The organism is Acidisoma sp. 7E03, assembly GCF_054665075.1.
Genome location: NZ_BAAFHE010000008.1, coordinates 1 through 57,671, shown reverse-complemented (window position 1 = coordinate 57,671; position 57,671 = coordinate 1). Strand labels below are relative to the sequence as shown.

At 63.9% G+C, this 57,671-nt stretch carries 41 protein-coding genes, 2 tRNA genes and 1 pseudogene; 17 read left to right on the top strand and 27 right to left on the bottom strand.

Annotated features, from left to right (window positions below):
• Nucleotides 1-108: 108 nt before the first annotated feature.
• The 10 genes from ACYQ6W_RS13475 (at nucleotide 109) to ACYQ6W_RS13430 (ending at nucleotide 14,834) form a co-directional block, all read left to right on the top strand.
• The gene (locus ACYQ6W_RS13475; RefSeq protein WP_459675922.1) at nucleotides 109-1,881 is read left to right on the top strand and encodes a protein kinase domain-containing protein; all 1,773 of its coding nucleotides are present in this window, start codon (nucleotides 109-111) and stop codon (nucleotides 1,879-1,881) included.
• Nucleotides 1,882-1,968: 87 nt separating this feature from the next.
• Nucleotides 1,969-2,451: a GtrA family protein gene (locus tag ACYQ6W_RS13470; RefSeq protein ID WP_459675921.1), complete on the top strand. Its 483-nt coding sequence runs from the start codon at nucleotides 1,969-1,971 to the stop codon at nucleotides 2,449-2,451.
• A 13-nt stretch (nucleotides 2,452-2,464) separates the two neighbouring features.
• Nucleotides 2,465-3,490 carry a glycosyltransferase family 2 protein gene (locus ACYQ6W_RS13465; RefSeq protein WP_459675919.1) on the top strand — a complete coding sequence of 342 codons (1,026 nt, stop codon included), beginning with the start codon at nucleotides 2,465-2,467 and terminating at the stop codon, nucleotides 3,488-3,490.
• A gap of 52 nt (nucleotides 3,491-3,542) precedes the next feature.
• Nucleotides 3,543-5,081, top strand: coding sequence for an efflux transporter outer membrane subunit (locus ACYQ6W_RS13460; RefSeq protein WP_459675918.1), 1,539 nt, complete (start codon nucleotides 3,543-3,545; stop codon nucleotides 5,079-5,081).
• Nucleotides 5,082-5,089: 8 nt separating this feature from the next.
• The gene (locus ACYQ6W_RS13455; RefSeq protein WP_459675917.1) at nucleotides 5,090-6,331 is read left to right on the top strand and encodes an efflux RND transporter periplasmic adaptor subunit; all 1,242 of its coding nucleotides are present in this window, start codon (nucleotides 5,090-5,092) and stop codon (nucleotides 6,329-6,331) included.
• Complete coding sequence (locus tag ACYQ6W_RS13450; protein ID WP_459675916.1) at nucleotides 6,328-9,564, top strand: efflux RND transporter permease subunit; 3,237 nt, start codon at nucleotides 6,328-6,330, stop codon at nucleotides 9,562-9,564. The genes ACYQ6W_RS13455 and ACYQ6W_RS13450 overlap by 4 nt, the downstream gene beginning before the upstream one ends.
• A gap of 7 nt (nucleotides 9,565-9,571) precedes the next feature.
• A complete protein-coding gene (locus ACYQ6W_RS13445; protein ID WP_459675915.1) occupies nucleotides 9,572-12,685 on the top strand; it encodes an efflux RND transporter permease subunit in 3,114 nt (1,037 codons plus the stop codon).
• A gap of 183 nt (nucleotides 12,686-12,868) precedes the next feature.
• Complete coding sequence (locus ACYQ6W_RS13440) at nucleotides 12,869-13,762, top strand: IclR family transcriptional regulator (protein WP_459675913.1); 894 nt, start codon at nucleotides 12,869-12,871, stop codon at nucleotides 13,760-13,762.
• A gap of 63 nt (nucleotides 13,763-13,825) precedes the next feature.
• Nucleotides 13,826-13,915: transfer RNA gene (locus ACYQ6W_RS13435), tRNA-Ser, on the top strand.
• Between the two features lie 109 nt (nucleotides 13,916-14,024).
• Nucleotides 14,025-14,834: a metallophosphoesterase family protein gene (locus tag ACYQ6W_RS13430; protein ID WP_459675912.1), complete on the top strand. Its 810-nt coding sequence runs from the start codon at nucleotides 14,025-14,027 to the stop codon at nucleotides 14,832-14,834.
• Nucleotides 14,835-14,847: 13 nt separating this feature from the next.
• Here the strand turns inward: ACYQ6W_RS13430 and lhgO are convergent, their stop codons facing one another.
• The 4 genes from lhgO to ACYQ6W_RS13410 all read right to left on the bottom strand — a co-directional run bounded on the left by lhgO (nucleotide 14,848) and on the right by ACYQ6W_RS13410 (nucleotide 17,958).
• Nucleotides 14,848-16,053 (bottom strand): L-2-hydroxyglutarate oxidase, encoded by a 1,206-nt coding sequence (gene lhgO / locus ACYQ6W_RS13425; RefSeq protein ID WP_459675911.1) that lies wholly within the window; start codon nucleotides 16,051-16,053, stop codon nucleotides 14,848-14,850.
• 50 nt (nucleotides 16,054-16,103) lie between these two features.
• Complete coding sequence (locus ACYQ6W_RS13420) at nucleotides 16,104-16,442, bottom strand: hypothetical protein (protein WP_459675910.1); 339 nt, start codon at nucleotides 16,440-16,442, stop codon at nucleotides 16,104-16,106.
• 237 nt (nucleotides 16,443-16,679) lie between these two features.
• Nucleotides 16,680-17,342 carry a 2OG-Fe(II) oxygenase gene (locus ACYQ6W_RS13415; protein ID WP_459675909.1) on the bottom strand — a complete coding sequence of 221 codons (663 nt, stop codon included), beginning with the start codon at nucleotides 17,340-17,342 and terminating at the stop codon, nucleotides 16,680-16,682.
• Nucleotides 17,335-17,958 (bottom strand): 2OG-Fe(II) oxygenase family protein, encoded by a 624-nt coding sequence (locus ACYQ6W_RS13410; RefSeq protein WP_459675907.1) that lies wholly within the window; start codon nucleotides 17,956-17,958, stop codon nucleotides 17,335-17,337. The genes ACYQ6W_RS13415 and ACYQ6W_RS13410 overlap by 8 nt, the downstream gene beginning before the upstream one ends.
• Nucleotides 17,959-18,200: 242 nt before the next feature.
• On the opposite strand from ACYQ6W_RS13410, the gene ACYQ6W_RS13405 reads away from it, so the two are divergent.
• Nucleotides 18,201-18,539 carry a hypothetical protein gene (locus ACYQ6W_RS13405; RefSeq protein ID WP_459675906.1) on the top strand — a complete coding sequence of 113 codons (339 nt, stop codon included), beginning with the start codon at nucleotides 18,201-18,203 and terminating at the stop codon, nucleotides 18,537-18,539.
• A gap of 110 nt (nucleotides 18,540-18,649) precedes the next feature.
• Entirely contained in the window at nucleotides 18,650-20,215 is a 1,566-nt protein-coding gene (locus ACYQ6W_RS13400) for a putative bifunctional diguanylate cyclase/phosphodiesterase (RefSeq protein ID WP_459675905.1), read from the top strand.
• Here ACYQ6W_RS13400 and ACYQ6W_RS13395 read toward each other — a convergent pair.
• The 5 genes from ACYQ6W_RS13395 to ACYQ6W_RS13375 form a co-directional block, all read right to left on the bottom strand.
• A complete protein-coding gene (locus ACYQ6W_RS13395) occupies nucleotides 20,202-21,524 on the bottom strand; it encodes an aspartate aminotransferase family protein (RefSeq protein WP_459675904.1) in 1,323 nt (440 codons plus the stop codon). The genes ACYQ6W_RS13400 and ACYQ6W_RS13395 overlap by 14 nt on opposite strands.
• Nucleotides 21,525-21,526: 2 nt before the next feature.
• The gene (locus tag ACYQ6W_RS13390) at nucleotides 21,527-22,591 is read right to left on the bottom strand and encodes a phosphotransferase (protein ID WP_459675903.1); all 1,065 of its coding nucleotides are present in this window, start codon (nucleotides 22,589-22,591) and stop codon (nucleotides 21,527-21,529) included.
• 108 nt (nucleotides 22,592-22,699) lie between these two features.
• Nucleotides 22,700-23,116, bottom strand: coding sequence for a hypothetical protein (locus ACYQ6W_RS13385; protein ID WP_459675902.1), 417 nt, complete (start codon nucleotides 23,114-23,116; stop codon nucleotides 22,700-22,702).
• 446 nt (nucleotides 23,117-23,562) lie between these two features.
• Nucleotides 23,563-26,373: a DNA polymerase I gene (gene polA / locus ACYQ6W_RS13380; RefSeq protein ID WP_459675901.1), complete on the bottom strand. Its 2,811-nt coding sequence runs from the start codon at nucleotides 26,371-26,373 to the stop codon at nucleotides 23,563-23,565.
• Between the two features lie 23 nt (nucleotides 26,374-26,396).
• Complete coding sequence (locus ACYQ6W_RS13375) at nucleotides 26,397-26,597, bottom strand: zinc-finger domain-containing protein (protein ID WP_459675899.1); 201 nt, start codon at nucleotides 26,595-26,597, stop codon at nucleotides 26,397-26,399.
• A 44-nt stretch (nucleotides 26,598-26,641) separates the two neighbouring features.
• Between ACYQ6W_RS13375 and ACYQ6W_RS13370 the strand changes: the two genes are divergently transcribed.
• The 4 genes from ACYQ6W_RS13370 to ACYQ6W_RS13355 all read left to right on the top strand — a co-directional run bounded on the left by ACYQ6W_RS13370 (nucleotide 26,642) and on the right by ACYQ6W_RS13355 (nucleotide 34,118).
• Nucleotides 26,642-27,664 carry an alpha/beta fold hydrolase gene (locus tag ACYQ6W_RS13370; RefSeq protein ID WP_459675898.1) on the top strand — a complete coding sequence of 341 codons (1,023 nt, stop codon included), beginning with the start codon at nucleotides 26,642-26,644 and terminating at the stop codon, nucleotides 27,662-27,664.
• A gap of 57 nt (nucleotides 27,665-27,721) precedes the next feature.
• A tRNA-Arg gene (locus ACYQ6W_RS13365) sits at nucleotides 27,722-27,798 on the top strand.
• A gap of 522 nt (nucleotides 27,799-28,320) precedes the next feature.
• Nucleotides 28,321-31,260: a hypothetical protein gene (locus ACYQ6W_RS13360; RefSeq protein ID WP_459675897.1), complete on the top strand. Its 2,940-nt coding sequence runs from the start codon at nucleotides 28,321-28,323 to the stop codon at nucleotides 31,258-31,260.
• A complete protein-coding gene (locus ACYQ6W_RS13355; protein WP_459675896.1) occupies nucleotides 31,257-34,118 on the top strand; it encodes an SNF2-related protein in 2,862 nt (953 codons plus the stop codon). The genes ACYQ6W_RS13360 and ACYQ6W_RS13355 overlap by 4 nt, the downstream gene beginning before the upstream one ends.
• A 106-nt stretch (nucleotides 34,119-34,224) precedes the next feature.
• Here ACYQ6W_RS13355 and ACYQ6W_RS13350 read toward each other — a convergent pair whose 3' ends face one another.
• The 10 genes from ACYQ6W_RS13350 to ACYQ6W_RS13305 all read right to left on the bottom strand — a co-directional run bounded on the left by ACYQ6W_RS13350 (nucleotide 34,225) and on the right by ACYQ6W_RS13305 (nucleotide 50,143).
• Nucleotides 34,225-34,929 carry a hypothetical protein gene (locus ACYQ6W_RS13350; RefSeq protein ID WP_459675895.1) on the bottom strand — a complete coding sequence of 235 codons (705 nt, stop codon included), beginning with the start codon at nucleotides 34,927-34,929 and terminating at the stop codon, nucleotides 34,225-34,227.
• 2 nt (nucleotides 34,930-34,931) lie between these two features.
• A complete protein-coding gene (locus tag ACYQ6W_RS13345; RefSeq protein WP_459675894.1) occupies nucleotides 34,932-36,323 on the bottom strand; it encodes an NAD(P)-binding protein in 1,392 nt (463 codons plus the stop codon).
• Nucleotides 36,324-36,397: 74 nt separating this feature from the next.
• Nucleotides 36,398-37,390, bottom strand: a complete 993-nt coding sequence (locus ACYQ6W_RS13340) for a hypothetical protein (RefSeq protein WP_459675893.1) — start codon at nucleotides 37,388-37,390, stop codon at nucleotides 36,398-36,400.
• The gene (locus tag ACYQ6W_RS13335) at nucleotides 37,387-39,105 is read right to left on the bottom strand and encodes a nuclease-related domain-containing DEAD/DEAH box helicase (protein WP_459675892.1); all 1,719 of its coding nucleotides are present in this window, start codon (nucleotides 39,103-39,105) and stop codon (nucleotides 37,387-37,389) included. Before ACYQ6W_RS13335 ends, ACYQ6W_RS13340 begins: the two co-directional genes overlap by 4 nt.
• Complete coding sequence (locus tag ACYQ6W_RS13330; RefSeq protein WP_459675891.1) at nucleotides 39,105-45,269, bottom strand: DEAD/DEAH box helicase; 6,165 nt, start codon at nucleotides 45,267-45,269, stop codon at nucleotides 39,105-39,107. Before ACYQ6W_RS13330 ends, ACYQ6W_RS13335 begins: the two co-directional genes overlap by 1 nt.
• Nucleotides 45,270-45,396: 127 nt before the next feature.
• Nucleotides 45,397-47,493 carry a Druantia anti-phage system protein DruA gene (locus ACYQ6W_RS13325; RefSeq protein ID WP_459675890.1) on the bottom strand — a complete coding sequence of 699 codons (2,097 nt, stop codon included), beginning with the start codon at nucleotides 47,491-47,493 and terminating at the stop codon, nucleotides 45,397-45,399.
• Nucleotides 47,494-47,555: 62 nt separating this feature from the next.
• Nucleotides 47,556-49,112, bottom strand: a complete 1,557-nt coding sequence (locus ACYQ6W_RS13320; RefSeq protein ID WP_459675889.1) for an ATP-binding protein — start codon at nucleotides 49,110-49,112, stop codon at nucleotides 47,556-47,558.
• Between the two features lie 45 nt (nucleotides 49,113-49,157).
• Nucleotides 49,158-49,484: a helix-turn-helix domain-containing protein gene (locus ACYQ6W_RS13315; RefSeq protein WP_459675888.1), complete on the bottom strand. Its 327-nt coding sequence runs from the start codon at nucleotides 49,482-49,484 to the stop codon at nucleotides 49,158-49,160.
• A gap of 31 nt (nucleotides 49,485-49,515) precedes the next feature.
• Nucleotides 49,516-49,851, bottom strand: a complete 336-nt coding sequence (locus ACYQ6W_RS13310) for a type II toxin-antitoxin system RelE/ParE family toxin (RefSeq protein ID WP_459675886.1) — start codon at nucleotides 49,849-49,851, stop codon at nucleotides 49,516-49,518.
• An 85-nt stretch (nucleotides 49,852-49,936) separates the two neighbouring features.
• Nucleotides 49,937-50,143, bottom strand: coding sequence for a hypothetical protein (locus tag ACYQ6W_RS13305; RefSeq protein WP_459675885.1), 207 nt, complete (start codon nucleotides 50,141-50,143; stop codon nucleotides 49,937-49,939).
• Here ACYQ6W_RS13305 and ACYQ6W_RS13300 point away from each other — a divergent pair, their 5' ends adjacent.
• Complete coding sequence (locus tag ACYQ6W_RS13300; RefSeq protein WP_459675884.1) at nucleotides 50,144-50,611, top strand: hypothetical protein; 468 nt, start codon at nucleotides 50,144-50,146, stop codon at nucleotides 50,609-50,611.
• Between the two features lie 137 nt (nucleotides 50,612-50,748).
• Here ACYQ6W_RS13300 and ACYQ6W_RS13295 read toward each other — a convergent pair whose 3' ends face one another.
• The 8 genes and pseudogenes from ACYQ6W_RS13295 to ACYQ6W_RS13260 all read right to left on the bottom strand — a co-directional run.
• A complete protein-coding gene (locus tag ACYQ6W_RS13295; protein ID WP_459675883.1) occupies nucleotides 50,749-51,027 on the bottom strand; it encodes a hypothetical protein in 279 nt (92 codons plus the stop codon).
• A 478-nt stretch (nucleotides 51,028-51,505) separates the two neighbouring features.
• Nucleotides 51,506-51,688 (bottom strand): hypothetical protein, encoded by a 183-nt coding sequence (locus ACYQ6W_RS13290; RefSeq protein WP_459675882.1) that lies wholly within the window; start codon nucleotides 51,686-51,688, stop codon nucleotides 51,506-51,508.
• Between the two features lie 1,550 nt (nucleotides 51,689-53,238).
• Nucleotides 53,239-54,033 carry a phage antirepressor KilAC domain-containing protein gene (locus ACYQ6W_RS13285; protein WP_459675880.1) on the bottom strand — a complete coding sequence of 265 codons (795 nt, stop codon included), beginning with the start codon at nucleotides 54,031-54,033 and terminating at the stop codon, nucleotides 53,239-53,241.
• 3 nt (nucleotides 54,034-54,036) lie between these two features.
• On the bottom strand, nucleotides 54,037-54,849 hold the full coding sequence (locus ACYQ6W_RS13280) for a hypothetical protein (protein WP_459675879.1): 813 nt from the start codon (nucleotides 54,847-54,849) through the stop codon (nucleotides 54,037-54,039).
• Nucleotides 54,846-55,751, bottom strand: coding sequence for a hypothetical protein (locus ACYQ6W_RS13275; protein WP_459675876.1), 906 nt, complete (start codon nucleotides 55,749-55,751; stop codon nucleotides 54,846-54,848). The genes ACYQ6W_RS13280 and ACYQ6W_RS13275 overlap by 4 nt, the downstream gene beginning before the upstream one ends.
• Before the next feature lie 521 nt (nucleotides 55,752-56,272).
• On the bottom strand, nucleotides 56,273-57,010 hold the full coding sequence (locus ACYQ6W_RS13270; RefSeq protein WP_459675875.1) for a hypothetical protein: 738 nt from the start codon (nucleotides 57,008-57,010) through the stop codon (nucleotides 56,273-56,275).
• Complete coding sequence (locus ACYQ6W_RS13265) at nucleotides 57,007-57,537, bottom strand: tyrosine-type recombinase/integrase (RefSeq protein WP_459675874.1); 531 nt, start codon at nucleotides 57,535-57,537, stop codon at nucleotides 57,007-57,009. Before ACYQ6W_RS13265 ends, ACYQ6W_RS13270 begins: the two co-directional genes overlap by 4 nt.
• A 54-nt stretch (nucleotides 57,538-57,591) precedes the next feature.
• Nucleotides 57,592-57,671, bottom strand: a pseudogene (locus ACYQ6W_RS13260) (IS5/IS1182 family transposase); the annotation flags it as partial.

Below are 57,671 nucleotides of genomic sequence, written 5' to 3'. Positions count from 1 at the left end.
GCGCGGCAGCCTTCCGAAACATGAAATTGTCCTCAGATTTTTGTTACCTTTCCCGCCGTTTGCTTGGCTATCGTCCGGCATGCATGCCGTAGAGGTACCCCAAGGGCGATGGACCATCCCGCCACCCCACGAGACACCCTCACATCCGGCGGGTGGGTGCTGCACCGGGTCATCGTGCCCGGACCCGGCTCGGACGCGCTTCTGACGACCGGTCCCGCTGCCGAGGCATCACCGGCGGGCTCTCCCCGCGGGATCCTCGCGGCCGTCGCGCACAATGCGGATACGACGGCCGAGGTCGCGACCCCGGGCGAACGTCCATCGCTCGTCGCGCTGCGTGGTCTCGCCGAAGGATATTACGGCGCCCGGCCGACGCTCGGCCCGGCACAAGCGCTGCAGCAGGCGCTGACCGCCATCAACCGCTGGATGTTCGCCTCGCGCGGCGTCGATGCAACGCGCCCCGGCCTTGCCGCCTCGCTATCCGCCGTCGTCTTCGCCGGCCGAATCGCGGCCATTCTCCAGATCGGCGGCGGCATGGTGCTGCGGATGCGGGCAGGCGAGGTCACGCATCTGACGACGCCGCAATTCTTCCGCCTCGCTGGCCAGTCCCTCCAGCTGCGCCGCGCCCTGGGCACGGACGATCGTATCCTGCTCGACTATCAGGAAGAGCCGGTGCTGCCGGGCGACCGCTATATCCTGCTGAGTGAGACGCGCAGCCCCACCAGCCTCAACGGGTCGATCGACGGACGGGCGCTGACGACGCTCTGCCGCTCCTACGAAGTCGCCGAGGTCCTGGCCGAGCGGCTCGCCGCCTTCCCCTTCCGTCCGCGCGGCGCCGGGGGAGACGGGGAAGACGCGCCGCCAAGTCGCTCGATCATCGTGCTCGACGTCGAGAGCCTGCCGGAGCCGACGGTTGCCGCCTCCGAGGCGATGCTGGCCGACCTGCCGCTGGCACCGGTGCCGCAGGAGGGCGAGGTGCTGGACGGCTATCGCATCGGCCGCACGCTGCACCGGGGCGCCTATACCCTGCTCAAACGTGCCGTCGATCTCCGCAGCAAGGAGGCGGTGGTTCTGAAATTCCCCCTTCCCGCGATGCTGGCCGACCGCGTGTTTCAGGCGGGCTTCGCGCGCGAGAGCTGGATTGGCACGGCCATTCACAGCCCGGTCGTCGGGCGCGTGCTGCCGGCGGAACCGGGCCGGCGCTCCTGCCTCTATATCGCCATGCCCGAATACCGAGGCGAGACACTGGAAAATCGCATCGCCCGCGAGCCACGCTTCGCCTTACAGGACATCGTCTCCATCGGCATCCAGCTCTGCCGGGCGGTGGAGGATCTGCGCGCCGTGCAGGTGCTGCATCGGGATCTCAAGCCCGAGAACGTCATGCTGCTGCAGGGCGGCGGCCTGCGGCTGCTCGATCTAGGCCTCGCCTATCTCGCGGGGGTGGAGGCGGATGCAGCCCAAGGCCTCGCCGGCACCATCCGCTACATGGCGCCCGAACTGCTGCGCGGGACCGCGGGCCCCGATGACCGCAGCGAGGTCTACGCCCTCGGCGTCATCCTCTACCGGCTCGCGGCCTATGGCCATTTCCCGCGGCCCGGGGCGGACATCCGCCACGCGCTCGGCCGTCAGCGGCCCGACCTGCCGCCACGGCTTGCCGATGCGATCGCGCAGGCACTCGAGCTCGACCCCACGAAGCGGCCGCAACAGGCCGCCCTCCTTGCCAAGGATCTCGCCGCCGCCCTGCGAGACCACAGCTTCGGGCGCAAGCGAAAGGGTCCTCGTCTGAACCCCTTCCGCCTGCTCAGCCCGCTCGCCTTCTGGCGCGGCCTCGCCATCCTGCTGGCCCTGGCGCTGGCGGCGACCCTTGCCCTGCATCCGCCATGATGAGGATGCATACGCCCTTCTCGCGGGATGACCCGGGCGGTGCCCCGGTGGTAAGAGGCGCCCGCCGCAAGCCGAGAGAACGCCGTTTTGCCCGAATCAGCACCATCCCTCCCGATCCACGAAGAGCCGCGGGCGCCTGCGGACCGCGCTGGCGGGCTCGCCAGCCTGGCCGGGCGGCATGGCCCGCTCGTCCGCCAGTTCCTGCAATTCGGCGTGGTCGGCACGGCGGGCTTCCTGGTCGACAACGCCTTCGTCTACACGGCGCATTTCGTCTTCGGGCTCGGCCTGATCCTGGCGGGTCTCCTCTCCTTCTTCGTGGCCGCCACCGGCAACTGGTTCCTCAACCGCATCTGGACCTTCCGGGGCGCGAGCACCGGCCGACTGCACCACGAGTGGCTGCGCTACCTCGGCACCAACGCCATCGGCTTCGTGCTCAACCGCGGCGTCTACATCGCCCTGATCGCGACCACGGCGATCTGCGTCGCGCATCCGGTGCTGGCCCTGGCGGCCGGGTCGATCGCCGGCCTCGGCGTCAACTTCGTCATGTCCCGCCGGATCGTCTTCCGGTAACCATCGCCTCGGCATGATGCGCATCCTGGCCGGCCGTCTTCCGGACGCCGCCGGCTACGATGGCGACATCTTGATCCTCTGCCTCGGCCGCGCCGCCGAAACCGAGGCCGCGATCCGCTCCGCCCTCGGCCAGACCGACCTCAGCCGGCATCTCATCCTTTTCGACCAAGGCTCCGACGCGGCGACGCTCGCCGGTTTCGGCCGGCTCATCGAGGGGCGGGAGGACGCGGTGCTGGTGACTGCGGGGGCGAATCTGGGGGTCGCCGAAGGCCGCAACCGCGCGGCCGCGCTCGGCCACGGCCGCGCGATCCTCGTGCTCGACAATGACGCGACCTTTGCGGATGCGACGGTCGCCGCCCGGGCCGTAGCCCTGCTCGATGCCGAACCCAATCTCGCCGTGCTCGGTTTTCGCATCATGAATGAGGACGGCAGCGACGAGGATCATGCCTCCTGGGGCTATCCCGAGGCTTTGCGACCGCAGGCGGCCGGCCGCTTCGCCGCCGCCACCTTCGTCGGCGCCGGCCATGCCATCCGCCGCGCCGCCTGGGACGCGGTGGGCGGTTACGACGCCACGCTCTTCTTCACCTGGGAGGAGTTCGACTTCGCCCTCCGCGCCATCGACCGAGGATGGCGGCTGATGCATGCGGGCGATCTCGCGGTCCATCACAAGCTCGCGATGGCAGCGCGCGTCGGCTGGGAAGAGACGCGCTGGTTTCTCTACCTCCGCAACCGGCTCTACATCGCCCGCAAATGGAAAACCTCGCGCTCCGCTCTTCTGCTGCGCGTGCTTGCCTATTCGTTGCGGAGCCTCCGTATCGGCTTGCTGGCGCAGGGCCTTGCGGGGATGCGGGCCGGGTTGCGCCTGCCGCTGCCCGAGCCGGCACGGCCCTTGTCGGTCGCCGCGCAGGATTATCTGCGTATAACCGATACGATATGGCGGGGCGGCCCCTTCGCGCGTCTGCGGCGCGAGGTCTGGGTCGCCTTGCCATCGTCCCGCCGGAAACATTCCGGACATAGCGTTGTTACAAAGCGACCTTAAGGCGGGGCCAGCGCCCTGACTGGGGCCATGTCCTTCGACCACAGGGGATTGCGTGATCCGTCGCCTTTTCTGCCGTCTCGCCCTGGGGCCCCTCGGCATCCTGCCCCTGCTGCCGCTCGCCGGCTGCGATCTCGGCCCCGACTACCATAAGCCGGCCTCCGCCGTGCCGGCCGCCTTCACCTCCCCCGGTGCCACGACCGCCAGTGGCACCGACACCCGCGGCCCGGCGCCGATCTGGCCGACGACGCGGTGGTGGGAAGGCTATGGCTCGGCTGACCTCAACCAGCTCGAGCAGGAGGCGATCGCCCATAACTACACGGTGCAGGGCGCGATCGCGGCGGTGGAAGCGGCGGATGCCGCCGTCCGCGTCGCGGGTGGGGCGCTGCTGCCGAGCGTCAGCGGCTCGCCCGGCGTGAGCTGGAGCCAGGTGAACGCCGGCGGCACCAGCAGCAGCGGCAGCCTGGTCGCCAACAACAACGGCACGCTCACCCGGGTAGGTGCCGGCATCGTCGACACCCGCACCTATAGCGCGACCCTCTCCGCCTCCTACGAAGTGGATTTCTGGGGCAAGAACCGTGCGACCTTCAAAGCGGCCGAGGCCAGCGCCATGTCGGCCCGCTATGCGGCGCAGGTGACGGCGCTGACCATCGTCGCCGATGTCGCCGACACCTACTTCCAGGCCCTCGCCTATCAGGACGAGCTGGAGGTCGCCCGCCGCAATCTCGCCGCCGCTGAGCAACTGCTGCAGGTCGAGCAGGGGCGTCTCGCGGCAGGCTACGCCTCGATGCTGGACGTGGCCCAGCAGGCCGCCCTCGTCGCCGGGCAGCGTGCTAATATCCCGAACCTGGTCTCCCTCGAACGCCAGGAAGTGATCGCGCTCGGCATCCTCGTCGGCCGACCGCCGGAGGAGATCGCGATCCATCCGGGCTCCCTGACAACGCTCAGCATCCCGCCGGCGGTGCCGGGCCTGCCGCTGGAACTGCTACGCCGCCGGCCCGACGTGGCGGAGGCCGAGGCCGATCTCGTCGCCGCCGTCGCCACCACCCGCGCGGCGCGGGCGGCGCTCTTTCCATCGCTCACCCTGTCCGGCTCCATCGGCTGGGAGAACGGCGCCCTCGCCGGGCTGCTGACCCCCCAATCCCTGGTGATCAATGCGGCCGCGAGCGTCACCCAGACGCTCTTCGACAATGGCGCCCTGTCCGGCCAGGTTGCCGAAGACCGCGCCCTCGCGAAGGAGAAGGTGGCCTCTTACCAGGAAGCGGTGCTGCAGGCCTATACGGACGTCGAGACCGCACTGACCCAGCTCTACTACACCGCCCAGCAGCAGCAGCTGCAGGAAGCGGCGGTCCAGCAGGCGACGCTCGCGAGCAACGTCGCGCGCGCGCAGCTCGATGCCGGCACGGTCGACATCACCACGCTGCTCTCGGCGCAGCAGACTCAGCTGACCGACGAGAACACGCTGGTGACGGTGCAGCTCGCCCGTTTCCAGGCCTCCGTCGCGCTGATGCAGGCGCTCGGCGGCGGCTGGCAACAGACGACGCCCGCGACCGCGGCGCCGGTGCCCGCCATCAACCCCTCCCCCATTCCGTGAGCCTGACGATGACGGACGACATGACCCCGCGCCCCGCCCATATCCGGGGCCGCACCCGCCTGCGTCTCGCGGGCATCGCCCTTACCCTGGTCCTGGCCGCGCCAGCGCTTCATGGCGCGCAGGCGGCAGGCCGGCGGGACAAGACGCCCAAGGACCAGGCGACGCCGGTGACGGTCGTCACCGTCACGAAGCAGGACGTGCCGGTGGTGCTGACCGGCCTCGGCACCGTCCAGGCCTCCAACACCGTCACCATCAGCCCGATGGTCACGGGGCCGATCGTCTCCATCGACTTCACGGAAGGCCAGGAAGTGAAGAAGGGCGACATCCTGGCGCAGATCGATCCGCGCACCTATCAGGCGACGCTGGACCAGGATCGCGGTAAGCTGGCGCAGGACCAGGCGACGCTCGCCGGCGCGCTGCGCGACCTCGCGCGCTACCAGAAGCTGTCCGGCACCTCCTACATCTCGAAGCAGACGGCCGAGGACGAGGAAGCGACGGTGGCCGAGACCCGCGCCCTGATCGAACAGGACAAGGCGGCGATCGCCGAGGCCCAGACCAATCTCGACTATTGCACCATCCGCGCGCCGGTGGACGGCCGTCTCGGTGTCCGCAACGTCGACATCGGCAACATCGTCTCCGCCGGCAGCAGCACGGGCATCGTGACGCTGACCACGCTGAAGCCGATCGCTGTCGTCTTCACCCTGCCGCAGCAGAACCTGCCGCAGATCATCGACGGCGCGCGGCAGGGGCCGCTGCCCGTCTCCGTCGATCCCGAAGGTGACACCAGCGGCCCGCAAGAGACGGCGACGCTCGGCGTCATCGACAACCAGGTGAACAGCACCACCGGCACCATCGAGCTGAAGGCCTATTTCCCGAACACCGACGAGCACCTGTGGCCGGGCGGCTTCGTCACCGCGCACCTGACGGTCAAGACGCTAAAGGACGTGCTGACCGTGCCGCCGGCCGCCGTGCAGACCGGGCCGAGCCAGAGCTTCGTCTACGTTCTGCAGAAGGACGGAACCGTCAAGCAGGTGAACGTCACCGTCGGCCAGCAGGATGACAAGCGCGCCGTACTGCAAAGCGGCGTCGCCGCCGGCGATCAGGTGGTGCTGCAGGGCGCCTCGCGCCTCAGCGACGGCTCCAAGGTGACGATCATGCCGTCCGACGCCCAAGGCCAGCAGACGGCGACGACGCCCACCGGCAAGAGCGACGCTGACGCCTCGAAGAGCAAAGCGGCGAAGACCCAGTGAGCGTTTCTTCGCCTTTCATCGCGCGGCCGATCGCGACGGCGCTGCTCGCCGTCGCCGTGCTGCTGTCGGGCCTGCTCGGCTACATGGAGCTGCCCGTATCCTCCCTGCCCGAGGTCGAGTTCCCCACCATCGAGGTGACGACGCAGCTGCCGGGCGCCGGGCCGGATACGATCTCCAAGCTCATCACCGCGCCTCTCGAACGGCAGCTGGGTGAAATTCAGGGCGTGGTCGGCATGACCTCGACCAGCTCCCAGGGGCTCAGCCAGATCATTCTGCAATTCTCGCTCGACCGGAACATCGACGATGCGGCGCAGGATGTGCAGGCGGGCATCAATGCCTCCGGTGGCACATTGCCGACCTCGCTGCCCTATCCGCCGACCTATGCGAAGGTGAACCCGGCCGATACGCCGATCCTGACACTGGCGCTGACCTCCAAGACCGTACCGCTCTACACCCTGGCGGATGACGCGGTAACGCTGCTGCAGCCGAAGCTCGCGCAGATCAGCGGCATCGGCCAGGTGACGGTGCTGGGCGGCATGCGCCAGGCCTTCCGCATCCAGGCCGACCCGGCGCGCCTCGCCGCCTACAGCCTGTCGCTCGAAGACATCCGCAACGCGGTGACCGACGGCAACCAGAACGGATCCAAGGGCGGTTTCGACGGGCCGGCACAGGCGGTGACGGTCGGCGCCAATGACCAGTTGGAGACGGCGAAGGATTATTCCGACCTCGTCATCACCTATCGCAACGGCGCCCCCGTCCGGCTGCGGGACGTCGCGACCGTCGTGACCGGGATGGAGAACAACCAGACCGACGTGCGCTTCAACGGGCAGCCTGCCGTCGTGCTCTCCATCCAGCGTCAGCCGGGCGCCAATATCGTCGCGACCGCCAATCTCGTGAAGGAGGCGCTGCCGCAGCTCGAAGCCTCGCTGCCCGGCGCGGTGAAGATCCAACTCGTCAGCGACCGCACGACGACGATCCGCGCTTCCGTACGGGACGTGCAGTTCACGCTGCTGCTGTCCGTGCTGCTCGTGGTGCTCGTGATCTATCTCTTCCTGGGATCGGTGCGGGCCACCATCATCCCGGGGGTCGCCCTGCCGCTGTCGCTGATCGGCACCTTCGGGATCATGTATTTCCTCGGCTACGGGCTCGACAACCTGTCGCTGATGGCGCTGACCATCGCGACCGGCTTCGTGGTCGACGACGCGATCGTCATGATCGAGAACGTGGTGCGCTTCATCGAGGAGGGGCATCCGCCGCTGGAAGCCGCCTATCGCGGTGCGCGGCAGATCGGCTTCACCATCATCTCCCTCACCATCTCGCTCATCGCCGTCTTCATCCCCCTGCTCTTCATGACCGGCGTGGTCGGCAAGCTCTTCCACGAATTCGCGGTCACGCTGTCAGTCGCGGTGATCGTCTCCGCCGTCGTCTCCCTCACGCTGACGCCGATGATGTGCGGACGCATCCTCAAGCCCGCCGCCGCGGAACGGCCCGGCTGGCCCGCGCGCATGGCGGAAGCGGGTTTCATGCGGCTGCTCGGCCTCTATCGGGTGACGCTGCGCTGGGTGCTGCGGCGGCAGCGGCTGACGCTGCTGATTTCGGTGGCGACGCTGGTCGGCACCATCCTGCTCTACGTGATCGTGCCCAAGGGCTTCCTGCCGAGCCAGGACACCGGCTCGGTCATCGCCATCACCGAAGCCTCCCAGACCATCTCGATTCCGGCGATGGTGGCGCTGCAGGACCGCGCGGCCGCGGCCTTTCGCCACGTCCCCGGCGTGACCAACGTGGTCTCCGTCGTCGGCACGGGCACGACCAACACCACGCCCAATTCCGGCCAGATCACGGTGACCCTCGCGCCTATCGGCAGCCGCCCGAACGTGCAGTCGATCATCGCCGATCTGCGCCAGGCGGCCGCGCAGATCGCCGGCCTCACCATCTACTATCAGGCCGTGCAGGACATTCAGCTCGGCACCAGCGTAACGGCCAATGCCTATCAATACCGCCTGGCGGACACCGATCAGGCGACGCTGGACCAGTTCGTGCCGCAACTCGTGCAGAAACTCGCGACCCTGCCGGAGATCGAGCACGTCAACAGCGACCAGCAGGTCAATGGTGCCGCCGTCTCCATCCAGGTGGACCGGGCTCAGGCGGCGCGGCTCGGCGTGCCCATGCAGACCGTCGAGAACATCCTGGACGATGCCTTCGCCCAGCGGCAGATCTCGACCATCTTCGGCCAGACGAACCAGTATCGTGTCATTCTGGAAGTCGCGCCCGAGTTCATGACGAGCCCGGCCATGCTCGACCGGCTCTACTTCCCCGGCAACGTCACGAGCAGCAGCGGCGGCACCAACGCGAACAGCAACAGCGCCAACAGCACCACCTCGTCCTCCTCCTCGACATCGGTTTCCTCAGGCAGTTCCAATACTCAGACGGCGACGAGCAGCGCCTCCACCGGCACCTCTTCCTCTACCTCGGCGCAGATCCCGCTGGGCGCCTTCGCGACCGTCACACGCACCGTCTCCCCGCTGTCGATCATGCATGACGAGCAGTTTCCGGCGGCGACCATCGGCTTCGATCTCGCGCCCGGCGTCTCCCTCGGGGAAGCGATCAAGGCCATCACGCGTGCCGAGCAGGAAATCGGCATGCCGGCAACGATCACCGGCAGCTACCAGGGCAATGCTGCCGAGTTCCAAAGCTCGCTTGCCTCCGAACCCTGGCTGATCCTGGCCGCGGTCGTGGTGATCTACATCGTGCTCGGCGTGCTCTACGAAAGCATGATCCATCCGGTGACGATCCTCTCGACCCTGCCCTCCGCCGGCATCGGCGCGCTGCTCGCCCTCATCCTGACCGGCAACGATCTCTCGATCGTCGCCCTCGTCGGCGTCGTGCTGCTGATGGGCATCGTCAAGAAGAACGCCATCATGATGATCGACTTCGCGATCGAGGCGCAGCTGCACGCGCGCAAGACCCCGGCGGAAGCGATCGAGGAAGCCTGCCTGCTGCGCTTTCGCCCGATCATGATGACGACGATGGCGGCTCTTCTCGGCGCGCTGCCGCTGATGCTGGAGGGGGGCGCCGGGGCGGAGCTGCGGCAGCCGCTCGGCATCACCATCGTCGGCGGCCTGCTGCTCAGCCAGCTGCTGACGCTCTACACCACGCCGGTCATCTATCTCGCGATGGAGCGCCTGCGGCCGAGGACGCGCGCCCGCCGGGCGGCGGCCGGAACGGCGAGCTGAGCGGCCGGTGTCGCTCTCCCGCCCATTCATCCGCCGGCCCATCGGCACCTTCCTGCTCGCGATCGGGCTGATGATCGCGGGGGCGGTCGCCTATCGGTTCCTGCCGGTGGCGTCCATCCCGAACGTCGATCTGCCGGCAGTGGTGGTCTTCGCGAGCCGTCCGGGCGCGAGCCCCGAGACGATGGCCAATTCGATCGCGGCACCCCTGGAGCGGCATCTCGGCCAGATTCCGGGGTTGAACGAGCTCACCTCGGTCAACTCCACCGGTTCCTCCAGCATCATCTGCATCTTCGACGTCAACCGGAACATCGATGGCGCCGCCGCCGACGTGCAGGAAGCGATCAACGCCTCCGAAGCCGATCTTCCGTCGGACCTGCCCTCGGCCCCCTATTACCGGAAGTTCAACCCGTCCGACGCGCCAGTGATGACGATCGCGCTGACCTCGGACACGCTGTCGATCGCGCAGATCTTCGATGCCGTGGACACGATCCTCGTGCAGCGCCTGTCGCAGATCAACGGCGTCGCCAACGTCTCCGAAAGCGGCGCGGACAAGCCGGCGGTGCGCGTGCAGCTCAACCCCACGCTGGTCGCCAATGCCGGGCTTTCCGCCGAAAGCATCAGCCAGACCATCGGCAATGCCAACGTCGTCCAGCCGGTGGGCACCATCGAAGGGCCGAAGCACGCCTACAACATCCTGATCAACGGTCAGCTCAAGGATGCGAAGGAGTATGGCGACCTCGTCATCGCCAAGACCGCGAACGGCGTGATGCGGCTGCGCGACCTCGGCCAGGTGATCAACAGCGTCGCGACGCTGCGGCTCGCCGCCTGGGACGGACAGAAGCCCGCGATCCTTCTCGACATCACCAAGCAGCCCGGCGCCAACGTGATCGACACGGTGGACGGCGTGAAGAAGAGCCTGCCGGAACTGATGAAGCTGATGCCGGCCGGCATCCACGAGACCATCCTGACCGACCGCACGACGACCATCCGCGCGAGCGTGGCCGACGTGCAGTTCACCCTGCTGCTGACCGTCTTCCTCGTCCTCGCCGTCGTCATCGTCTTCCTGCAGCGCACCGTGCTGACGATCGCCGCTGGCGTCACCATTCCGCTCTCGATCGCCGGCACGCTGGCCGGCATGTGGTTCGAGGGCTTCACGATCGACAACTTCTCACTGCTTGCCATCACCATCTCGGTCGGCTTCGTGGTGGACGATGCGATCGTCATGATCGAGAACATCCACTCCCATGTGGAGCGCGGCATGTCCCCCATGCGGGCGGCGCTCCGCGGCGCCGGACAGATTGGCTTCACCGTGCTGTCCATCACCATTTCGCTGATCGCCGTCTTTTCCCCCATGGTCCTGATGCCGGGCATCATGGGAAAGCTGTTCCACGAATTCGCGATGACCCTGGTGCTGGCCGTCAGCGTTTCCGCCGTCGTGTCCCTCACCGTCACGCCCATGATCTGCGCCTGGTTCATGCGGCCGGAAAATCCCGGCACGCGCCGGCGGCTGCACCGGCGGATCGGGCGGCGCCTGGCCCTCGGCTTCGACCGCGGGTTCAACGCGGTGTTGCGCGCCTATGGCCGCAGCCTGGACTGGTGTCTGCGCCACCGCATCCTGATGAACCTCGTCACCCTGGCGACGGTGTTCCTGACGATCTGGCTTTACGTCATCGTGCCCAAGGGCTTCATGCCGAACGAGGATACCGGCCTTCTGCTGGGCCAGACCATGGCGGCGCCGAACATCTCCTTCAAGGCGATGGAAACGCTGCAGCGGCGCGTCGTCGCCGTGCTGCTGAAGGACCCGGCGGTCGCCGAAGTGGGCAGCCGCATCGGCGTCGCCAACGGCTTCTCATCCCTCAACCGCGGCAATCTCTATGTCTCCCTCAAGCCGATCGGTGAGCGCAAGCTGACCTCGGACGAGGTCATCGCCCGGCTGCGCACGCCACTCGCGAAGATCGCCGGGATCCAGACCTTCCTCATGTCGCAGCAGGATCTGCGGACCGGCGGCCGGCAGAGCGCCAGCGACTACGACTTCGTGCTGTCGGGGGACAATCTCGCCGAATTGCAGACCTGGGCGCTGAAGCTCGAAGCCAAGCTCAAGACCATCCCGCAGCTGACGGATATCTCGAGCGATCAGGACCGTGCCAGCCCTGAGGTGGACGTGATCGTCGACCGGGCGAAGGCCGCGCGCCTGCAGATCACCATGCAGGACGTGGACGAGGCGCTGAACAACGCCATCGCCCAGCGCCAGATCTCCACCATCTACGACCAGCGCAACCAGTACAAGGTGGTGCTGGAGGCGCTACCCGGCCTGCAGCTCGATCCCTCGCAGCTCGACCGGATCTATGTCGGCAGCAGCCAAGGCAATCAGGTGCCGCTCTCCGCCATCGCGCATTACCAGGCGACGACGGCGCCGGTGACGGTCCGGCACCAGGGCCAGTTTCCGGAAGCGACGGTCAGCTTCAGCCTGAAGCCCGGCACCTCGATCAGCCAGGGCACGGCGCTCGTGCAGCAGGCGGTCGCCCAGATCTTCATGCCCGCCGACATCCATACGGAATATGCCGGCAATGCGAAGCTGTTCCAGCAATCGGCCAATGCTGAGCCGATGCTGCTGCTGGTCGCGATCCTCTCGATCTACATCGTGCTGGGCGTGCTGTACGAGAGCCTAACGCAGCCGCTCACCATTCTCTCCACCCTGCCTTCGGCTGGAGTGGGCGCGCTGCTTGCCCTGCTCGCGACGGGGACGCAGCTTTCCATCATCGCGCTGATCGGCATCTTTCTGCTGATGGGCATCGTGAAGAAGAACGCCATCATGCTGGTGGATTTCGCGCTGGAGGCGGAGCGGACGCGCGGCATGGCGCCGGTCGCCGCGATCAAAGCCGCGAGTCTCGCCCGTTTCCGGCCGATCATCATGACGACGCTTGCCGCGATCCTCGGCGCCGTGCCGCTCGCCTTCTCCTTCGGCATCGGCTTCGAATATCGGCGCCCCTTGGGCATCGCCATCATCGGCGGCCTGCTCGTCTCCCAGCTTCTCACCCTCTACACGACGCCCGTGCTCTATGTGGCGCTACAGCGCCGGTGGCGGTGGCGGCGGAGGACACGGCTGATCCCGCAGAGCTGAGGGACGCCCACGGCTCCGATGAGGCCGGAGCCCTGGCATATCGCGCTGGGATATCTGCTTTCTTGCCCGGATGGCGCTCTCTGCCTATTTATTGCCACAGAGTGACACGCCCGGAAGGTGCGGCCCGGTGGCGATCCTTTCGCCGTCTGGCCTTCGGCCGGGAAGGACGGGAGGAGAGAAGCCATGGATGCCACGGTCAATCCATTCGAGGGCGACGAAGGCACGGTGGTTCCCCGGTCCCGGATGAGCGGCCTTCTCCGCGCCACCCAGGTGCTGGACCGCCTGGTGGTGGAGGGCAAGGCGACCTCCGCCTACGATCTGGCCAAGGCCATCCGCGCACCGGTTTCGACCATCTATGGCGTGGTGGACGCGCTGGTGCAGGCGGGGCTGCTGGAGCGGGACGATGCCGGCGCCGTCTGGTTCGGCAGCCGCATGTATCACTATGGTCTGGCCTATGGCCGCAACGTCGACCTGCTGCGCGAGGCCCGCACGGAGATGCGGAAGCTCGCGGAGGAGCTGGGCGAGACGGTGCAGCTCTGCGCCCGCCATGGCGGCGTCGTCGTCATTCAGGACATGGCGGAAGCCTCCCGCAATCTGCGCGTGTCCAGCCGGATCGGAGCGCAGGTGCCGCTGAACTGGAGTGTTTCGGGCCGGTTCTTCCTGGCCCATCTGCCGCAGCACGAGCAGATGGAGCTGTTCCGGCAATATGCCGTGCCCTCGGCCACCGGCCGCGCGCCGATGGACCCGCGCACCTTCGTGGCGCTGTCCGACGAAGCCCGCCGCCTCGGCTATGCGACGCAGCTCTCCGGCGCGGATGAGGGCATCGCCTGTGTCGCAGCGCCGATCATGAACGCCTCGGGCATCTGTGAGATGACGATGAGCATCATCATGCCGGAGATGCGGGTCCGCGAATCCTTGGATCGCTTTGCGGACGCCGCCAGGGCAGCCTGTGCGCGGGTGGAGGCCCGGGTCGGCTGGCGCCCCTTCGGCCCGATGGGTCTGCCGGCGAAGCGCAGCGCGCCCGCCGCTGCGGCCGAGGCCGCGGCCAGCCCCGCGCAATACGAGGTGGTGGGCTGAGCCAGCCCGCCCCTGCCCCCGCTTGCGGAGCGGCGCAAAGCTTCCTATAAGCCGGCTCCCCGCGGAGAGGTGCCAGAGTGGCCGATTGGGGCGGTCTCGAAAACCGTTGTGCGTGCAAGCGTACCGTGGGTTCGAATCCCACCCTCTCCGCCATTCCGTCCCATCTCCGATGCTGGCGCGTTTGTCCTCGCCCTGGCGCGGCAGAGCGGCATCCGGGCCTTTTTGCACGCGGGCGACCGGAACCTAGAGAACAGGTAGACCCTTGGCACAGACGACCCCCGATCGCGTGGTGACCTATGCCGTGGCCGATATCCACGGCCGGCTCGACCTGCTTTCTGCCCTGCTCGACCAGATCGAGGCTGATGCCGCCGCGCGCGGGGCGCGCGCGAAGATCGTCTTCACCGGGGACTATCTGGACCGGGGCGCTGATTCCTATGGCGTGATCGAGCGTCTCATCGCCGGCCCCGGACGCCCGGGCGACAGCTTCCTGTGCCTCCGCGGCAATCACGACGATCTCTTCGTTCGCAGCGTGACCACCGGCCGCGAGGTTCCGGACTGGGCCTGGTTCCTCTTCGACCATACGCTGCAGAGCTATCGGGCGGCGGGAGACGAGAGAGACATGGGCGCGCGCCTGCGGCGCCATGTCGACTTCATCACCGCCCTGCCCCTCACCCATGACGATGGCCGCTACCTCTTCGTCCATGCCGGCATCCGGCCTGGCCTGTCGCTCGAAGCGCAGGAAGAGGAAGACCTGCTCTGGATTCGGGAGGAGTTCCTGACGCACCAGGGGCCGCTGCCCCGGCGCGTCGTGCATGGGCATACCATCATCGGCGACCGGCCGATCTTCACCGAGAACCGGATCTCCGCCGATACCGGCGCCTATCGCTCGGGCATCCTGACCGCCATCGTGCTGGACGGCGCAGAAGAGAGCTTCCTGCAGGCGGTGGGGCAGCCGGATGAGAGTGCGATCGCGCGCGAACACGTCCTGCACGAGGCGGTGCTGCGCGGAAACCCGCCGGCGACGCTCGACCGCACGCCCTGGCTGCGGCGCAAAGCGTTCGCCGGGGTCTGAGCCGGGCGCGGCCTCAGGCCGCCGCCTCGCCCTCCAGCGCGCGGCGCACGATCATCTCGGCGATCGGAATGGCCGAGGTCGCCGCCGGAGAGGGCGCGTTGCACACGTGCAGCATCCGCGCGGTCGATAGAAACAGGAAATCGTGCACCAGCGTGCCGTCCGCCATCACCGCCTGCGCGCGGATGCCGGCCTCGTGCGGCAGCAGGTCGGCTTCCGTGAGGTTCGGGCAGTAGCGGCGGCAGGCTTCGAGGTAGAGGGATTTCGAAAGACTGCGCCGCATCTCGCCGATGCCGGAGGCCAGGTGCTGGCGCATGACGCGCCAGAAGCCGGGAAAGCGAAGATACGCGGCGATGTCCGGCAGCGAAGCGGCCAGGCGCGGATAGCCTTCGCGCGACAGGCCGAGCACCGCATTCGGCCCGACGGTCAATGAACCGTCGATCATCGGCGTCAGATGAATGCCGAGAAACGGCAGGTCCGGGTCTGGCACCGGATAGATGAGGTGGGAGACGAGCCCGCTCTTCTCCGGCCGCAGGCGGTAGTATTCGCCACGGAAGGGAATGATCTGATGCGTGATGGCAAGCCCCGCACGCTTGGCCAGCCGGTCAGACTGTAGACCCGCACAGGCGATCAGGCGCGCAGCCGCCCAGCGGCGGGGCCCCGCGCCCACGGTGACCGCGGCACTGCCCTCCTCGATCCGGTCCACCACGACGTTGGTTGCGATCTCGCCGCCCGCGGCAACGATCTCCGCCGCCATGGCCCGGCACACCGCGCGATAATCGACGATCCCCGAGGACGGAACGAAGATCGCGCCGAGACCGCGTACCTCCGGCTCGCGGGCGGAGAGCTCGGCCGCCGTGAGATGCTCGAAGGCGATGCCGTTCTCGGCGGCATTGGTCGCGAGCGCCGCGAGGCGCGACAGTTCGAGTTCATCGGTCGCGACGACGAGCTTGCCCGGCGTGCGGAAGGGAATGCCGTGGCTCTGGCAGAAGGCCTTGGTCGCCTCCGCCCCCCGGCGGCAGAGATCCGCCTTCAGGCTGCCGGGCTTGTAATAGATGCCGGCGTGAATCACGCCGCTGTTGTGGCCGGTCTGATGACGGCCGAGCGTCGCTTCCTTCTCCAGCAGCAGAACGCGCGTGCCTGGGTGCCGGAGCAGCACCGCGCGGGCGGTGGCGAGGCCAACGATACCGCCGCCGATGATGCACACGTCATGAGTCGTCATGTGCGGACTATCGGCCCGGTTGCCGCCGGGCCGCAAGAGCCGGCCCGCCCTCACCATCCCGGAGCGGCGGCCGCGCAAAGCCGCGCCCAGAGCACGTCGAAATTCGGGGTGGACGGCTCCTCCATCCGTCGCTGCGGTGAAACCTGCAGGGCGAGAAAGCGCTGGGGCTCACCGCCATCCGCCTGCGGCGTCTGGCCGCAGATCGTGACGAGATTGCCAGCGCTGATCCGCCGGACGGGTGCGGGCGCCGCGGCCATCGATGCTGGCGGCCCGACTGCTTCCGAGGAAGCGCCGCGGTAGAAGATCAAGGCGCCGACCAGTGGCAGGATGGTGCCGATGAGGGGCAGGATGATCAGCAACCAGAGCGGGCGTGGCGAGCGGTGCCCCACCTGTGCCGCCGGTATCTCGGGTCGCGCCAAGGGGCCGAGCAGAATGCCGCATTCGGGGCATTCACGGTGATGCCCGGTTATCTCGGCAGCGCACCAGGGGCAGATGAGGGCGATCGCTCTTGTCCTGGACTGGCTAGCGACGCAGCCGTGAGGGCTGCAGTTCCTCTGCGGCAGGCAAGCGCCGGAAAGGCTGCCCCGCCATGATCCAGGTCAATCCGGCCTCGTCACCGCACGGTCTCAGATCGAGACCGGTCGGTGCGGAAAGGCCAGTTCGTGCCGGGCACGCCACTCCGGCGTCACGTAATTCACGATCAGGGAGCGGCGCAGCCCGGTGATGGGCCGGCGGATGAAGCCGTGCCAGGTCTCGGTTCCGGGTACGAAAATGAGACCGCGGTTGCGCCGGGCAGGCGCGGTGCCGACATGCCGCGCCGGCGTCTCATACAGGTCCGTCCCCCAATCCTCTCCGGCCGGGGGATCCGCGAGATAGATCAGCATGGTGAAGAACTTGGCGCCGATGTCGGTGTGCGGTTCCAGCCAGAAGCCGTCCTGGTCGAGGCAATATTCGATGCGGAGGAAGCTGCCGGTGAGCGCGGCGCGGGTATGGGCCGCGAGCGCCGCCACCGTTTCCGGCTCTTGCAGCGCCTGGGCAAGGTCGCGGCAGACCGGATGCGCTGCCTGCTGCGCCGCCCCAAAGAAGAGCCGGCTGGAGTTGTGCGTCTCCCGCCGCCCGGCCGTGTCGCCAATGTCGGGCGCGGCGAGCGGCAAATGGCACAGCGCCTCCACGACGGGTTCGGGCAGCATCCCCTCCGGCAGCCAGTGGTCGTAGGGATAGGGCTGCGTCGGCGCGGCCCACACGGCCGACCTCAACCGACCGGCGATCGCCGCAGCCGCCTCATGCATGGGAGAAGATCTTCTTGGCCTGGGCGGAGATGCGGTGGCGCAGAAGCTCGCGATGGGCGGCGAAGCTATCCGCCATCCAATTGACCATCACCGCCCGCCGGCGCCCGACGAAGGGCTCGTGGCCGTGGAAGGAGCGGTCCGACCGCTCGAACACGACCATCGTGCCGAGCGCCGGGGGGACCTCGACGATCATGTCCTCGAGGTCGGTGGCACTTCGCAACAGACGCAGGCGCCCGCCCTGCGCTTCCCACGCCGCGTTGAAATAGAGCAGCAGCGTGATGCGCTTGGTGACGCTGTCCGTATGGATGCGGCCGTCCCGCGCGGCGCACCGGCCACGAACCGTCACCATGGTCGGATGAGCCGAGAGGTCGATGCCGAAGACGGCACCGACCGCCGCCGTCATGTCGGCGCCCGTCAGCTCTTCGATCAGCTGATCGAAGAGCTGACCCCGCCGCGTCGCCTCCACCGGCAGCAACCCGGCATGGTCGATCTCGGGAAAGCTCTCCGCCAGCGCCTCCGCCGTCTCCGGCAGAAGGACGTTCGGCAGGACGAGAAACTTGAAGGGGTCACGGGTCAGCGGAGCGGCCCGGAGAGCCGGAAGATCGAGAAGCGCCATGGCACAGTCCTGGAAATCGGCCGCCTGACTAGCCCCGACCCTTCCCTTCCTCATTGACCTGAATCAAGGAAACCACATGGCATACATTCGCCGAACCGATTTTATTGCTTTATCAATATGATTTGGATGATCTGGCGACTTCTTGCGCCGGACTCGCCCTTGCCCTAAGGACGATGATGGAAAGGCTACAAAGACCGCACAAAATGGCGAAGTCTGCGTCCTGCGCTTCGTCCGGGAATCCCATGCCGATCAAGCACAAGCAGAACCGCATCCGCGCCCGCATCAAGGAGTTTCTGCTGCCGCCTATCGAAGATGGCCTGGTGCTCGGCAGCCGCTCCCCCATCGGGCACATCGCCGTCAGCCGCGCCCTGACGCTGCTCTCTTCCACCCCCTATCAACACGTCCCGATCGAAGACGACGTCATCAGCGACGTTCTCATCCGCAGTGCAATCCTGCGCAAGATGTCGGTGGACTCCATCGTCGGTTTCGTCCTGCGCGAGATCAAACCGCTCATGGGCCCCGAGGAAATCCTCCATCTCGGCTTGGACGTGGAACTGACGATCGAAGCGGACGATCCATGAGACGCAAGATCCTGGCCCGACACGCGCTTTGCCGAAAGGTAACTGAGGTTTCAGATTCTCATCGATTCCGCGACGTCGTCGCCGTGACGATGCAAACGGATCATTGCTTCATGGTTCTGGACGAGACCGGGCAGTACGCTGGCATCGTCACGGCAGCGGAGGCCGCCCTCTTCCCTAGCCGAATCTTCGCCGATCTCGTGGGCCGTCGCCAGCCGGCCCCGATGTCCGAAGATGCGCCGCTTGATGCGGTGCTGCAGCGACTTGAGGCGGAGAAGCTGGAACGCCTGCCGGTCTGCGACGAGGCTGGACGCGTGCGCGGCGTCGTCTCCCGCAGTTCGGTGATGGACGCACTCTTCGCCTATGAGCACCGGATCGCCAATCTCGATCTGGTGACAGGTCTCCCCAACCGCAACGCCTTGCACGCGCGGCTGGAACAACTGACGTCGCAAACGATGCCTGCGTCCGCTCGTTTTGCTGTCGTCTTCATTGATCTTGACAACTTCAAGCAGGTGAACGACGCCTTCGGCCATAGCGTCGGGGACGAGATGCTGCGCTCCGTCGCCGGCCGGCTGGATGCGGCACGCCAGCCGGATGACTTCGTCTGCCGCTTTGGCGGCGACGAGTTCGTCGCACTCCTCGTCGGCTATCCGGAAGACGATGCGCTCGCGGCCCGCGTCGACCAGCTTTTCGCCGCGTTGAACGGCCATGTGCGGGCGGCCGGGCGCGAGATCTTCGTGACGGGAAGTGTCGGCGTGACTCGCTTTCCTGAGGACGGGCAGGATGCGGAAAGCCTGCTGCGCCAAGCCGATCTCGCCATGTACCGCTCGAAGGAAGCAGGGCGCGAGCAGGTGCGCTATTTCGACCGGATCGAGGGGCAGGACGTCGGCACCCGGCTCACCATCGCGAACAGCCTGCGGAAGGCCTACGACACCGGGGAGTTCTGGCTCGCCTTCCAGCCCCAGGTCAATATCGCGACCGGCGCCTTCGTGGGCGCCGAGGTCCTCATGCGCTGCACCAGCCGGGAGTTGGGGCCGATCGATCCCGGCACCTTCATTCCGATCGCCGAGGAAAGCGGCCTCATCGCGACGCTCAGCGACTGGGCGCTCCGGCAACTCGCCGAAGAGATCCCGCAGCAATTGGCCGGCCGCCTGCCCAAGGGCTTTCGGCTCGGCGTCAATCTCTCCGCGAGCCAGCTCAATCCGACGACGCAAGCGGCCGTGCTGGCCGCGGCAAAGGCGCTCGGCGCCTGCGGCTACCGGCTGGAGGCGGAGCTGACGGAATCGACCCTCACCCGGGAACCGGTGCAGGCGCTCCAGCTTCTCGCGACCCTGACGAAGCACGAGGTGAGCATCGCCATCGACGATTTCGGCACGGGTTTCTCCAACCTCTCCCGCCTTTGGGAGATGCCGGTGGACCGGCTGAAGATCTCACACGACTTCACGGAGGCCATGACCTCGCGCGACAGCCGGGGCTTCGCGCTGGTCCGCGCCATCATCGCCTTCGCCCGCGCGCTCGACCTCGGCGTCACCGCCGAAGGCGTCGAGCGGGAGGAGCAGGTCTCGCTGCTGCGCGATCTCGGCTGCGACGAGGCGCAAGGCTTCTGGTATGCCCGGCCGGTGCCGCTTCCGGAATTTCTCGATCGGATCGCGCCGAGGCTCGGCGCTACAGGGCGCTGAGCACCGCCTCGGTCTGCTCCAGGAAGAAGGCCGCATTCTCGGCGGAGAAAGGCAGCGGCGGCCGGATCTTCAGCACGTTGCCCTGCGGGCCGGAAGCGCTGATGAGCACGCGCCGGGTGCGCAGCCCGTTCACGATGCGGCCGGCGAGCGCCGCCGAGGGCGCCCCCTCCTCCAGCACGTCGGCGCCGACGAAGAGCCCGGCGCCACGCACAGCGCCGATCACAGGGAAGCGACGCGCGAGGTCTTCCATACCCGACTTGAGGAGGGTGCCGACCCGAGCGGCATTCTCGATCAGACCTTCCTCGCGGATCACGCCGAGCACGGCGAGGCCCGCGGCCGCTGCCACGGGATTGCCGCCGAAGGTGTTGAAGTAGCGGAGATCCCGCCCGAAGGAGGCCAGCACCTCGGGCCGCGCCGCCATGGCCGCCACCGGATAGCCATTGCCCATCGGCTTGCCCATGGTGACGAGGTCCGGAAGGATGCCATGCCGCGCGAAGCCCCACATGCCGGCGCCGGTGCGGCCGAAGCCTGGCTGCACCTCATCGGCAATGAACACTCCGCCTGCAGCATGGATGGCGCCGACGGCTTCGCGCAGGAAGCCCGGCGGATCGGCGCGCACCCCGTCGCTAGAGAAGATCGTATCCACGAGCAATGCCGCTGGGCGGATGCCGTGCGCGGCAAAATCGGCGATGGCGCGTTGCACCCCTGCGGCGAAGGCCGCACCGATGGTCGCGGCATCGCCGCCGCATGCCGCTGGCGGCGGCACGAGCCGCACCAGCGGGCTCTTCGGCATATTGGGCCCGAGCGAGGGCGAGGCCTCGGCGAGCACGGCGGTGACGCCGTGATAAGCCGTCTCGGTGACGATCAACCCCTGCCCGCCCGTGTGGTGGCGTGCGACGCGCAGCGCGAGGTCATTCGCTTCCGACCCCGTGCAGGTGAACATGACATGGCCGATCTCGGCCGGCAGGGTGGCGAGCAGCGCCTCCGCATAGTCCAGCACACCATCGGTGAGGTAGCGCGTATGGGTGTTGAGCACGGCCATCTGCTGCGCGACGGCCGCCACCACGGCCGGGTGGCAGTGCCCGACGCAGGCGACGTTGTTGTAGACGTCGAGATAGGCCTCGCCATCGGGCCCGTAGAGCCAGACGCCCTCCGCCCGCACGACATGCACCGGCTTTTCGTAGAAGAGCCGGTAGGCGGGGCCGAGCAGCCGGGCGCGCCGCTCGATCAGCCGCCGCTCGGCCTCCGGCAGGTCCTGCGCCTGGTCGGCATCGAAGGCATTGACCATCTGCATGCGGCTGGCCGACATCGTCACGCTCCCTGGGTGGCGGCGAAAAGGACATCCTGCGCTTCCGCACGGCCGACGCGGCTGAGGGCGGCGAGCCCGCGGCTGGAATTGCCGACGTTGCGCAGGATGTAGTCCCGGTTCTCGGGATGAAGCCCGGCCCGCCAGTTGCTGATGGTGATGGCGAGCGCGAGGCGCATGGGAATGAGATCGGCGAGCATGGCGATCTCCGCTTCGCTCAGCGGTGTCACCGCATGATAGCCGGCCACCGTCTCGGCCGCGGTCGCGAAGGGATGCGCCCCCTCCAGCACCTGGTAGCTCGCCGCGACGCCGAGATCCTGCACGCGCGGGGCGACCGCGAGATCGCCGAAGTCGATGATGCCGCTGATGCGGCTGTGCGCATCGGGGTCGACCAGCAGGTTGTGCGGATTGAAGTCGTTATGAATTGGCTGCCGCGGCATCCCGGCCTGCGCCGGCAGAACCTCCCGCTCGAACAGGTCGAACCGTGCCGCGATGCGCGCGCGCTCCTCGGCGTCCACGACATGATCGATGAGGCGACGGAGGCGCGGTGCCTGCCCCATGTCCCAGATGAGGTCGAGCGCCGGCAGCTCTCCCTGGAATCCGCCCAGCGCCCGGTCGAGCGCCGCGAGCAGCCCGCCGATGCGGCGCCGCTGCGCCCCGTCGCGGACGGCGAGGTGGAGCGACATGCCGGGCAGGAAGGAAAGCAGCCGCGTCGTCCGGCGTACCCCGCCCCACGCAGCCTCCAGGCTGGTCCAGCCATCCTGCGCCGGGATGACGCGCGGCACCGGCAAGGTGGGGTCCGCCTCCGCGAGGTGCAGCAGCACCGCGGTCTGGAAGGCGGTTTCGGCCGGCACCTCTCCGGGATGGGTGATTTTGAGTAGGAAGCCTGCACCGGTCGCCGTCTCGATGGCGAAATTCGCGTCCCGCTCGCTCCCGAGCGGCCGGGCGCGGCCCGCGATGCCATAGGTCGCCCGCACGAAGGCTTCGGCCGCTTCGGCGGCGATCGGCGGCGGGGTTTCGGTAAAGCGGCGGTCCATGCCCTCTTCGCTCGTCCGCATCGCCGTGCTCATCCGCTCACCTCTGGCCGGCCGGCAGGGACGGCCGGCTCACCGGTCAAGCGGTAGCATGGACGGCAGAGGAGACAAACGGCCCGGGCCGAACCCGGGCCCCTAAAGGGCTTAGGCGGCCGTGTCGCGGCTGCAAAGGCGCGTCCACAGGGTATCGAAGGCCGGGTCCCGGCCCTCGATCGCGGTTTTCGCGGTATCGCCGGCGATGGAGACGTAGCGCATGCCAACAAAGCTGCCGGACGGGATTGTGCCGCAGAGGCTGACGAGCTGACCGGCGCTGGCCTGCACGTAGCTCTGCTGGAACCCGTCGAAGCTCGGATCGGCTAGGGCGAGACGCACCGCGCGCTCACCGTTCAGCCACACGCCCCGCTGCACGGGATCGGTGATGCCCGCGGGCAACGCGCTCGCGACTTGAACGGGTGCCGTCACCGCGGCCGGCGCCGGCACGGCATCATCCTGCGGTGTCAACTGAAGATGGGCGGCGAAGGCCGCCGACAGCATGAGCGGCACCGCAATGAGCGAGAGCATAAGCCTGCGGCTGCCGCGCGCCGCGCGCGCTCGGCCGCTCGTCGGGATGGTGCCAACGGGATTATCCAGCCCGCATTCAGGGCACCGCTTGCTCGTCGTCCGGATTTCGGACTCACACCAGATGCAGTTCGCCAAGCCCATCGCCGCTGCCCCGACCTTGCACGCCAAAAAACGTTTAGCCGTCCAACCCGACATGGCCACGCCCCTCTGCACGTCAATTTCACAAGGGCGCGAAACCAAAACTTTTTCGCGTTCAAGACCCATATAGGTCTACCCCAGGCGCTTTTTGCGTTTCAAGAGTTAAATCGCGGTTAAATTTGTAGGAATTTTGCCGCCAAACGGGCGCAGAGCTGCGGCCTGAGCATAGGGTCGCCCCAGAAGCCCCGGATGAGTCTCAGTTTTCGAAGCGACGGATAAGGGAAGACATTGAACCGGTTTCGAACCGGTCAGTGGGCCTCGGACCAGTTGGCGCCGATACCCGTCTCCACCACCAACGGCACCTGCAGCGCGGCGACCGATTCCATCACCCGGCGCACGACCGCGGCGGTGGCCTCGGCCTCCGATTCGGGGGCCTCGAACATCAGCTCGTCATGCACCTGGAGCAGCATGCGGGCGGCAAGACCAGCCTCGCGCAGCGCCGCCGGCAGCCGCACCATGGCCCGCTTGATGATGTCTGCCGCACCGCCCTGGAGCGGGGCGTTGATCGCCTGGCGCTCGGCATAGGCGCGGCGGGCGCCGTTCTTGTCGGCGATGCCCGGAATCCAGCAGCGGCGGCCGAAGGGGGTCAGGACGAAGCCCTTCTCCCGCGCCTCCTCCTTGGTCCGCTCCATATAGTCGCGGATGCCGGGGTAGCGCTCGAAATAGGCGTCGATGTAGCGCTTCGCCTGGCCGGATTCGATTTGCAGCTGGCGCGCGAGGCCGAAGGCGCTGATGCCGTAGATGATGCCGAAGTTGATGGCCTTGGCGCGGCGCCGCGTCAGGCTGTCCATCCCCGCCATCGGCACGCCGAAGACTTCAGAGGCGGTGCGGGCGTGAATGTCCTCGCCCAGGCGGAAGCTCTCCCGCAGCACCGGCAGATCGGCGACATGGGCGAGCAGCCGCAGCTCGATTTGCGAATAGTCGGCGCTGATCAGGCGATGGCCAGGCTCCGCCACGAAGGCGCGGCGGATGCGCCCGCCTTCCTCAGTGCGGATGGGGATGTTCTGCAGATTGGGATCGGTCGAGGACAGGCGGCCCGTCGTCGTCGCCGCCATGGCGAAGCTGGTATGGACGCGCTTCGTCTCAGGGTCGATCTCCGCGATCAGCGCGTCGGTATAGGTCGATTTCAGCTTGGCGAGTTGCCGCCAGGCCAGAAGACGCTCGGGCAGTTCGTGCCCCTGGTCGGCCAGGTCCTGCAGCACCGAGGCATCGGTGCCCCAGGCGCCAGTCTTGTTCCGCTTGCCGCCGGGCAGGCCCATCTCGTCGAACAACACCTCGCCCAATTGCTTCGGGCTGCCGAGATTGAAGGCCCGCCCGGCCAGACGGTGGATCTCGATCTCCTGTGCGGCCATTCGCTCCGAGAAATCGGCCGAGAGGCGGCGGAGTTCACCGGCATCGACGGACACACCCGCCTGTTCCATGGCGAGCAGCACCGGCACCAGCCGGCGTTCCATCAGCTCGTAGAGGGCGAGAGCCTTCGTCGGCCGCAGGCCCGGCCGCAGCTTGTGCCACAGGCGGAGCGCGAGGTCGGCGGCTTCCGCGGCATAGGCCGTGGCGCGGTCCAGCGGCACGGCGGCGAAGGTGACGCGGGCGCGCCCGGTGCCCGTCGCCCCGGCGAGGCCCATCGGCGTATGGCCCAGATGCAGCTCGGCGAGATCGGCCAGGCCGTGCCCATGCTGCCCGGCCTCCTGCGCGTAGGAGATCAGCATGGTGTCGTCCAGCGGGGCCGTGCCCGCCGGCACGCCCGCCCGCTCCAGCACGGCGAGGGCGAATTTCGCGTCGTGAAAAACCTTCAGCACCGACGGGTCGGCGAGGATTGGGGCGAGCGCCGCGATCGCCTCCTCGGGGTCCACCTGGCCGCCTTCGATCGCGGCGCCCGACAGCAGGTCATGCCGCAGCGGCAGATAGGCCGCGCGGCCGGGCCTCAGCGCGAGCGATATGCCGACGAGGGCGCTGCGCACCGCCTCAACCCCGTCGGTCTCAACGCCGATGGCGAGCAGACCCCCGGCCGTGGCTTCCGCGAGCCATGCCTGGAAGGTGGCGAGCGAACCGATCGTCTCATAGGGGCCGAAAGGCGCATCCGTGCCCGCGGCAGCCGGTGCGGCCTGGGGTAGAGGCGCCGGGGCTGGGTCGCCGAAGGGCGCGCTGCGGTCCCCCGCCGGGGGCGCCGGCGCGCGCACGGGCGCCGCCCCGCCTTCGACGCCGAGGCGTGTCGCGATCGAGCGGAAGCCCTGCGCTGCGAGGAAGGGCTGCAGCCGCTCCGGCTGCCATTCGCGCGAGACCAGCGCCTCCAGCGGCTGCGGCAGGGGCACCTCGGTGCAGAGTTCCACGAGCTTGCGCGACAGCCGCGCCGCTTCCGCGTGCTCCACCAGCGCATCGCGCCGCTTGGAAGGCTTCATGCCGTCCTGCGCGGCGGCAAGGATCGCCTCCAGCGAGCCGTATTCGGCCATCAGCGCCGAGGCCGTCTTCGGCCCGATGCCCGGCACGCCGGGCACGTTGTCCACCGAATCGCCGATCAACGCCTGCACGTCGATCACCCGGTCAGGGGTGACGCCGAATTTCTCCATCACCTCCTCGGGCCCGATGGGCTTCTGCTTCATCGGGTCCAGCATGGCGACGCCGGGCCGGATGAGCTGCATCAGGTCCTTGTCGGAGGAGACGATGGTGCAGCGGCCGCCGGCGCGCAGCACTTCGGCGGCATAGGAGGCGATGAGATCATCCGCCTCCCAATCCTCGAGCTCGATCGCCGGCACGCCGAAGGCGGCCGTGGCTTCGCGTACCAGGGCGAATTGGGGAATAAGGTCGTCCGGCGGGGGCGGCCGGTGCGCCTTGTATTCGGCATAGAGCCGGTTGCGGAAAGTGGTGCGACCGGCATCGAAGATCACGGCGAAATGCGTGCCGACATGGTCCTTCAGCAGCCGTGCCAGCATGTTGGTGAAGCCGTAGACGGCATTCACCTGCGTGCCGTCCGGCCGGTTCATCGGCGGGATGGCGTGATAGGCGCGGAAGATGAAGCCCGATCCGTCGATGAGGATCAGGTGCGGCTCGCTCTCGCTCATCGCTGCGGTTCCGGCGGCCGCGCTCAATGCGCCTCGGCCACCGCGCCACTCAGCACGAAGAGGCGGGAGCAATAGGGGCAGACTGTCTCGTCCGGCCCGCCGAGGCGGCCGGGGATGCGGAGATAGACCTTGGGGTGGCCGAGCTGGCCGCCGGTGCCCTCGCAGCTCACCACACGCTCGTTCACCTGCATGATCTCGATCGGCTTGCGGAGGCTCTGGCTCATAATTTCCCCTTTGGCGTCAGTCCCGCCAATGATAGCGATGCGGCGTGCGCCGAACCATCCCCCCTGCCCCGCGCCCTGGCCGGCTGCTCGCGCTGGGCCTGGCCCTCTGCCTCGCCGCCTGCGCCGTGCCGCATGTGGAGAAGCCGCAGCCGCCGGTGCCGCCTGTGGTGACGGACGGCGCCTTCACCATGGCGGACGGGCAGCGCCTGCCCTATCGCGAATGGCTGCCGGCGGGCGACCCTGCCATCGTCGTCCTCGCCCTGCATGGCATCGACGACAGCCGCGACGCCTGGGAGCGGCCAGGGCCGCTGCTGGCAGCACAAGGCATTGCCGTGGTGGCGCCGGACGAGCGCGGCTTCGGCGCGACGCTCGATCGCGGCGACTGGCCCGGCACGGCGCAGATGCTGGCCGATGCCCGCGCCATGGCGCTGGACCTGCGGGCGCGCTTCCCGGCGGCGAAGCTCTATCTGATGGGCGAGAGCATGGGCGGCGCCGTGCTGCTGGCCCTGGCCGCGAGCCCCGAGGCGCCGCCGGTGGATGGCTATGTCTTCAGCGCGCCGGCCGTCTGGGGCCGTAGCGAGATGAACCCGCTCTACCGCTCCATGCTCTGGCTCGCCAGCCGCACCATGCCCGATCTCCTCCTCACCGGGCACGGCGCGGGCGTGGTGCCGACGGATAACGAGGACGCCTGGAAACGCCTGTCGCGTGACCCGCTGACGCTGACCGAGACGCGGATTTCGGCGGTGAAGGGGCTGGTGGATCTGATGGATGCGGCGCTCGCCGCCTGCCGCCACATCCGGGCGCCGGCGCTCTTCCTCTATGGCGGGCATGACCAGCTGGTGCCGAAGAACGCGATGGCGGCGGCCTGGCGCCAGGCCGCCGCGAGCGGCGACCGCGCGGTGACCTTCGCCTATTACCCCAAGGGCTATCACCTGCTGCAGCGGGACCATGAGGGCGCGGTGGTGACGGCCGACATCGCCCATTGGCTGCAGGAGCCAGGCGCCCCCCTGCCCTCCGGCGCCGAGACCCGGGCGCGAGACTGGCTCGCGCGCCAGCCCGGCCCCTGACCCCCTTTTCATCCCCGGCGGTTGCCTGTAAGGGAGAGCCACTGCCACCCCAGGCACGGACCCGTAGCTCAGCTGGATAGAGCGTTGCCCTCCGAAGGCAAAGGTCTCGCGTTCGAATCGCGACGGGTCCGCCAGGGATTTCAATAATTTAGCAGCATTCACGATACTTCACGCCAAGTTCTAGCTACCAGGTAGCTACCACGATCCTGATCCCTCACCAGCCCTAGCCTAAAACCCCCTGTGAGCATCGAGGGCGCAAATACCCCGCGGCCTCGTTGGGAGAGTTATCTCCACAGAATCGAACCGCGTCGTTAATAAAACCCGGTTATCCCATGCGGCCGTGTATCCACCCTAACCTGGCCAAGGTTGGGGTCGAGGGTTCGAATCCCTTCGCCCGCTCCAATTTCCTCCAAGGTGTTGATTCCGCTGGGAACTGGGCTCTTCCGCATAAAGCGTTCACGGACCCCTGCCCGATCAAGTCTATCTAATTGTTTCAATAAGTGTTTTGTTCTACCTATGAACCCCGCGTTAGAGGACACTCCATCCAGCCTGTCGGAACCCAAACTTCGTGGTGTCATCGGAGGACGCTCGAAATCTAAGCTCATAACCCGCGCGCTTTCTGCGGAAGAGCCCAGTTCTCAGAAAAATGAACATGAATGATCCAAAAGGCGGGTGGGGAGAGAAGCGCAGTGCTAACTCTCGATCAAATCGATCAACTCGAGCGCCAATTCAGAGCGACACTCGTCGCTCTGAATAAGAGGAGCTTTGTCGGCGTCACCCTCATCGAGGTAGTCGACGAGGCCGCATTGTGGCCCGTACCTTTTGACGAACTCGCACCCATCGTACCGTCTCAGAATCTCGATGCGCTTCTTCTCCGGGTTCCCGCCCTACTGTGTGCCGTTGCCGCAGAGATTGGATTTCGATTTGAGGGTGTCGGCACCGACTTCTGGGCCAAGCTGAGTAGTACACTTGGCCTCGCTATCAGCATGGCGCAGCGCGTGCAGATCGGCGACGCATTCGCGGCACTCGCTGGAAAGTACAAGATATCTCGACCGTCGGAGAGTGCATTCAGCAGCCATTTCTCGATCATTTCCTGGCCGATCGCCAATGCATTACTCCCAATTGACTTGGTAGGGCCAGTCGCCCGTCTATTAGCTCGTGCCCCCGTTGGGTCTTTGCCCGGCCCCAACCGTTCAGCCAACTTTGCGAGCCTTCGCGCATGGGCAACGGCCGCCGAGGGTGCTCGCCTCGCTGATTGGCTTCGCTTCGAAGGGTCTTCAGAGCGCGTCCTAAAATCGCTTCTCACCGAGAATCGCGGATCAATATTGCCGGCTGCCAGCTATGAGCGGCTCAGGAACACGATCAACGTATCGGCCGAGGCTTTCCTTGCGATCAGGGCTGGCCGGCAACGATCCCGCACTGCCAAACTATCTACATCCGCTGACCAAAGCCTGGGGCGTCTCACGCTCGCGCGTGATGCGATGGGCTTGAAACTTTTCGCGACATGGAATGCCCTTCCACCGGGCTTGTTTGATGAGGCCCGGATCGCGGCTCGCGCCGCAGCATGGCGACCCCGCCTCTGGGGTGCCGGCGCTTTCCTCCACTCAGACACGGCGCTGGGCGCGGGGCCATTTGCGTTGATGCACGCCGCTGTGCCTGCCGCCGACCATCCCGCCTACCCAGACGCAGCAGCCGTGTTCGGCACCGGAAGCGACATTGCCGCTGTCATGGCCGCCCGAAGCATCGACTGGACCGCAACGGTCCTGTTCGACGTAAATGATCACCGGACCTTAGGCGAACAGAGGTTTGCTCCCTTTTCGGACAAGGCTGAGGTCGCCTGGGTGGGCACGCGCGTGGATGGTTCAGCGATCGAGCGCTTACGGCCGCTTGGCAGAGCATGCGGTTATCGCTTCTACGAGGCGAACCTACGGGACGCCGCCGAGCGAGCAATTTTAGCCGCTGAAGGCTTGCGTTCCAACGATGCTCGGTCCTCGCTCGCCCGCCATCCGGTTGACGCGATCGTGGCTCCCCAGGCAGTCGTTCGTCCGGGCCGCCCGTTCTTGCTGTTCAAAGAGGCACCGTCTCCATCCGCGGAACCGCTTCGAACCCTTAAGGCCGGCGAACGGATAGCGTCTGTATCCGGGCCGACGGGTCATCCGGGTGTGCGATGCGAGGCGGCATCGCCTGCGGGCAGTGGGCCGGTCCAACTCAGCCTGTTCGAGCGGGACAGTGCCTTTGAGGCCCTGATCGAACAGCGGCTCCAGATACGGATCGAAAGTCCGATCGCGCTTCGTGACGTAGGTGTGACTGCGGAGTTGGAGATCGGTGGCCAACTGGTAGTCCGTAGCCATACCCGTGTCAAAGAACTGCCCTCGACGATCGATGCTGGGGAAGCAATCTTAAAAGCCCTCTATTCCGACATGGTGCGTAGCAAACTACTCGAGACAGGTAGCGGCACACTCCGTTTGGCGGTCGGACGCTCAGTCACACTCGAAGTGCCACTCGACCGGCCTGCTGCATCGGTCGATTGGTCCGGCGAGGTGCCGGAATTGATCGGCACGAGCTTGGTGACCGAACTTGTATACGCATCGGCTCAATCACCACATCGATTTGTTCCAGCGAACGCAATGATGACACCCGAACGCGGCGCAATAGCCTTTGCCTTGCGTTTAGTCGATGGGCACCTCGCCGATCCGATCAAGTTGCTTGCGTCAAGTAGCTTCAATCTCGGCGATTTTGCTTCGAATTTTGGCGGTGACTTGGGTTCTCGACTTATGCGCGACAATGGTCGGGGGGTAGGCGAGATCGCGCGAGCGAGAGTTGCTTGGTCGCGGGCGCTTTGCCTCACGCTTCCGGCAGTTGCCGCCAGGACGCGTGTCGTGCGGCAGTTTGAAGAACCTCTCGTCTTTGATCTATGTGGCAGGGAGTGGTGCTCCGTCGAAGAGGCGACGCGATCGCATCCGTTCGACGCGCGTGAAGCGCTTTATGCGGTAGCACTCGAGCGCGGTCTCGCTGCGTTGCCCGAACAAGGTTCAAAGGCTGTCTCTAAACGATTTACTGCTGCTTTTATTGCGCATGCCAAGATGTTTGATCCTGACTGGCCGCTTAGTGGTCAAGCCCCCCGAGACGGCGCGATGGATGAGGCGCTCAACGAAGGTTATACCGAAGCAGTCAAGGCGCTTCAGGCAGAGGGGTTACTACTCAATATCGATCCGGATGACTGCGACTTCGGAAGCCCGGCGGACGAATGGGAAACCGCAGCTCAAGAGGCGATCCGCCGCATTCGGCGATCCGAACTCGCGCAACTCATTGCGCCAAGTCTGGGCGGACGACAACTGCGTGATCGCTACTATTTGGATGTCGGTATCGCTGAATTGGCAGAGGACCTTGCGGCATGGACGCGAAGCTTTGCGTTGCCGCGCGGCTATCTGTCGCCCGAAGTAGCAGCCGGCGCGCTCCAACTTTGGCTGTCACCGGCGGCCTGCAACAATGCCGACGCTGCCGTGCATGTCCTCGCCAATGATCCTTTTGTCTCACGAGCGACGCGCTATGCAGCCATCCGGCTCGGGAATGCACTCGGTGAGATAGCCTCGTGAGTGAATTTCTTCGCCTCCTGCTCGGCCTCCATGCGCAAGCTCGTCGTTATGATCGCGATCAGGCGCTGCTTGGTGCTCTCGGCGTTGGCGCCTTTGCCTACACGCACCAGATCGACAGTGTCCACCGGATGGCAACAGCACCGTCGTGCCGGTGGCTTCTTGCTGATGAAGTCGGCCTCGGCAAGACCATTCAAGCGATCATGGTGATGCGAGCATTGGCTGCCCAATCATCAAGCCTGTTTAATGTCGCGCTGGTCGTTCCAGACGATCTAGTCGGTCAGTGGGAAGAAGAACTGCTCGCGCGCGGGCATACGATTGCGATTGAGGCGGGGGAACCCGACGCCCCTACCGACAATCTACTAATGCGCCTCGTCCGGCCAAGCCGAATCGCGGCAGGCGGCAGGATTGCTGCTGAAAGGATTGATCTGCTGCTTGTGGATGAGTTTACCAAGCTTCAGGTAGCCGTCCGCACCGAATTGATCGCCGCCGCACGTAGCATTCCTAATGTTATTGCGATGACGGCCACACCCGCACTCCACGATGCCCGCATCCGTCGTGAATTGATGGAAATGCTAGAGCCCGAGGCGGCCCGTATAGCGCGCGCGACCAATCGCGATATCCTAAAAGTGCTAGCTGACCGGGAAATCGAAGCGATCGAGCGCTATGGGGAGGAACTTCGCAACACGTCGCGGCGGCGCCAAGTGGAGGATGAATTCGGCCTCTACCGACGTCTCATTCGAACGCGGCGTTCTGACTATCCCAATGCGCTTCCACAGCGGCGCTACCAGCCAATCCGTGTCGCGCCAACAGACGGAGATATTGAACGCGCACGTGCGACGCGTTCCTATTTAGAGGCCGCTGCGACTGCAGATCTCGATCTAAGACGCGATCTGCTCTTGCAGGTTGCCGGCCGCAGCCCTCAATCGCTGCGTGAACGCCTGAGCACCCTCAAACGAACCACCTCACTCCAAGCGGCATGGTACCAGATCGACAAGGTGCTCCGGGACGAACCGGGCGATGCCAAGCTGGACGCGCTGACCGATCATGTGCGGGCCACTCTCACTGAACAGCCGGACGCCCGCATCGTGATCGTGGCTGAGGACAATCCCACGACCGACTATCTTGCAGAGGCACTTGGCAAGCTGGTTGATGGGAGGATCTCGCGCAAGCGCCGCACGATTAGCGCTGCCGAGGAATTGGAGGTTCAAGTGACCCTCCTCAAGGACGCGCTTGAGGAGTTTATCAGCGGTAAGGCCAATATCTTGGTCGCAGCGCTCGACGCCCGCGAAGGGCACAATCTGCAGTTTGCAAATGAGATCATCTTTTTCGCCTTGCCTTGGTCGCCGCCGGACATTCAGCAATGGATCGGTCGTATCGATAGGCTCGGCACGCGCGGGATCCCATCCAAGCGTAAGATAAGCATCACCCCAATTGTTGTGGACAACTCGATAGAAAGCAGGATTCTCGAGGTGCTTGAGGGAAGCAAGGTCTTCGAGAGGAGCGAAGTTTTTGACGAGACCGAGTGGGCCGAGATCAGCAAGGCGATCAACGCCGCTGCTGATGGAAGCGCAGGTGCCAGTTGGGGAGAAGCGGCGGCACGCGCAAAATCGCTGGGTGCGACGATCGAAGACTGGCTTGGTTCCACCCGCCTCCCACCCAGCCCCCGCACAACGCTAGCAGAACGTCTCGACGCACGCCTGCGCAGTCGCCCCTATGCGTTGCCGCTGACTGATCCCGAAAATAAACGACGAACGAATTGGTATCAGAGCCGAGAACGAGCGGCGGATATCATCATCAGGCTCGCTCGCGAGGAATTTCTTGATATCAGGAATGCCGGCGACAACGGTCAGCGGTTCAAGACCATGTGGTACAGGTCCGGACCCGCAGGAATAGAACTACAGATTCCGGAGATTGACAGCACTTCATCGTTCCACCGCCAGGCGTTCATTTCCCATCGTGCATCAATCGATTGTCCGCCGCGCACCCAGGTGACGCAGAACGACGGGCGAAGGCGACAGCTCCACTTTTTCGATCACGGATGTCCACTCCATGATCAGTTGATTTCTGCACTGATCGAGAAGGCGCCGATAACGGACATAACCACAGAGTTCTCTGTTGACTACCCCAGCGACCATCCGGTCCTCGAATGGGAGGGGCGGCGTCTGCTTTTTGGTAGCAGCGGTGTAGAACTACGCACTGCTCTATCGACGGATGTCGGGGCTGTGCTCGGTCTGATCGACGGCCAAGCGTCGAGGGTCGAACAAGATGCGCATGCTGTCGCGAAACGCTATCTGGGTGCTGTGCTCGACGCTGACCGCCGTTGGCTCGTCGATCTTTGTCCGCCCGAAATGCTCGTGGTCGCGTTTGTAGAGGACGGCGAGCAGTTTGTGCCATGCGATGCTGCAGCGGCAATACTCGATCCGGTATGTGGTGATCGCCCTGCGCGTCAGTCGGCCCGACGCCGATCCCAATTGACGGAAACGCGACGGGATGGTGCGCGAGAAATCGCTCGGGGACAACTGATGCGTTTGGGGTCTGAGGTGATCGGCCGAGCGATCGTGGCCTTGAACAGCGCAGTAGGCGAACGGCTGTTCGCAATCGACGCAGAAAACGAGGAGCGTGTCGCAGCTGCACGCGCCGAACTGGCAGGTCTCGTAGCCAGCGAGGCGCTGAAGAGCAGACCGGAACCAATCATCCAGGCCGAACGAAGAGGTGCTGAGTTGTCTGTTCGGCTCACTGAGGCTTGCGGCGGCGCACGTCGTGCATGGATTTCGGGCGCATTAACTGCCATCAAAAGTGCAGCCGTGCTCACGACGCCGCGGTACTTCTGGGTGGTACCAAAGCGGTCTGGCGAATAGAACTCATGATTTTCTACTCAAGGTGCGATTGAAGCGCTGCGCATCGATCGTTCCAATTTACGCTCTTGTCGATGACTGTCGGCGCCGGACCACCCTAGGCACGCGCCTACTCCGTTGTTTGGAAGTTAAATGAACGCAGCCGTTGGAAGGAAGGAACCGGACGCAGGTCAATTGTTTCCTGCAGACGCGGATACTTGGTCTCTGCCTCCGAAACGGGCTTCCCCGGTTCGAGCTGAAAGTTACGAATTCCCGGTAAAGGGAAATCCGTCAATGCATCCAGAGCCCGGCAGAAGCCATCACATAAGGCCATAATATCAAGCATCAGGCGGTCATCGGCAAACAGATTGAACTGTTGGGCTTCCGCGTACAGAATCGCCACGACCTCATCGCTGCTATCGAATAAGAATGGGATAGCAACGTAGGAAGTTGCGATTCCGCTGATATCCCTGGAATCTCCTGTAGCCTCCATGTCGGATTTAAGATCGCCCCGAAGCTCGAGTTCCGATTCATATTTTCGTGTGCGGGTCACTCGTCGGTCACGGTAAGCGTGACCGATAATACCTGTTGTAACCGGGAAGACGCGTCCCGCGCTGGCCGGCTGATATTCTGATGTGCCGAGATAGGCAGTCACTTGCTGAAGGTACCCTCCGCCATTTCGGCTCATCACGCGATGGAGGGTCAATCGCAACGCTGCTGGCGTCGCTTCTTTTCTAAGATACCCCTCGACAGCCGCCAAGAACGGCAAAGCAGCCAATTGGGTGCCCCCCGGAATTGGTTCCGGGTAGCTGGGAAGAGAGAGGGCCACGCTCATGGCTATGCTCCTTCAGGTATCGGACGGAAGGAACCTAGCGGAAAGAGGCGGTCTGTCGACTGGTCATTCCGTTGCTTCATACCATCCAGGTTTGAGTGGAGAGTATCAGGCTCAACGAACAAATCAAGAACACTTTCCTTGGCTGCCGTTCCATGACGCTGTACAATACCAGCCGTCGAGATGGAAAACTCGCGCTTTACGGAGCCGAGTTCGCTGAACCTCACGAGAAAGGCTCCCGCTCGGTAGAGCAGGTACAATAAAAGGCGATTTGCCGTTGAACTGCCTGGTGCGAAGACCTTGTTGATCGACCGTGGGGCATTTCCCACGCCCTTTGCGTGTAAAATGACGGTCGTATCCTTTCTTACACGATAGGTCAGTTGTTCCGCCGCCGCGTTGATCAGCGTCAGAAGCCCGTTGCCTGAAGTCTCCAAGACAGATTTGAGATCCCTTCCGGCATCATGCGTTACCAGCGGAACGATTTTCCTCATGCCCTCCTCAAGTTGTTCGAGGTCTTTCTTGAACAGTTCCTCTAAAATAGTGTCTTGTCCAAAGCGCTCGATCGTTAGACGGCAAAGGTCAACAATCGCTCCGTCGCCATATCCAGACACGATATAGGATGTCTTCGTGCCGGCTAGAGCCGGCTGGCCAAGGGTATCGCTGCGCCAGTATGACCCAGGTGAGTGAATCTGATCGGGATTATAGCCTTGTTCTAGGCCGAACCCGACCGCCAATATAATCCCATCAAACGACCGGGTATCGCCTGCTGGCCGCACAGAGCGGAAATGACGTCCTTGACGCTCCGCCAGATGGCCCATCCATTCGATACGGCGTGTAGCTCCGTCAATGCTGAGGTGGCTCAACCCGAGAAATACCTCTATGCGATGCTGGCGTTCCCCAGAAGAACCCGATGGTGTTTCACTTTGCTCACAATAGATAGCAAAGCCGTTGAGTATCCTAGCGGCAACATCTGATGCGCGTCCTTTGCGCCATTTAAGAACGGGAAGATCCGACTCCGGCTCGGCACTGCCGAGAGCAGGCCAGTCGTAGATCTTCGGATGCAGCCAGCGCGTGTCACAACCTTGTTGCAGGGGGCAAAGGTCCCATCGCTTTTCGAAGACCGTCACATGGACGTTGGGATCAATCGCCAAGAGCGCCGCTGCTACTGTCAGGCCGCCGATTCCTCCGCCGACAATGGCGATACTCCTCAAGTGGAACTCATTCGCGTTGGCAAGGCACTTCAGTCCGCTGACCAAATTATGTGCCCGAACCTGCTGGCGATAAACGGTCACTCCTGCCGAGAGGCTTCCCAAGACGAATATGTTGGGCAGAACTTCGTAGGTCTGGACCACAGTCCGTGCCGAGGTGATGTCGTGGATCTGATTTTCAGCAGACACTTGTCCTCCGTTGGGCCAGAAGTGGAGAGGGATTAACCGGTTGTGACTCGAGGCATGCGGAGTGCCGGAGAAACCTAACCACCTATTTGTGCAAGTCCCCCTGACCACACCTGTGAGCCGGTCAGCGCTGCGATAACCTCCGGGCCATGCTCATCAACGCGCCATGACCAAGCACCTAACTGTTGCCCCATCAGCAACGCAGCGCGCTCTGCCTGCATCGGCGGCGGCGTCAGAAAGTCCAATCTATTCTCAGCCTGGTTATAGCGGAACACGGGGTCGCCGCTGGCCATTGTGTAGCCCACAATGATCCAGTTCCAAATGTCACGGTTAGACGGCTGCCATAGCGTTGCCTCCCGGCCTTGAATATCAAGCAGCACATGCCTGTTGGTATAACCGCTACGAACGATCGCGGGATAGAAGCCATTGCCTTCTACGCGCCGCCAACGGCCCTTTGGCGGCTCGGCTGAGCCGAAGAATTCCGATCGGCCGCTCAATACGGCGACGCCTTCAGGCTCGTCCAACGAGTAACGCGAACCGCTCGACGTCAGAATTCGGGCAAAATCGGTTAATGTGGATGCGTCACCATCGGATCGATCGGCGCCGCCCAACTCGACCAAGATATCCCGCCAGGCGGGACGTCCCAATTCCTCCCGTAGAGTCGTTGCAACTGCACTGTCGCCAGTGGCTTCGGCCCCTCTAGCGCGGCGGACGATCTCGGTCGAAGTAAGGCTTATGCTGCCGAGTAACACGTCTCGGCTACCTCCCCAATGAATGCGCCGGGGCGACGTTGCCACATACCCGCGGCCGGCACCAGTTGTCAGTTCGTCGACGTCTCCGGCAAACACGAGCAGCCGTAGGGCGTCTTCAATCAGGGCACGCAGGACGCTCTCATCAATCCCAAGCGGGCGACAGGCTTCGTTGAGCCCGCTTGTGATGCGCCCCCTGGTGACAAAGCCGCCTTCGATCACGGCATCACGGATGTGTGCAACAATACTGCCAAGCAGCGGCACTCCTTCTTGGTCGCTCTGGAGATTGATCGCTACCGCCCAGTCATCTGCGTCGCTCATTCATCGGTTCCAAGAGCAATCGCGGCCGACACCGCGGCATCGAGGCTGTCGCGTGCTGCACGGTCGTGCGCGACGATGATCAAGTGAGAGCGGGCGCGTGTCAGCGCTACATAGAGATCGCTGACGGTGAAGAGGCCGCTCAATCCCGAAAAATCGGCGAGGACGACGACATCGGCCTCGAGCCCCTTGAAACTGCGCGCGGTGCTGACGAGCACGCCCTCGCCTTCGCGCCAGTGCGTTGCGTCATCGATCAATGGCACACCATTGACCTGCGCGACGCCAGCCAACGGTCCCTTTGCCTTGCTGGCGGGGCCGATGATCGCGATCTGGCGTGGCGCCAGCCGGTGCTCGTTGAGGAGTGAGCGCACCTCCTGCATGATCAGCCCGCTGATCGCCGCCGGGTTTGTCGGCGTTATGATCTTCGGCGGTCGCCCCAGCGGGGCCATGTCGAATGGCTCGCTCTCTATATGCGTTGCGGCATTGGCGCACACCACGATTCGGCGCGTATTGCGGCAGTTGACGTCGAGGGCGAAACGGAAGGCGTTGGCGATGGGCGGATCGATCGGGTCGCGCCGCAGGCTTTGCGCCTTGTCGAGAAAGGCCCAGATTGGCCCCTTGCTGTCCCAGAGATAATCGAGCGCATCCCACCATCCGGGAGAGAAATCCTGCGCTTCATCCACCACCAGAGCCGCATAGCGGAAATCTTCGCCATAGAGGTCCATCGCGGCCTGCGCGAGAAGGTCGGGTGCTACCTCATCCCACCAGCGCGCCGGATCGACGTCACTGGCAATGAAGTCAATACCCGCCTCCTTACACAGATTGGCAGCCAAGCGATGGAAATTCTCGACGCGAATCGAACCGCCGTTTTCGACCAGCGCATCGCCCATTTCCTCGCGCACCCATTTGGCAAGTTCGGCATTGAAGCAGGTGAACAGCACCGGCCCCGTCTTCGCGAACGATCGCGCGCGCTGCATCGCCAGCAAGGTCTTTCCCGAGCCGGCCACGCCTTCGATAATCGCGCGCGGATTGGCGTCGAAGCCGCGCAGAACCTGTAGTTGTTGACGTGTAAGCCGAGCCAGTATCTCCGCATTGGCGTCGAGACTTGTTCGCAGCGGCTCATAAACCTGGAACTCGGGCGCAAGGGCGCGCCGAACAGCATCGATCTCTTCGACGGACAACGCTGCCTTGCCCCTGTCGGCTGCCTTGTAAGCACGAACGATGGCGGCCTCGATATTCGGCAAATCGTCCATCGTGATGACCGCCCGCTCGGGCAGATCAATCGGTGCCAGTCCCTTGAAGAGGCAATGCGGAAAAGCCACGCCGATCGCCAGGGTCGTCCGCTCGGCTACCGCTTTGCCACAAATCTGCTCGATCCGGCTCAGGAGCGCCCATTTGCTTCTATTGGCCTGTCGGACGGGATCCTTGATCTCCTCCAGCCCGGCCTTCTTTTGGCGAAACCAGCGACGGTTCTTACAGACGATCTCGCCGCCCTTCGCCTCAAGGACGAGCAAGCCATATTGGCGATGCAGGATCAGGAAGTCGGCTTCGCCCTCACGCGCGGGCGCATTGACGTCGTCGCGCGCCGGATTGGCCCAGGGAAGTGAGTGCATGACGATGAAGCTGGCGCTGAGGCCCGTCAGCATCGCGCGTGCCAGATCGGCTTCCGAGTCGTGCTCCATCGTTTCCGGATCGATGGGCGGGATGAACAGCGCCATCAGGCCACCGCTTTCACGAAGGTCGCGATCAGCTGGACCGCCGTAGCGGGTAGCACCAGTTCGCTGACGCATTCCATATGCTGCGACGCCGCCCGGTAGCGGACCCGCATACCGCCATTGTTTGTCGGCTGTAGAATGCCCACGGTCCATTCGGCGCTGGTCGCCCCGAACGCCTGGCCATCGGTTCGCCGCACCAGATAGATGTCGGACTTCGTCGGCGTGCCCGCGAAGGGTCGGAAGAGGCAGACTGCACCCTTCGTGATCGAGCCGCCCTGTCCATCACCATTCTTGCCCGACAGCATATTGCCAGAGACCCGAAATAGAATGTCGCCCGGTTCCGCCCCCGCGACAGCGAAACGCGGGGTATCGGACGAAGCCGCCAGGTCGCCCGCTATCACCATGGTCGCCGTGAGTTCCGGTGTCCCATCCGTCGCCGGCTTTAGCCCAGGACCGCCATCGACACTGGGAGCCGCCACGGCGAGATTCGAGGCGATCGGCAAAGCACGCAGAACCAACAGAATATCGATTGCAATCGTCTCTCGGCCCTGAGCCAGCGCCTGCGCTCGCGCGCTGCAGGGCCAGTTCTCGCGGAAAGGATGCGAGAGGCAGATCAGCTTGCCCGCGGAATCCAGGAGGCCGCCGTTGAGACGGGTCGTCGGGACACCGCTTTCAGTCATATCGCGCTCCAGCCGATCGAGTGCATAGTCCTCGCGTTCGGGATCGATCGCGAGCGGAGCGCCGTCGAAGCATGTCCTCAGCAGATCGGCGCCGATCCGTCTGTCGAACAGGGCGTGCTCGAACCTGTTCTTGTAAGATCGCAAGCACTGATAACAGCTATCATCGCAAGTGCAGCCTTCGAGCAAGCCGATGGCGTGTTCGACCAGTCGGCGCGGATCACGCGCGGCCGCTTTGACAAAGCCGGCGCCGCCAGCTGCCTGATCATAGAGGTAGAGATCAATGAACTGCTGCGCCCCTTTACTAGGCGCAAAGCGGAAATCGCCATCGATGTCGTTGGGCTCGAGATCCTCGAGTTGGCAAGCCGCGCGACGGAGCGCCTCGCCCGCCGATCGCGCAGCAATGGTGGTCGAAGGCCGGTCGGGGGCGAACTGCCAGTCCGCCGGGAGCGCCAGCCGGAAGACCGCGACGTCGGTCCGGAACTCATTGCCGAGCACGATCCGCGTCACCGTCCCGCTGCACTGCTCCGGCTCCTTGGCGCGGTTAGGTCGCGGCCGGTTATGCGGCTGACCGCTACCTAGTTGCTTCAATGTAGGATCGAAGTCCGCCGGCTCGATCCGGCCGCACTTCGTGCAATAATTGAAGCTCGGATTGGTCGCGTTGAGCGAGCCCCGATTGGTGACGACCAACGTCTTGCTTTCACTCCAGCCTTCCCAGCCAGTGCCGATCGGCCAGGCTTCACCACCGATGCGCGAGGCAGGTTCGAACGACAAGGAATCGAGCGTAGCCTTGGTCGGACGCAACCGCATGCCCGCGTCGAACTCCGGCGGGAGAACAGTAATGCTCGGCGGATGGGAGAAGCCGGGCGGCCGCACCCAGCGACGAGCTGGGCCGAGCGTCGCGCGATTGCCGCAGGCAGGACAGTTGCGGGTCTGCTCGACATAGCCCTGGTCCCAATCCAGCAGATCCGCATAGTTGCAGACCCGACATTGGAAGTAGAGCCGCTTATCCTGGTAGGCTTGGCGACGATCCTCGTCGCGCTCGGAATAGAGGCCGAGCGACAAATAGCGCTGGCCGTCGACCCATACCTCGTGCCCAGGGGCATATTGGCTGAGCGCCGCGTTCAACGCCTGCTGCGGCGCATACCGGCGCTTCGGGTTCCACGGATCGGTGCCCTCTTCGAATACGCTGAAGGTCGCGACGTCGGTCGGAAAGGCGTATTTGGGCAGTAGGGCGAGCTTGAACAGGCGATCGAGCAGCCTGCCATGGTCATCGCCCCGACCTTCCTCCTCACCGCTATCCTCAGCGATCTCATCGTCGACATCGGCATCTTCGACCGGCGGAGTGTCGGGTATCGGCGCATCTTCCTCATCGGCCGGCAAGGGAAGAGTATTCTCCAGCACGACAGGGAATTCGTCTAGCAACGTCTCCGCGTCGAGGGCGGGGCACGAGGTGGTGAACAGACGAACAAGGTCGCCGTGCAGTTCCGCGCGATTGTCGGCGATCCATTGTTTCAAGCCCGATAGCGAGAAAACATCCGCGTCGCCGCTCAGGAAATCGGCCACCGAGCCCAATGATGAGAACACGTCCGAACTGCCGCCCACCGTGTCGATGCGGTCCTGCTGGAACCGCCCGATCAGATAGGCGAATGCCTGGCGACGGGCAATCACCAGATTGTCGAGATTGAGGATCGGATCGGGTGCCGGTCCCGCGACGATCGGCGCGGGATCGCGGAAAAAGCCCTGGTCGTGGCTGTCGGCACCGCAGAACATCACCACGGTTGACAGGCCCGCGCCGCGGCGGCCAGCACGCCCCGCCCGCTGCTGATAGTTGGCGCGGCCCGGCGGGACATTGCGCAGCGCAACGGCGGTTAGGCCGCCGATGTCGATGCCCACCTCCATCGTGGTGGTGCAGCTCAAGATGTCGATCGGCGCCCCGATCTGACCGTCCTGCTCGATCGGAATGTCCTGGAAGCGAAGCTCATAGGCTTCGTTTCGCGACATGGCGTTGGCCATACCGCTATCGTTGAGCGCAGCAGAATGCTCCTCGGCGATCAACTGGTGCGGGGTATAGCCGTCATTCTCGTCGCTGAGCCGCTCCCATAGGCGGCGATAGAAAGCCTTTCGGCTGCGGAACACCGCATCCTGCGACGGATCGATGCGCTTAGCGTCGCCGGTGCAGTAACCGCATTTGTCTCCGATCAGCGGGTTACGCGGCGAAACGCTGGTGCAACGCTCGCACCGGATCCACTCCGCCGTGCCATCTACGTCAAGCATAACCTTTGCGGCTTGAACAAAATACTCGCCGGTGGCTCCGGGGGCGAACACGTCCCGGAGCGCAGGCTCGCATGCCGTCAGATAGTCGCCCTTCAGCCACTGCTTGAGGCCACGTCCTTCCAGCAAAGCTGCGAGTTTCCGCGAGAATTTGCCATTCCAAGCGCGGATGCCCGCCGAGCCTCGGGCGCCTTCGATGTTGTCGGGTGTGTGCTGGAGGCGGATTGCGTGCTTGCGCATCGCCTGCCACAGCCACAGTTCGATGAGTGCGGTGCGCGCTTCGTCCTCGGCTAGACCCTCGATCGCCGGCAGTTGGAGCCCTTCGGTGAGCTTTTTAGCCTCCATCTTGGTGAGTTTGGGCCGCAGCGTCGCTAGGGCGAGCGGGAACAGCCCGGTGTGATCGTCCTGCAGCACCGCGTAGATGCTCTGGTAGACGGACAGCGGCGTTTGCTCGCTGGTTTTGCTAGACAGCGTGCTAAAATCGCTGGTCTCGGCATCCGAATCGCGGACCAAGTCGAGTGCGATCTGGCCGGCACGGTCCATGCGCCCGTCGTCGTCGCCAGCAGGGCGCAATCGAACTTCGTGGCGCGCGGCACCGAACGCGATCGCCAGCGGCGCGTCATCGAGCGACGGCCTGAAGACCGGCTGCCTGAGCGCCGCCATGCCGGTCAGAAGCAGCGGCCGGAGACTGTCGCGGAACGAGAAGGTCTTGAGCGTTCCGGCGAGGCGCGAGGCGGTCTGGCGTCCATCGGAGAAGACCAACGCCTTGCGTCCCTGGAGCGGCGTCTTGCTCTGCGGTCGCGGCGGTTGCTCGAGCACCTGGACAGAGATCAGTTCCTGGAACGGTTGTTCGCCCTTGGTCTGTAGGTCGGAAATACCATTCGCGGAAGTTGGGCCGCTTGCGGCCTGGCAGCGCGGACAAGCATCGAATAGCTTGGGTCCGAGCAAGGGCGGCAACCAGACCTCGCGCACCGTGCCGCCGCCGCCATCGATCTTGCCTGTACCGAAATCGAGAAAGGCCGCCCGAGGAGCACCGGCCTTCTGCGGCATTGGGTCTTCCAGGCAGACATGGATGGCCTCTATCAGGCCGGTCTCTCCTGCATAAGCTTGGCCGTTGTCCTGCCAGAGATGCTCGATCCCGGCGGGTGCGCCGATATTGGCGCGCGCCACTGACAGGCCGCAGGAACGGCAACTGTGGAGTTCATAGACCTGCGAGCCACATGCGCAACTCTGGCGTGGTTCAGCATAAAGCTTGCCGGTGGGACCACCGCGCAGCGCCGCGTCGATCTCCGTGCAGTCCGGATTCACGCAGGCCCATAAGCCAGGCAACCCGCGGAAAAGCATATGGACGCGCGCCGGCAGTAGCGGCGCCGCTTCGGGTGCCGGCCTGGCGAGCGAAGCGAGTTCAAGGAGCGCGTCCGTCGCGGCGGTGCCGACGATGTCGTCAACGCCTGGAAACAGAACTCCCGGGAGATCGGTCAGCGCCCAAGCGGCACCATGATCTTCAATGGGATCACTCTCGCATTTTGCGCCACTTGTGATGTTGCGCAGCCGCGCGAGCGCGGGAAGATCTTGCAGCAGTTCTGCGAGCGCGGCTGGCAAATCGTCGGCGACGGGCTTGAAGCCCTCGCTGTCGGCGGTGCCTAGCAGATAGCGGCGGGTCAGGCTGACACTACCCTCTGGGCATTCGACGCCGTCGACAATTAGGAACCGCCCCGCAGTTTCGACGCTGCCATGACCAACGACGAGCGCTTCGTCGATCCGCGCTCCTGTCCGATCGAGACCGTGAACGGTGACGAGCAGTTCGCCTGCGCCGGCATCGGTACGCGTGACAACTACCGGCGCACCATCGATGTCCGTGCTGACCTGGGCGAGCGGGACGACGAGGCTTGTGCGATCACGCAGCGACGAGGAATGGAGCATCGCGAGCGGCACCTGTGCCAGCGCCTTCGCTAAGGCCCGATCGCCAGTGCCCGCCCCTTCGAACGCGCGCTTTCGGCCGGTCAACGACCGGACCGCCTGCGGATCGAGACCCGAAAGCCCGGAGACGAATTTCTTGGCCGCGTCAGCGTTGGAGAACGAAGCGCTGGTCGCAATGAACACGACGCGCGAGGAGGGCAAGCCGAGCCGGTCGAGCAGGCGGCGGATCAGATAGGCAACTTCGGTGCCGTTAGCTCCGCGATACAGGTGCGCTTCGTCGAGGATGAGGAAGAATTTTTCCTCGGGATGCGCCTCGAAGAACGCGCGCGTATCGCCGAAAATCTCGCGCTCGATAGGTCGGAGCAGCATGTATTCGAGCATCGAATAGTTGGTGATCAAGAGATCTGGGCAAGCCTCCTGGATTTCGTGGCGAGTCAGCAGTTCGGGATCCTCCGGCCGCTCATTGGCACGCAGTGGATCACCGTTGTCGTCTTGCCAATGCTGTCCCGGCTTCCCGTACCAGTCGCGTAGACCATCAAATGCCCCAATATGGCTGTCGGGCTTGGCAGGCCAGCGCCCTTTGTCGCGTAGCGTCCGGACCAGTTCCTGGTCCTTCTTGCTTCCCCCACGCGCGGCGTCCTCGATCTTGAGGTAGAATTCAAGCGTCTTCAGCCGCTGCTGGTCGCGCTTGCCGTCACGCATGCCTGGATAGAGCGTGCGTCCGGTATAACGGCCGAATTTCGCTGGTCGGCCAACGGCGTCGGTGAAAGCCTTCCTGACAGCCGACAAACCGAACAGGGTGCGTAGCCGGCCCAACTGGTCATTGACCAGCGCGTTCATCGGATAGAGCAGCAACGCACGCACTGCGCGTGTCTTAAAATGCTGTGGTCGGTGCAGCGCCTCGTCGGCCAAGCGCGACAGCACAGGCAACAAGAAGCTCTCTGTCTTACCCGAGCCGGTGCCCGTCGTCACAACAATGCCGCTGCCCGCAGCGTTGGGCTGCATTGTCGCTTCCAAGGCATCCGCTTGATGCTCATAGGGCGGATCGAATAGAAGCTGCTCTTCCTTGCTCGCGAGGCTGCTCAGAAATGCACGGACCTTGTCCGGCAGAGCGAGATCGGCAAATCGCCGATCGCCGAGGTAAGCAGGCGTGCTCTCGATGTAGGGTGTCTGAGCGACGCCGCCTTCTCGTAGCAACTGGCGTCGGAGTTCGACGACCTTCGGGTGCGAAAGATGGTAGGTGGCCTCAATGTATGAGGCCAGTGCCTCGCACATATGATCGATTTCTGTACGCACGAGGCCTCCCCTAGCTCCTATCCCGCAATCTCAATGGCCGAGAACTTCCTCTCTGCCGTCGCCCTCGCCGCCATACTCGCGTTCTGGCTATGATTGAGTCTGGAGCCTAGCACATGAGCGAACGGCCTCAGCAAACCGCCGCAGACTCCAATAGGTCATCATCCGACGGGGCGTGGAGACTGGACTGCACGCTCCCTGGACCGAGACGCGCCATCGCCTCGAGGGTCTCTTCTCGTTGACATCGAGCTGCGAGCCACCGTTGGCGCCAAGCTTCGCTGATAGCTGCCGACGTCTCCGTTCGGAAGTCTGCGGCAGCCATTCCAAGGAGCGCGTTGCGAGAACCAACCCCGAGTTCACACGCGTAGAAGAGCCGCGGGGTGGCATGGTGGAGGATAATATCACTGTCTAAACCCAGAACGTCGAGACCCTCACGTATCTGCCGCAAGCGCGGGCTGGTCCCTTCACCAAATCGATTGTTGACCCTCCTCAAAACATGCTGAGTCTCGGCCATCGAGCGAAGCGCCTGCGCAGTTTCGGCACCGAGGTGGAGCGTGCCGAACCCGCCGGTAAAGCTTTTGCCTATCGCGCCCCAGGATACGTCCGCGCAAAGCCCTGGGTGATGCGCCGCCTTGAGAGATAGCCGATTATACTGGCTCGACCCCACGCCATAGAGGCTCGTGGTGGTGAGAATACGAAGGTCGGCAGGTTTTGAGACCGGGCGGCCAGCCATCTGCGACGCGATCACACTGATCTGAGCGCTGTAGCGGTTGGAATAGGCATCGTGAACCTCGCGTGAGGCGAGAAGGAGCGCCACCAGCTTTCCGCCGAGGATTTCGTTGTAAGGGGGGATCGCGCCGCAGATGCTCACATCCGCGACGCGGCTTGAGAGGCCGGCTTTCCGGCATTCTGCCAGTACGATGTCGATGGCCCGCTGCCCGCTACGCGCGGCGAGTAGCTGATCGAGCGCTGCGGAGGGATTTCTGCTGAGGCCAACTGCCCGGAACATCTGCTTTGCGAAGAGAAGCTGCGACAGCACCTCGGCTCGCTTGCGGACAAACAAGAGATCTTCGGACGCGCCCCGCCAATCGGCATCGTGTGCGGCATGTTTCAAGGCTCCCCGCATCGGCGTTATCTTTTCGCCGGCTTCGCGATGAGCCTCGTAGTGCGCGCGGAGCTCTAAATCGCGCGCGAAGGCAGCCCCTGATGCCTTCTGTTCCAACCGGAGAACCGTGCTCTCGGTCGGCTCCGCAATTTCCGCGGCAGTCGCGAGATCGTCCCACCGAATGGCGGCTATCGACTCCTCGAGGCGAGCGAGCAGTGCCGCCCCGAGTGCGGACGGCTCCCAGCTTCCGTCTCGAAGGCGCGCTTCGGTCTCTTCCCTCAGCCATCCGATCCACTTGTCACGGACACCGACGCGCATAACAGGACTCGCCAGCATCGCGATGCCGATCACCGGACGATTTTGACGTGCTGCGTTACGGATGAGGATCAGCAGCTGGCGGCCCGGGACAGGGCGATACTCGTGCGCCCAGGTGTGACGGAAGTAGCGCCAGATATCGATCAGCGGCAGGCCGGTGTTCCTACATTTGGCTCCGGATTGGCAAATCTCGACGACAGGATCGACCACGCCGGCGAGCGCGGCGGCACGTTCGGCTCCCGGTAGAGCCGAGATGCGCCGAAATTCCTGAGCCAGGTCCGTACCATTGTCGACAAGATCGAGCACGGAACTCCGAACGCCAGGCGGTCGTGCAGTGCGCCGCTCCATGCGACGAAGGAAGGCTGAAACTGAGGGTTCACGGAGTTGACGCTGACGAGCACTCTGCAGCGCAGCGCGAACCCGAGATTTGACATCGTCAATAGTCTGGCCATCCGCCTGTGCAATACCGGGCGGCTCAAACAGGATTTGATCCTCCTGAACTGCAACTCGCCAGCCCTGTTCGAAGAGGTCCGCTACAAGAAGGCAGACGGCTCGGAGCTTCTCGCTTGAACCGTCGTCAATATAGCGGCGAGCGAGCGACCGAAGCGCATCGGCAAAGCTAGGCGGCGGGCCATCGCCAAAATCCAAGAGTAAATGGAGTTTTTTGCGCTCATCTGGCGCTAGGAAGGGAGAGAAGGCGCGGGAACGACCCGGGCCAAAATGATCTGTGAGCGCCACGTTCACCAATTCGTCCCCCTTGCTGTGGCGCATTTCGGGATTTCGCAGATTAGTGCCAACGTTGCGCATTCCATGCTAGTGCCTCTTGAAACATACATTTAGCCGCGTCACCCTGCACGTACTACTGGGCTTCAGGTTGAGTTTAGGGGATGGCCCAAACCTTTTGCCCAGTCTTCAAGAAGCGTTGCATAATCTGATCGATGCCGCCGACCAGGCTTGTCGGCAAGGTCGCAGATCTTGGTAACTAATCCTCGCAAAGCACGAGCGATCTCCACACTGGTGGCGGCCCCGTTGAGGAGTGGATGGTTGTCATTCGGAAGAAGAACCATTCCGTCACCGGTCAGCAGCGGCACCTTATCTGCAACTCGGTCGCTCCGCCGTGGTATCAAAGTTTTCGACGCTTCACCCGAATTCACGGCGTTTTCGTGCTGGGGGTCGACAACGCGTCGTTTCAGCTTAGCCGATCGGACCTTTCCACGGAGTTGCTCGATGGCTTTGTGCAAACCGGCCTCACGGAGAGCATCCCAAATCGCCGCGGAGACCGACACCTGCTGTTTGGACGTGGTTACGCCGAACATTTCGTCCAAGGACGCAGAGAACTCGACCTCAACGCGGATATAACGGTCGTTGTTGATGAACACCGTCCAGGGCGCGCGAGTCTGGATGTCTATCACCCGTCCGTTCCGACTGAAGATTATGCCATGATAACTCTTCAGGATTGGAAAGCGCGCGTTTGCATTAAGCCCAACGGCATCGCGCGACTTGTCGATTGCACCGAAGCTTGGCGGGAGCCACGCATAACGAAGAGAAATTCGACCTTCGCGGCCGGCTGCAGCCGGGTTACGCACCTTGATCTCGATTTGATCGAGAGGACGGGCACGATCTTCATCTAGCGAATAGAGTTCGCACTCGGGAGACAGAAACAGAGGATCTATAGGAAGGATACGATGGCCATCGACGTAAATAGCGGTTTCGGTGGCTAGCTTGTGATAGGTCACGCCAAAGTGGCGGACGAGGTTAGTTCGCATCCCCAGGGTTGTCGCCCAATCCAAGCGATCCAGCTTTTCGATTAGGATGATTGTGCCCGCGCGCCATCCACTCGGGAACGCCTGCCTTAGATGCTCCCGAACGAAAGCAGGGAGCCTGGCGCGACGAGCTTGCGGAAGCGCTACGTCCCCGGCGGAATTGCAGTATTTACCGGCGTCCAAGGCATCCAGATCGAGTGTGACGGCGAAAGGCTCGGCATCGGACACCTTGGAGATTATTGTAAAGCGTCTCCCGATGCTGACCGCCGCGCAGGGTAAGCCGTATCCGTAGCGGCCAAGACCTGTGCGATCATTCTCGCGATGCGTCCCGCCCCACATCATGGCAAGCCGCAGCATCTCAGGCGCCATCCCGTGGCCATCGTCGATGACCGCTAGCCGAGAGGGTTTCTTGAGTGAGGCGCTCTCATCGTAGCCGAACACGAGATCGACGCGCAGCGAATAGGCCTGGATTGAATTGTCGATAAGTTCGGCGATCGCGTCGCTGTTGCTGCGGTAGCCGATGTGTCGGATTCCCCGAACGAATGCCTCCGGAATTGTGAGCCCGATCTGGCTCTGCCGGAGCCTTAAATCCGCATACTTCCGTTGCGACGATAGCACGCGTTCGATTGCGCTCCTCGCTCGAACATCATGCGTGAAACTCATCGTGGCCCCTCCCGTTTCGCAGCATCATTGTTTTCGTCGTCACCCTCAAGCGATTGCGCGCAAACCCTTAAGCTTCACTAGATTGAGCAGCTTGAGAGACGGCCCGTCCGGTCGTTTCTCGCCGCGCTCCCATTTGCTCACGGCGTCCTTCCGGACATTAAGATAGTGCGCGAAAACGGGTTGCGAGACCTTTTCGCGTTCTCGGAGCGCCCGGATTTCGTCGGGCGTCAAAGGTTCGACCGGGGTAAGGCATAGGGCGTCAAACTTACGCATGGTCGCCTTGTCCACGAGACCGGCCTTGTGGAGGCCGGTCTCGGTCTTGTGGGCCGAGGTGAGGATGCCGCCGTCAACCCTTCTCTTTGTCGCTACCATCGTTGTTCACCTCGATCAATTCGCCAGCGGCCTAAGCCGCTTCGATTTGCTCACCCGAAAACCCAAGAAGCACGTCCGCCAACCGCCTTAGTGCTTTCAGTTCCTTGGCCGACACGTTCGCCTTGTCGCTCTTGGCGAACCCGCGGGCGAAGAAGCTGTGGCGCCCAACTCGGAACAGGATGATAGTCCGGAACCCACCCGACTTGCCGCCGCCATCGCGGGCAACGCGCCGCTTGAACACGCCGCCGCCGAGATCGGCATCGTACCGGTTCGCCACCACGTCATCCGGGGCCTCGAGCAGCTTTGCATCGGCCATGCCCGCCTTTCGGGCAAACCGCCTAACCTCCTTGGTGAAGTAAACGCTCATTGCCGGACACAAGGGAGACATAGCTCTTAGGGCTACACTTTTCAAGTGGCCTCGACACGGCGCTCCCGCTCCGCGAACGGTCGACCTAGCCGCCGTTCCGGTCGGCGATCAGGGCTAACATCCAGGGCCAGTTCGATCTCCTAGCGACCTTGTCGGCCGCCAGGAGCAAAGCCTTGTTGAGGTGTACATAGCGCTGGGTGACGCGTCGCCCAGTGTGGCCCAACAGGCCCGCGATCGTCAGCTCGGAATAGCCCATGTCTCCGGCCACACTGGCGAAGGTGTTTCGAAGCACGTGCGGGGTTACATCCTTGAGCTTGGCGGCCAGGCAGAGCCGCTGAAGAACCGGGACGACGCCGACGAAATGGCCGTCGCCCACCTCGGCTGGAAAAACGTAAGGGTTCTCGTTCTAGGCGCTGGATTGGCCGAGCAGCAACTTGAAGGCCGGCTGACCAATGGCGCGGAGATGGGCGCCGCTCTTGGTCGTGGGAAAACGCACGCATGGGGCTTCCGGATCGATTCAGCCCCGCTCCAGCGTCAGGACCTCCATTCGGCGAAAACCGGTGAGAAGCATTATGCGGATCGCCGCCAACGCGACCGGGCTCTCCTCGTCGGCTTGGCGGATCGCCTTCCCCAGTGCGATGATCTCTCCCATCAAAAGACGTCGTTCGACCCTTGTTTGTTGATTTCCGTTGAGATCTGGGCTCCGAACAAAGCGTGCACGGACCCTGTCCGATCAAGTCTATCTAACTGTTTCAATTAGTATTTTGTTCTGCCTGTGAACCCCGTATTGGAGGACACTTCATCCAGCCTGTCTGAACCCAAACTTCGTGGTGTCATCGGAGGACGCTCGAGATCTAAGCTTATAACCTGCACGCTTTATGCGGAAGAGCCCAGGTCTCAGCGAAAATCAACAGCCTCGCGGTTCGCGCATGAGCCGGCGCCGGCTCTGACGCGCTTCGCCAAATCCTCGCCGCGGCCCTTCGTTGATGGCATCAAGGCTGCGCGCGACAAGATTGTGACGCGCAGAGACGAGAACCGCAGCGACTTCCGTCGGAAGCGCGGCTTTTCAAAACCGAGACGGCGAAGATCATTGAAACGGTGCTCGCCGAGGAGGGCCACAAACCTGAGACCGTTTTCGTGCAGGGCATCACCGCCGTCGCCCGGCACAAAGCCCATCTGGAGGCGCGGTCAAAGAAGCCGCTAGACGGCGCAGCCTATTTGTCTAAGGCCCGCAGTGGTGGAGTTGCGCATTCCGGCTTTCACCCGCTCCTCCGTTACCGGCGGATTGGTAGTCAGTGGCCCGCTGATTGGTAGTCTCCGGACCTTTTGTCTATTTAAATTAATGGTTTAGCAGTTCCGCCCTTGGAAGAAGAGGGCGGAGCCTTGTTCCGCGACGGGTTGCGGGCTGAGAGAGTGGGTTTTTAGGCCCCGTAGGAGCATCGACGGAGGGCTCTCGCTTTCGCCATTTCTCGATGGTCGTGCGGCTCTTACGCCGAACCGTCTCGCGAAGGCCCTTACGCTCTCTCGAGGCAGCTGTAATGCCCGACGGACCGCCTCCGTGGTGCGTACACTTCCGTGTATAATCTGGCCAATAGATTTTCCCTCAAGGCATGGTGACGGTGTTTACCACCACACCGCGGGATCAACCCCCTGATCAATCTACATCCTGAGAGAAATCACTTGGTGGTTTCGATTCCAACTGCTTTTCGACGTTGAGCCTTTCCTTTCTTTGGTTGATGAGCTCCCGCATCCAGTCTGGAACACGATATTTCACACCGTTGTCCGAATTAAGCGGTCGGCAATCGGGATAGTCTAGATTTTCATCCGTCAGTTCCATCTGCGATCTCCGCAATTGAGCAATGTCGCTCGCGTGTCCAGCCAATTCTCTTTCAACGCAAGAGAGGTAACGGAACTAAGCAGCTAGTCAAATCGCGGATACCTCTAGCTCCAACGCCAGTCACCGGCATCACGCAGCATCGCTTACCGACTCAGCGACGATCTCGGCGGGAGCGGCAGGCCCGATTTTAGGATTGCGCGCGCAGCGAAAGATTGCCCGCCTCGCCATCTTCCCTGCTCCGACCCGAATTCCGCACGCACATATTTCGTCCACTCCCTTAGCTTCCAGGCTACAGGTGCTGCACCGGAACATTCCGTCGGATTTCATCAGGATCCTCGAGAGACAACCTTTGCAGCAATGATCCGTCAAATCCCACTGACCCATTGGGCGCCTTTCCAATCATCAACGAGCCGGAAGCCGCCCGGACCGTAGTAAGCATAAGTTCCAACAAGCTTAGAGACGCCGAATGAACGATCTCTTTGATCCCCGATTCGGTGATGATCACCGCTCGTTCGCGATGGAGAGCACCGCAGAGCCTCGGTCGATGCCCCTTTGCGTCACAACCAATGCCACCATCCGTCCGGCGGCGGAAAGCCTCATAGTGGCGGTTTGCGCAGGAGATACAAAGCCTGTGGCCGTCCCGCGTGTTGATGATGCGGTCCGACATCGTGGTGCAGCGCGGGCAAATTTTCTCCAATGCAGCTCTGAGCCGTGCGATTGGTTCGACGACCTTGCCAGCGTATTCCGCACCGATCGGGCAATTTTGGCATTTGCTGCGCGCTTCCCAAGGCTGCGGCGGATTGCCGGGCGTGTTAGCCGACTCCCAAAGCCTAATACAGCCATGTCTCGTCAGCCTCATTTCGTGCGGACCACAATAGAAAACGGATGTTGCTGAGCCCGCTCCGGGCTGATCCACACCTATGCTACCGTTTTGACTCAACATGCTGCCCCATTAGCCGCCCCGACAGGGCTTCCAGCCTCGATTGAACTACGCACCGGCGTCTCGAGTGGCCTAGATGGCCCGCATCCTGTCGAGTAAATCACAGAGACAAGTTCGCGGTAACGCTTGCCGTGTCTTGCTGCCGTCGTCTTCACAGGAGGTGTCCTTGCAAGCGCGGGAATAGCGGCATTCACTTTGACCAGTTGGCGTGTCATTCGTTAGCCCGCACCGTATCACGACCCAGATGCTAAAGGCCAGATGGACATCTGGGAGGCAGCCAGCACCGCACGCCAATCATTGGGTAACTCAAAAACTCTCAGTTTTGATAAGGAATTTTTTCTCTCGTGAGACAAAAGGTGTAGATGTGCCGTGCGACTCACTTCCGTCCCATGAAGGACATACCCCAAGGGGCCAAGACCGCGCGTTCTTTGTGCGTCTTGCTTGACCTGGAGTTGGCGCTCCCTGTTGCTGCCGCCGCGCCGAGCTGCCTCGCTACGCATATCCAGCTTAGGATTATCTTTCATAGACGCCGCAAGCCGCAAGGGGTTTTGACTTGAAAACTGGGGCAGCGGCACCTGCGCAAATCCTACATTGCGCAGGTGCCTTCTCTTTACATCCAGTGCCTCTCCAATTCGATATACATCGCCAAGTGCGCGCGGCCCTTCGGGGTGACGTAGCAGATGGTCCGGGTGTGACTTGGGTGCTTTTGATCCTGGTTCTCGATATGGGTCAGCAGGCCCTGGTTGATCTTGTCCTGGTAGGCCCGCCAGGGCGCACCGTCTCGGACGCGGAAGACCCATTTGTGATCCCGAAGCCAGGCGAAGAGGTCGGACGGCCGCATCTTGAGCGCCTTCGCGGTGTCCGTGATCGTCTCACTCCCCTTCCGGCCGGCCAGGCGTTCGAGTGCAGCGGCGCGGGGCTCCGTGACGGAAAGCCGCTCTTCGAGGGCGATCACCCGCTCCGTGTAGCCGAGCAGCGCCTGCCGGAGGGCGCGGGGATCATCAAGCCGGGGCGCGCGGGCCCCGGTGACCATCGCATCGAAGGCGCGGATCACCGCCAGGTGGAAGGCCGGGCTGATCCACATCGCGTAAGCGTAGACGAGCTCTTTGACGACGAAGGTGCCCTGATCCGCTCCGCCCTTGGTGGAGGAAACGGGCGATACCGGATTTCCGGTATCGGTCACTTCCACGACAAGCGCCCGCGTCGCATCAGTTGCGAGGAAATACGAAGGCCCGTGCTTCTTCGCCGCGCCGGCAGCGCGGTGGCAGTCATTGAGGCAGTAGCGGCCCTCGGCATCGCGGCGGATCTCGGTCCCCCGGATGGCCAGCGGGATCAGGGCCCCGGCGATCGGGGGCGCATAGCTGGCACCGGACACATGGCCAGCGTGGTCGAACAGATCAGACATCGGTCAGGCTCCTTTGGTTGTCTCAGGGGTGTGGGATGGCGTCCCATTGAGGTGAGACGCGAGGCGCGCAGCGCGGTCTTCGAGCAGCTGACGAAGGACCAGGTTGGTTTCGCTCTGCGCAGCCAATTTCAACGCTTTAAGGCGGTCTGCGGGGTTCAATTCAGACCGTGGGATGGGCGTCTCATTCGTCCCACGGCCCGTCCCACCGGCCGGCATGGCCGAGGCCCGAGCGGGCGCCGTCGCGGCCTTCCAGCGATCGCGGAAGCTGTCCAGGATCGCCTGCACGGCTTCGGCATTCTCCGGCTTGCCGTTCTCATCGTCCGGCGGGGGCAGCGCGGTGGCGGCGAGGACCGTGCGCAGCCCATGGCGCAGGAGCTCGAGCTTCCGGGCCTCCGGGCGGAGCACCGCCATGATCGACTTGAGCGACGGCCAAAATTCGGAGGTCTCGGCGACGGCGCGCGCCGACTCCCGCGTCAGCACAGCAGCAGGCACGCCCTGCAGGGCTTCGAGGAGCAAATTGAGGCGGTCTTTGAACTCTTTCTCCTCAAGCGGCGCGCCGACCAGGCCATTGACGACGAGCCCCCACATCCGAAGCCGCTCGGCATCGGGCGGGACGCACATGCGCTCGACCGCCTGCAGCTTCTCGGTCGCCTCAGGCAGGTGCTCGGCGATCGCTGGCACCAGCATGAACTGGCGGCCTTCCGCGGCTTCGGCGCAGAGCGCAGCCAGGCCTTTGCTCAGGGTGATGTCTTTGCCGGCGACGGACGTCCGCGCGAGGGCGCCAGAGGCTGCAGGGCGAGCGACAAGGGCAGTCATCGGGCTTCCTCCCATTCCGAGGCATCGATGATGTTGAGATCAGGGCTGGCGGTTTTGGCGGCGGCCGGCGGCGCACGGCCCACCAGCGCGGCAAATTGCGGGTCATCGTGCATCCAGGCCATCCGGCTCTTGCGGGCGGCCGGGCGCTTCCCCTTGGTGTCGCAGGCCCGCATGAGCCAAGCCTCGGCCTCGGCCAGCGGGTGCATGCTCTGCGCCTCGTAGAGCTTCATCATCACCATGGCGCAGTCGTCGCCGGCGAGGCTCAGGAGACGGCCAAGGAAGCTCCGGCATTTGCCTGCAGGCTTGCCGGTCAGATGAGCGAGGATCGGCAAGCCCTGCTGCCAGAGGATGTCTCGGGCACCTGGGGGAGGCTTACCTCCCCCTGACAAACCATCCATCCCCTGACCCGCCTCAGAGGGCCCATCCGAAGGATGGGAATCTTCCTTTTCTTCTCCTTCTCTTCTCCTTTCACCCGCGACGATAGTTGTTTCAGAAACGCTGCTGAAACGCGTTTCGTCCCTGCTTACTTCCTCGGACGGATGCTCCTCGCGAGAGCGGCTCCGCCAATTTTGAAGCCGTTTCCTGTCCCCCTCGCGCTTGAGGATGCTCCGGGAATGTTTCTCAAAAGCCTTGATTGCCACTTTGCAGAGAAGAGGATGATAAAGGCGCCCATCGCTGCAAAGAATGAACTCCCTGAGCACAGCCTGCTTGACCGTGAGAAACTTCCTCACGTTCGACCCGAAGCCGGCGAAATATGCGAGCGCCTTGTCCGAGCTCGGAAGGCTAGCAGCCGGTTTCTGCTTGTAAGCCTCGTACAGAAGCTTGATGTAAGCTCGAAACTCGACTGCGGTTCCCTCGATATAGAGTTCAGAGCTGAACAGCTGCTCACCGTAGAGCGGCATGAAGTAGTACCCTTGCAGCTCGCACTCAGGCGGCGTCAGGGGTTCTGGGCACCCGTCGCCAGCGGGCCCTCTTGTATGATCGGTCACCATCTCGCAGTTGGCCTGATCTACTTACGAATTCGAAGGCGTGCTATCGCGCAGGGGAAGAGCTTCGCTCGTGCTGTTCACCGGGGCGCTAAGCTTGCCTTCGGCCCAGGCTACCGCCTCGCTCCAGCGATACAGGACAGCGCGAGCGCCGAACTTGCGGAAAGGAGGGCCGCCACCGCGGACCGCCTTCGTTGCCAGCGTCTGAGAGGTAATAGGGTATCCGAGCCCATTCAGAGCGCGCGCAAGCTCCTTGCGGCTGAGGAGGGCGCCACCTTCGATAAACTGGGATTTGCTAGTATCTGCCGCCTTTTCGTTGTGCATAGCTTTCATCAGCTCCTGATTGATGGAGCCGAATCAATATGCAGAGCCGGACCGCACGTCGTCTGGGAAACCACGAGCTTTTTTGGGGGGTCCTTTCCCAGAACACGCTGTGATCAGCTCCTGCCGCCGGATTTGTATGCGCTGGCCGCCTTTCTCAATGCTTCCACTTTCATAGGCTCGTATTTGAGAAAACATAGTGCTTCATTTACAAGCTTAGCACCCAACGAGGGGCCTCGATGGTCCTCCCAATACCGGCACGAAATTTTTAAATGTTTCTCAAATATGGAAGGTAAATCCTGACCAAGAAGACGTCCCTGTGGTGTCCCATTATCAGGCAAGTCCTCCGCTCTTATAAGAGGCGCACGCATCTTCCAATGCTCTAATTGCTTTCGACTATCCGGCGCCGCAGCAATGATTGCCTGCATTCCTTCCATTAGTATTGCCATCAGAACCGATGGATGTGCCGTTCGTAGTTGCCGGCGAAGGCTACCGAGGTCGAGAGACGCGTCATCCTCTTGCGCAAGGCCATTCTCTGATTTCGGCCGAGGACCATCCGCCCGGATAGCGACGAGTCCGCTACGAATCGCTTCTCCTGCATAGAAACGCACCATGGCAGCCTGCAGCTTCGCCCGTGCCTTCCTCACTGAGGCGATCGCTTCATCGAAAGCATCCAAATCCGCCTGTATCACACGAAATGTCGCATCGTCTAAGCACAGCCAAAACCTGAAGTCCGCCTCCTCAATGTCTTCAAGAAGGGCAGCTCCGTCGAACTCAGGCGGAACATCGACGGCGCCCGCTCGCAGTACCAACTCCCGTCCCTGATCCTGGCGGGTGGTCAGATTTTCCGTCATGAGCGAAGGCCCAGCGCCGGAGACACCGCCCGATCGCCTGGAGTGATTAGATCGCCCGTCAATCGGGCAATCTGGCGTCCCACTTCGTCGGCGGCCGATAGCAAGACAGTGTCTGCTGTGTGAATGTATCGGCGGGTAACTGTGGTGCCTTTATGCCCGATGAGCGTCGCAACTGTTGCCTCTGAGTAGCCCAGATCGGAAGCGACGCTTGCGAAGCTGTGGCGCAGAACATGGGGCGTTATATCGTCAGGCAAACCGCTCAGCTTGAGCAGGCGACGGAAGAAACTTGGGAAACCTGACATCAAACCGTCCCCCCTCGATGCCGGGAAAACGAGAGCCTGGTGGCCCCTGCGTCCTTGTGCCGCGAGGATCTCGCAAGCTGCCTGCGGCAGCGGGCGAATAGACAGGCCAGTCTTCGTCTCCTGCAACCTCGCGGTTTGCCTCCCAAGGTCGAGGTCCTGCCAACGGAGCGATATTGCCTCACCGCTGCGCCAACCAGTGAGTAACAGGAATTGAGTGGCCGCCACTGCAGGCGGCCACAGGTTGGATGCGTTGCGTAGCCCGTTCCCTAGGGTTGGGACTCATAACCAGTAGCTGACGACCGCCGCGATGCAGACAGCGGCGTGGAAGTTTGTGGCGAGCCGGTCGTAGCGTGTGGCGA

Bases quoted from the DNA above. Each gene is read 5' to 3' on its own strand.
- ACYQ6W_RS13335 (WP_459675892.1), bottom strand. From the start codon at position 39,105: ATGGCGCTGTTCATCCCGCCCATCGATCCGGAAACGATGGAGCACGAC.
- ACYQ6W_RS13395 (WP_459675904.1), bottom strand. From the start codon at position 21,524: ATGTCGGCCAGCCGCATGCAGATGGTCAATGCCTTCGATGCCGACCAG.
- ACYQ6W_RS13385 (WP_459675902.1), bottom strand. From the start codon at position 23,116: ATGCTCTCGCTCATTGCGGTGCCGCTCATGCTGTCGGCGGCCTTCGCC.
- ACYQ6W_RS13340 (WP_459675893.1), bottom strand. From the start codon at position 37,390: ATGAGCGACGCAGATGACTGGGCGGTAGCGATCAATCTCCAGAGCGAC.
- ACYQ6W_RS13415 (WP_459675909.1), bottom strand. From the start codon at position 17,342: ATGCATGAGGCGGCTGCGGCGATCGCCGGTCGGTTGAGGTCGGCCGTG.
- ACYQ6W_RS13400 (WP_459675905.1), top strand. From the start codon at position 18,650: ATGGTTCTGGACGAGACCGGGCAGTACGCTGGCATCGTCACGGCAGCG.
- lhgO (WP_459675911.1), bottom strand. From the start codon at position 16,053: ATGACGACTCATGACGTGTGCATCATCGGCGGCGGTATCGTTGGCCTC.
- ACYQ6W_RS13465 (WP_459675919.1), top strand. From the start codon at position 2,465: ATGATGCGCATCCTGGCCGGCCGTCTTCCGGACGCCGCCGGCTACGAT.
- ACYQ6W_RS13475 (WP_459675922.1), top strand. From the start codon at position 109: ATGGACCATCCCGCCACCCCACGAGACACCCTCACATCCGGCGGGTGG.
- ACYQ6W_RS13295 (WP_459675883.1), bottom strand. From the start codon at position 51,027: ATGGGCTTTGTGCCGGGCGACGGCGGTGATGCCCTGCACGAAAACGGT.
- ACYQ6W_RS13280 (WP_459675879.1), bottom strand. From the start codon at position 54,849: ATGACTGCCCTTGTCGCTCGCCCTGCAGCCTCTGGCGCCCTCGCGCGG.
- ACYQ6W_RS13350 (WP_459675895.1), bottom strand. From the start codon at position 34,929: ATGAGCGTGGCCCTCTCTCTTCCCAGCTACCCGGAACCAATTCCGGGG.
- ACYQ6W_RS13285 (WP_459675880.1), bottom strand. From the start codon at position 54,033: ATGTCTGATCTGTTCGACCACGCTGGCCATGTGTCCGGTGCCAGCTAT.
- ACYQ6W_RS13375 (WP_459675899.1), bottom strand. From the start codon at position 26,597: ATGAGCCAGAGCCTCCGCAAGCCGATCGAGATCATGCAGGTGAACGAG.
- ACYQ6W_RS13315 (WP_459675888.1), bottom strand. From the start codon at position 49,484: ATGGTAGCGACAAAGAGAAGGGTTGACGGCGGCATCCTCACCTCGGCC.
- ACYQ6W_RS13270 (WP_459675875.1), bottom strand. From the start codon at position 57,010: ATGACGGAAAATCTGACCACCCGCCAGGATCAGGGACGGGAGTTGGTA.
- ACYQ6W_RS13455 (WP_459675917.1), top strand. From the start codon at position 5,090: ATGACGGACGACATGACCCCGCGCCCCGCCCATATCCGGGGCCGCACC.
- ACYQ6W_RS13310 (WP_459675886.1), bottom strand. From the start codon at position 49,851: ATGAGCGTTTACTTCACCAAGGAGGTTAGGCGGTTTGCCCGAAAGGCG.
- ACYQ6W_RS13275 (WP_459675876.1), bottom strand. From the start codon at position 55,751: ATGCCGCTCTACGGTGAGCAGCTGTTCAGCTCTGAACTCTATATCGAG.
- ACYQ6W_RS13325 (WP_459675890.1), bottom strand. From the start codon at position 47,493: ATGCGCAACGTTGGCACTAATCTGCGAAATCCCGAAATGCGCCACAGC.
- ACYQ6W_RS13290 (WP_459675882.1), bottom strand. From the start codon at position 51,688: ATGGAACTGACGGATGAAAATCTAGACTATCCCGATTGCCGACCGCTT.
- ACYQ6W_RS13320 (WP_459675889.1), bottom strand. From the start codon at position 49,112: ATGAGTTTCACGCATGATGTTCGAGCGAGGAGCGCAATCGAACGCGTG.
- polA (WP_459675901.1), bottom strand. From the start codon at position 26,373: ATGAGCGAGAGCGAGCCGCACCTGATCCTCATCGACGGATCGGGCTTC.
- ACYQ6W_RS13360 (WP_459675897.1), top strand. From the start codon at position 28,321: ATGATCCAAAAGGCGGGTGGGGAGAGAAGCGCAGTGCTAACTCTCGAT.
- ACYQ6W_RS13440 (WP_459675913.1), top strand. From the start codon at position 12,869: ATGGATGCCACGGTCAATCCATTCGAGGGCGACGAAGGCACGGTGGTT.
- ACYQ6W_RS13390 (WP_459675903.1), bottom strand. From the start codon at position 22,591: ATGAGCACGGCGATGCGGACGAGCGAAGAGGGCATGGACCGCCGCTTT.
- ACYQ6W_RS13410 (WP_459675907.1), bottom strand. From the start codon at position 17,958: ATGGCGCTTCTCGATCTTCCGGCTCTCCGGGCCGCTCCGCTGACCCGT.
- ACYQ6W_RS13405 (WP_459675906.1), top strand. From the start codon at position 18,201: ATGCCGATCAAGCACAAGCAGAACCGCATCCGCGCCCGCATCAAGGAG.